Origin of the sequence: Gilliamella bombi (assembly GCF_900103255.1) — a bacterium.
Lineage (GTDB): Bacteria > Pseudomonadota > Gammaproteobacteria > Enterobacterales > Orbaceae > Gilliamella > Gilliamella bombi.
In genome coordinates, this window is record NZ_FMWS01000037.1 from 57672 (window position 1) to 106611 (window position 48940).

36 protein-coding genes, 1 tRNA gene, 2 pseudogenes and 1 CRISPR repeat array are annotated in these 48940 nt (G+C 35.2%); of the genes and pseudogenes, 21 read left to right on the top strand and 18 right to left on the bottom strand.

Features of this window, described 5'->3' with window-relative positions; translation table 11 throughout:
- Positions 1 to 2: 2 nt before the first annotated feature.
- Together B9N71_RS07595 and B9N71_RS07600 are read right to left on the bottom strand one after the other, a co-directional pair.
- The gene (locus B9N71_RS07595) at positions 3 to 1175 is read right to left on the bottom strand and encodes a restriction endonuclease subunit S (RefSeq protein WP_085165256.1); all 1173 of its coding nucleotides are present in this window, start codon (positions 1173 to 1175) and stop codon (positions 3 to 5) included.
- Positions 1172 to 2713 (bottom strand): type I restriction-modification system subunit M, encoded by a 1542-nt coding sequence (locus B9N71_RS07600; protein WP_085165315.1) that lies wholly within the window; start codon positions 2711 to 2713, stop codon positions 1172 to 1174. Before B9N71_RS07600 ends, B9N71_RS07595 begins: the two co-directional genes overlap by 4 nt.
- Before the next feature lie 384 nt (positions 2714 to 3097).
- Positions 3098 to 4206: a CRISPR direct-repeat array (repeat unit 28 nt; unit sequence GTTCACTGCCGTGTAGGCAGTTTAGAAA).
- A gap of 605 nt (positions 4207 to 4811) precedes the next feature.
- On the opposite strand from B9N71_RS07600, the gene B9N71_RS07605 reads away from it, so the two are divergent.
- Entirely contained in the window at positions 4812 to 5744 is a 933-nt protein-coding gene (locus B9N71_RS07605; protein WP_208610469.1) for a hypothetical protein, read from the top strand.
- A 350-nt stretch (positions 5745 to 6094) separates the two neighbouring features.
- Here B9N71_RS07605 and B9N71_RS07610 read toward each other — a convergent pair whose 3' ends face one another.
- The 3 genes from B9N71_RS07610 to rph form a co-directional block, all read right to left on the bottom strand.
- Positions 6095 to 7879 (bottom strand): DUF262 domain-containing protein, encoded by a 1785-nt coding sequence (locus B9N71_RS07610; RefSeq protein ID WP_065589926.1) that lies wholly within the window; start codon positions 7877 to 7879, stop codon positions 6095 to 6097.
- 280 nt (positions 7880 to 8159) lie between these two features.
- Entirely contained in the window at positions 8160 to 8807 is a 648-nt protein-coding gene (pyrE, locus tag B9N71_RS07615; RefSeq protein WP_065574840.1) for an orotate phosphoribosyltransferase, read from the bottom strand.
- A gap of 13 nt (positions 8808 to 8820) precedes the next feature.
- A complete protein-coding gene (gene rph / locus B9N71_RS07620) occupies positions 8821 to 9537 on the bottom strand; it encodes a ribonuclease PH (protein ID WP_065561348.1) in 717 nt (238 codons plus the stop codon).
- Positions 9538 to 9698: 161 nt separating this feature from the next.
- On the opposite strand from rph, the gene B9N71_RS07625 reads away from it, so the two are divergent.
- From B9N71_RS07625 to B9N71_RS07635, 3 genes are all read left to right on the top strand, one after another.
- The gene (locus tag B9N71_RS07625) at positions 9699 to 10565 is read left to right on the top strand and encodes a YicC/YloC family endoribonuclease (RefSeq protein WP_065589924.1); all 867 of its coding nucleotides are present in this window, start codon (positions 9699 to 9701) and stop codon (positions 10563 to 10565) included.
- A gap of 11 nt (positions 10566 to 10576) precedes the next feature.
- Complete coding sequence (locus B9N71_RS07630) at positions 10577 to 11476, top strand: DMT family transporter (RefSeq protein ID WP_085165261.1); 900 nt, start codon at positions 10577 to 10579, stop codon at positions 11474 to 11476.
- Positions 11477 to 11621: 145 nt separating this feature from the next.
- Positions 11622 to 12089 (top strand): tetratricopeptide repeat protein, encoded by a 468-nt coding sequence (locus tag B9N71_RS07635; RefSeq protein ID WP_085165263.1) that lies wholly within the window; start codon positions 11622 to 11624, stop codon positions 12087 to 12089.
- A gap of 85 nt (positions 12090 to 12174) precedes the next feature.
- Here B9N71_RS07635 and B9N71_RS07640 read toward each other — a convergent pair whose 3' ends face one another.
- Positions 12175 to 13560: an MATE family efflux transporter gene (locus tag B9N71_RS07640; protein ID WP_085165264.1), complete on the bottom strand. Its 1386-nt coding sequence runs from the start codon at positions 13558 to 13560 to the stop codon at positions 12175 to 12177.
- A 397-nt stretch (positions 13561 to 13957) separates the two neighbouring features.
- On the opposite strand from B9N71_RS07640, the gene yejK reads away from it, so the two are divergent.
- The 10 genes and pseudogenes from yejK to B9N71_RS13440 all read left to right on the top strand — a co-directional run.
- Positions 13958 to 14962: a nucleoid-associated protein YejK gene (gene yejK / locus B9N71_RS07645; RefSeq protein WP_085165266.1), complete on the top strand. Its 1005-nt coding sequence runs from the start codon at positions 13958 to 13960 to the stop codon at positions 14960 to 14962.
- Between the two features lie 42 nt (positions 14963 to 15004).
- Complete coding sequence (gene nfo, locus B9N71_RS07650) at positions 15005 to 15847, top strand: deoxyribonuclease IV (protein WP_085165268.1); 843 nt, start codon at positions 15005 to 15007, stop codon at positions 15845 to 15847.
- 34 nt (positions 15848 to 15881) lie between these two features.
- Complete coding sequence (locus B9N71_RS13020) at positions 15882 to 16019, top strand: hypothetical protein (RefSeq protein WP_167370075.1); 138 nt, start codon at positions 15882 to 15884, stop codon at positions 16017 to 16019.
- A complete protein-coding gene (locus B9N71_RS07655; protein ID WP_167370076.1) occupies positions 16016 to 19720 on the top strand; it encodes a DUF4132 domain-containing protein in 3705 nt (1234 codons plus the stop codon). Before B9N71_RS13020 ends, B9N71_RS07655 begins: the two co-directional genes overlap by 4 nt.
- Complete coding sequence (locus B9N71_RS07660; protein ID WP_085165272.1) at positions 19714 to 23457, top strand: DUF4132 domain-containing protein; 3744 nt, start codon at positions 19714 to 19716, stop codon at positions 23455 to 23457. Before B9N71_RS07655 ends, B9N71_RS07660 begins: the two co-directional genes overlap by 7 nt.
- Entirely contained in the window at positions 23451 to 24548 is a 1098-nt protein-coding gene (locus B9N71_RS07665; protein ID WP_085165274.1) for an ATP-binding protein, read from the top strand. The genes B9N71_RS07660 and B9N71_RS07665 overlap by 7 nt, the downstream gene beginning before the upstream one ends.
- A gap of 16 nt (positions 24549 to 24564) precedes the next feature.
- On the top strand, positions 24565 to 27132 hold the full coding sequence (locus B9N71_RS07670) for a DUF5682 family protein (RefSeq protein WP_085165277.1): 2568 nt from the start codon (positions 24565 to 24567) through the stop codon (positions 27130 to 27132).
- 9 nt (positions 27133 to 27141) lie between these two features.
- The gene (locus B9N71_RS07675) at positions 27142 to 28326 is read left to right on the top strand and encodes a VWA domain-containing protein (RefSeq protein WP_085165278.1); all 1185 of its coding nucleotides are present in this window, start codon (positions 27142 to 27144) and stop codon (positions 28324 to 28326) included.
- Positions 28323 to 30497, top strand: a complete 2175-nt coding sequence (locus B9N71_RS07680) for a hypothetical protein (RefSeq protein ID WP_085165280.1) — start codon at positions 28323 to 28325, stop codon at positions 30495 to 30497. Before B9N71_RS07675 ends, B9N71_RS07680 begins: the two co-directional genes overlap by 4 nt.
- Positions 30498 to 30771: 274 nt before the next feature.
- A pseudogene (locus tag B9N71_RS13440) lies at positions 30772 to 30893 on the top strand (type II toxin-antitoxin system Phd/YefM family antitoxin); the annotation flags it as partial.
- Positions 30894 to 31042: 149 nt separating this feature from the next.
- Here B9N71_RS13440 and B9N71_RS07690 read toward each other — a convergent pair.
- From B9N71_RS07690 to B9N71_RS07715, 5 genes are all read right to left on the bottom strand, one after another.
- The gene (locus B9N71_RS07690) at positions 31043 to 32260 is read right to left on the bottom strand and encodes a phospholipase D family protein (protein ID WP_085165283.1); all 1218 of its coding nucleotides are present in this window, start codon (positions 32258 to 32260) and stop codon (positions 31043 to 31045) included.
- Positions 32261 to 32320: 60 nt separating this feature from the next.
- A complete protein-coding gene (gene yccS, locus B9N71_RS07695; RefSeq protein WP_208610470.1) occupies positions 32321 to 34489 on the bottom strand; it encodes a YccS family putative transporter in 2169 nt (722 codons plus the stop codon).
- Between the two features lie 209 nt (positions 34490 to 34698).
- Positions 34699 to 35349, bottom strand: coding sequence for an AAA family ATPase (locus B9N71_RS07705; RefSeq protein WP_167370077.1), 651 nt, complete (start codon positions 35347 to 35349; stop codon positions 34699 to 34701).
- Positions 35306 to 35605: a hypothetical protein gene (locus B9N71_RS07710; protein ID WP_085165291.1), complete on the bottom strand. Its 300-nt coding sequence runs from the start codon at positions 35603 to 35605 to the stop codon at positions 35306 to 35308. Before B9N71_RS07710 ends, B9N71_RS07705 begins: the two co-directional genes overlap by 44 nt.
- Positions 35606 to 35608: 3 nt before the next feature.
- Entirely contained in the window at positions 35609 to 37405 is a 1797-nt protein-coding gene (locus tag B9N71_RS07715) for a transposase domain-containing protein (protein ID WP_085165293.1), read from the bottom strand.
- Here B9N71_RS07715 and B9N71_RS12815 point away from each other — a divergent pair.
- Entirely contained in the window at positions 37368 to 38192 is an 825-nt protein-coding gene (locus tag B9N71_RS12815) for a hypothetical protein (RefSeq protein ID WP_143422085.1), read from the top strand. The two genes, B9N71_RS07715 and B9N71_RS12815, sit on opposite strands and share 38 nt — an antisense overlap.
- Positions 38193 to 38441: 249 nt before the next feature.
- Here the strand turns inward: B9N71_RS12815 and B9N71_RS07725 are convergent, their stop codons facing one another.
- On the bottom strand, positions 38442 to 39023 hold the full coding sequence (locus B9N71_RS07725) for an IMPACT family protein (RefSeq protein ID WP_085165298.1): 582 nt from the start codon (positions 39021 to 39023) through the stop codon (positions 38442 to 38444).
- A 59-nt stretch (positions 39024 to 39082) separates the two neighbouring features.
- Between B9N71_RS07725 and nfi the strand changes: the two genes are divergently transcribed.
- Entirely contained in the window at positions 39083 to 39748 is a 666-nt protein-coding gene (gene nfi, locus B9N71_RS07730) for a deoxyribonuclease V (RefSeq protein ID WP_370738307.1), read from the top strand.
- Positions 39738 to 40484, top strand: coding sequence for a tRNA1(Val) (adenine(37)-N6)-methyltransferase (locus B9N71_RS07735; protein WP_065590445.1), 747 nt, complete (start codon positions 39738 to 39740; stop codon positions 40482 to 40484). The genes nfi and B9N71_RS07735 overlap by 11 nt, the downstream gene beginning before the upstream one ends.
- An 11-nt stretch (positions 40485 to 40495) precedes the next feature.
- Here B9N71_RS07735 and B9N71_RS07740 read toward each other — a convergent pair whose 3' ends face one another.
- The 6 genes from B9N71_RS07740 to lolB form a co-directional block, all read right to left on the bottom strand.
- Positions 40496 to 41905: a basic amino acid/polyamine antiporter gene (locus tag B9N71_RS07740; protein WP_065590444.1), complete on the bottom strand. Its 1410-nt coding sequence runs from the start codon at positions 41903 to 41905 to the stop codon at positions 40496 to 40498.
- A 51-nt stretch (positions 41906 to 41956) separates the two neighbouring features.
- Positions 41957 to 42727, bottom strand: a complete 771-nt coding sequence (gene ddaH / locus B9N71_RS07745) for a dimethylargininase (RefSeq protein WP_065608562.1) — start codon at positions 42725 to 42727, stop codon at positions 41957 to 41959.
- A gap of 267 nt (positions 42728 to 42994) precedes the next feature.
- Positions 42995 to 43546 carry an adenine phosphoribosyltransferase gene (apt, locus tag B9N71_RS07750; RefSeq protein ID WP_065559991.1) on the bottom strand — a complete coding sequence of 184 codons (552 nt, stop codon included), beginning with the start codon at positions 43544 to 43546 and terminating at the stop codon, positions 42995 to 42997.
- A 172-nt stretch (positions 43547 to 43718) separates the two neighbouring features.
- The gene (locus tag B9N71_RS07755) at positions 43719 to 44771 is read right to left on the bottom strand and encodes a bifunctional transcriptional activator/DNA repair enzyme AdaA (protein WP_085165302.1); all 1053 of its coding nucleotides are present in this window, start codon (positions 44769 to 44771) and stop codon (positions 43719 to 43721) included.
- A 246-nt stretch (positions 44772 to 45017) separates the two neighbouring features.
- Complete coding sequence (gene ispE / locus B9N71_RS07760; protein ID WP_085165304.1) at positions 45018 to 45860, bottom strand: 4-(cytidine 5'-diphospho)-2-C-methyl-D-erythritol kinase; 843 nt, start codon at positions 45858 to 45860, stop codon at positions 45018 to 45020.
- 13 nt (positions 45861 to 45873) lie between these two features.
- Positions 45874 to 46494, bottom strand: a complete 621-nt coding sequence (gene lolB, locus B9N71_RS07765) for a lipoprotein insertase outer membrane protein LolB (protein WP_085165306.1) — start codon at positions 46492 to 46494, stop codon at positions 45874 to 45876.
- A 166-nt stretch (positions 46495 to 46660) separates the two neighbouring features.
- On the opposite strand from lolB, the gene hemA reads away from it, so the two are divergent.
- From hemA to B9N71_RS07785, 4 genes and pseudogenes are all read left to right on the top strand, one after another.
- On the top strand, positions 46661 to 47932 hold the full coding sequence (gene hemA / locus B9N71_RS07770) for a glutamyl-tRNA reductase (RefSeq protein WP_065559989.1): 1272 nt from the start codon (positions 46661 to 46663) through the stop codon (positions 47930 to 47932).
- Between the two features lie 36 nt (positions 47933 to 47968).
- Positions 47969 to 48213 (top strand): annotated as a pseudogene (locus B9N71_RS07775) (DUF1289 domain-containing protein).
- Between the two features lie 118 nt (positions 48214 to 48331).
- Entirely contained in the window at positions 48332 to 48574 is a 243-nt protein-coding gene (locus B9N71_RS07780; protein ID WP_065575322.1) for a zinc ribbon domain-containing protein, read from the top strand.
- Positions 48575 to 48672: 98 nt separating this feature from the next.
- A tRNA-Leu gene (locus B9N71_RS07785) sits at positions 48673 to 48759 on the top strand.
- Positions 48760 to 48940: the final 181 nt, after the last annotated feature.

Below are 48940 nucleotides of genomic sequence, written 5' to 3' on the forward strand. Positions count from 1 at the left end.
TATTATTCTTGCACTTTCGGAAAGTCTAATAACAAATTCCGATAATACTCATATTGTTTTTGACGTAATTCAATTTCACGTGGTAAACCCTCTGTAATGGAATTTGTTAGCGCATCGAATTTGTCTAGGATTTCGACAATACGGGCTTGTTCCTTGAGTGGGGGAATTGGGATTTTAAACTGCTTTACTTTTACATCTGAAATTGAAGGATATGCAGTACCACTTTGGTTTTCATTAACATAATTATTAAATCGTGTAGATGAAATATTGTAGTAAATCCATTTAGGTAGAATATAATTACGATTTGCTCTTAAAACACAATAGCCTGTGCTTGCAATGTTCTCCGAAAACTCTTTCTCTATTAATGTGAATCTTTGCAGTGTTGGACGAGTCGTTGCAAAAATAACATCATTTTCTTCAACAATTTTTTGTGCTCTACTTGGTGCATTTATAGCTGTTATTTCAGTTGTTCCAATAATTGATTTAGTTTCACGACTAACAGAGGTTAAATCAATATATTTGTAAGCACGATCTGTTTCTTTCCATTTTATATTGCTTGTTGGTAAAGTTATATTTTCTAAAGCCTTCCACTCAACTTCATCCTCTTTAAAACTCAATAATTTATCCCGATAATAGTTGTATTGTTTTTTCCGTGTAGTAAGCTCTGCTGTGAGCTCTGCTGTGAGCTCTGCTGTGAGAGCTGTGAATGTGTCCAAAATACAGACTATTGCAGTTTGAACGTGTAGAGTGGGGATAGGGATCTGAAATTGTTCAAGCATTGGTTTTCTGATTGAAATAGAGGTAGCGCCAACACATTTAGTCAAAATATATTGTTTAAATTTATCACACATTAAATAATATAAATATTTTGTATTTAGTTTATTTGAAAATACATGAATTCTGTATGCTCTTTGATGTAATGCATACTTCCCCTCAATATAATGGAAAATATCGCCAATGCCACCTTCTCCTGGAATGACTATTGCGGTTTCATCAAACTGAAATTTTTTTGATTTTAATATGTTTTTGGAACGAACATAAAATGGATATTGTCCATGTTCATCTTCATCCTGTCTATTTGCATTACCTGTTCCAACTTCTGCCACTTCCCCCAGCGTCTTCCACTCAACCTCAACACCTTTTAATAACTCAGTTATATTATTACGCATAATCATCCCTCAATCTCCGCCACAATTGCGTCAATTTGGGATCGTAAGCTATCAATTTTAGCTACGGTATCTTTTATTTCAGCATTAATCTGGGTGATATCAATCACTTCACGGGTATCTTCGGCTTCAACATACGAACTGACTGATAAATTATAGTCATTTTGCGCAATGGTTTGATTATCAACTGATTTAGCAAAATATTCGATATCTTGCTTGCTAGCAAATACTTGCATAATTTCTTGAATATGTTCATCAGTGAGCACATTATTATTGGTCTCTTTTTTAAACAGTTTACTAGCATCAATAAATTGTGTTGTTTTGACGGTTTTATTTTTGGCAAGCACCAAAATATTAACCGCAATCGATGTGCCATAAAATAAGTTTGGTGCGAGCGAGATTACGGTTTCAACAAAATCATTATCCACCAAATATTTGCGAATTTTTTGTTCCGCACCACCTCGATAAAATATCCCCGGAAAGGTAACAATTGCAGCTCGCCCACACTCGGACAGGTAACTTAGTGCATGCATAATAAAGGCAAAATCGGCTTTGGATTTTGGTGCTAGCACGCCAGCAGGTGCATAGCGGTCATCATTGATTAAGGTTGGATCATCACTACCAATCCATTTAATTGAATAAGGTGGATTAGAAACGATTGCATCAAATGGCTTTTCGTCGCCAAATTTTGGATTAAGTAGCGTGTCCCCTAAAGCAATTTCAAATTTATCATAGTTGATATTGTGTAAAAACATATTCATTCGAGCAAGGTTATAGGTAGTATGATTGATTTCTTGACCGAAGAACCCATCCTCAATAATATGTTCGTCAAACTGTTTTTTCGCTTGTAACAATAAAGAGCCTGATCCTGCCGCTGGATCATAGATTTTATTGACCTTTTTTTGATTATGTAAGGCTAATTGCGAGATCAGCTTGGACACATTCGGTGGCGTAAAAAACTCGCCTCCTGATTTACCAGCATTCGAGGCATAATTAGAAATCAAATACTCATAAGCATCGCCAAACAGATCGATTTGATTGTCTGCAAAATCACCAAAATCCAGTTCGGCCACACCATTAAGTACTGCCGCTAACCGTTTGTTTTTATCGGCAACTGTATTACCTAATCGGTTACTGGTAGTATCAAAATCGGCAAATAATCCTTTAATATCGCTTTCTGAAGGGTAACCATTGGCTGAGCTTTCAATCGCATTAAAAATATTTGCCAAGTCAGTATTTAAACTTGGATTGGTATTAGCTTCAGCTACAATTTTACAAAATAATTGGCTAGGATAAATAAAATAGCCTTTGGTTTTTATTGCGTCTTTTTTTATTTCATCGATAATGACATCGTCGGATAATGTGCTGTAATCGATACTCTCATCGCCACCTTCAATATAATTGGCAAAATTCTCACTAATAAAGCGATAAAACAAAGAACCAAGTACATATTGTTTAAAATCCCAACCATCGACAGCTCCACGGACTTCGTCGGCAATTTTCCAAATTTGTCGTTGTAGTTGATCGCGTTGTTGCGTTTCGGTAATTGATTTAGCGTTACTAGATGTCATATTTTTCAAAATTCCTAAATAAAAAATAGGTGCTGCCTAATTAGAAAGTAACTGATTTTTACTTTCATATTAGTCATTTTATAGCTACCTGTTATAGGTGTTATAGCATAGCTGATTTGTTGTTATTTTTCCATCTGGGGTGTTTATTAAAAACTCAGCCAATGGGTATTTTGAACTTTAAGGTTGGGAAATCTTAAAAAATAACAAAGCAACAAAATCTAAAAACAAAACCCTTTTTTTAGCTATATTTTAAAAGTCAATAAAATCAATAAATTAAATTTATCTCTAAAAAAAGGGTTTTTAAAACCTAAATACCTATTTGCCTTTTTACATACTATATTGATAGTATATTAGCTTCTAGTTCACTGCCGTGTAGGCAGTTTAGAAAACCGAGCATCAATCATGACAAAACAATTCAAAAGTTCACTGCCGTGTAGGCAGTTTAGAAAATTCAAAGTCATAATCATAGTACACCAATTCGGTTCACTGCCGTGTAGGCAGTTTAGAAATTTAACTGACACTGTTGACGTTGTTCCCGCTGGTTCACTGCCGTGTAGGCAGTTTAGAAAAGTTGTTTTACCAGTTTTGTTATAGTCATCAAGTTCACTGCCGTGTAGGCAGTTTAGAAACTATCGCTTTTGCTTGGGCATTACACGAAACTGTTCACTGCCGTGTAGGCAGTTTAGAAATGTTTCAGAAAGGTATTCCATCTCTTTTTCAGGTTCACTGCCGTGTAGGCAGTTTAGAAAAGATTGACATGGCATTTTTCCAAGCTGATGAAGTTCACTGCCGTGTAGGCAGTTTAGAAATCAGTTAAACACCAGTAGCTTTTTTCTATTTGGTTCACTGCCGTGTAGGCAGTTTAGAAAGTGGCCGATTATTTAGAATCAAAATGCTCGGAGTTCACTGCCGTGTAGGCAGTTTAGAAAATCAATACAGCGGCTAGAAAAGACTACCAAACGTTCACTGCCGTGTAGGCAGTTTAGAAATATTTGATCTCTGATAGCTGAAAAAGCTTTACGTTCACTGCCGTGTAGGCAGTTTAGAAACTATGATCGGCTGGGTATGTCCATATGTTGCCGTTCACTGCCGTGTAGGCAGTTTAGAAAACCATATGGAGATTTAACTAGTGAACATAATGGTTCACTGCCGTGTAGGCAGTTTAGAAATGCGGCTAAAAAAGCTATTAATGCGCTAGCTCGTTCACTGCCGTGTAGGCAGTTTAGAAAGATGATTTAACTTCTTTTCCTTTTCTTGAGTGGTTCACTGCCGTGTAGGCAGTTTAGAAACAACGTCTAGCGTTCTATCATCAGCCCAATAAGTTCACTGCCGTGTAGGCAGTTTAGAAATCTAATTGTTATTGATGTTACTAAACCTCCAGGTTCACTGCCGTGTAGGCAGTTTAGAAACACCCGGTAAAGAAATTGCCATTCACATTAGCGTTCACTGCCGTGTAGGCAGTTTAGAAAGTTATAATCATCTTCAGCCATTCCGCACATCAGTTCACTGCCGTGTAGGCGGTATTTTGTATAAAAAATAGAAATTTCTGTATAACTGGTTGATTTTAATGAAAATAAAAAATTAAATAAAATCAATACGCTACCTAAACGATTTTATGGGCGTAATACATCCCATAACATGGTAAGGATTATATGTTCATTGGTTGTTAGGTAATTCACTAATTCCTTGGTTTAGAAATTATCACCAATATTCATTATTTCCACAAAAGTTAAGACTTACAAAACCTAACACCGTATTCTAATTAAAAAATTGCATAAAAAACTAGCCAAGTTTTTTTAAAATGGCTATGCTTTAACCTCCTTAAAGGAATAGTTTATTAAACAATCAAATAAATATAAAAATTAAAATAAATCATTAATTTACTTGACGGGTGAACCGTAATGCATTATCATTTTAGACACCAGACACCAGACACCAGCACTGGCAAACCTATGTCTTAAATTTATCAGATAAACACACTAGTTGGATTTTTAACCCCGCCACGTTTATATCTTCAAAGTTATTTTTCAAATTATTATCAAAATTATTCCGAAAAGTTCCGTTAGTATTGGTATTGTTATTATTGTCTTCTTTATGGAATGTACAGGCGAATGGCAAAAAGGTTCGAACGGGTAATCGTAGTGATGCAATAATGCTACAACTGTCGCAGCCAGTTATCAATTATGTAAGACCGAATCTAATTTTGGGTAAAGATAAATACGCAGGCCTAGCTGACATATGGAATCCTAAGAAGGGCTTTTTAGTTCAATCAATCAATCCTGAATCATACAATTTAAATTTCCCGACTACAGGAGCGCATAATTTATATTTTGATTTACTTATAACAGGAATAGATGTGAGAGACTTGACATGGGAACCGGTCACGCATGAGGGAATTACAGCAACAGTGACAAATGATGTAGTTTGTGACAGTTGGATTCCTTATGAGGATTGTAAAGAGTGGGTAGCACGTGTTAAGTTAACAGGTCCAGTGGCAAGATATCGATGGGACAATCCTAAACCTAGTGTAGTTAAGCCAAGATTACCGCAAACGTTTGAGTTAGTGGGTAGAGATATATATGGCGTTGAGGTAGTAAAATATGGATTTGTGTTGAAGCAGTGGTTCATCCATCGGGGTGATAAGAGCTTGTATTATGATATGTTAATATGGTGTCATAATATAGGCTACCATATGCCAAGGGTCAGAGATTTAACCAACGCGGTTAATGTTAACGGAGGTCTTCTTCCTCCTGTTGTAGGTGCTAGCCCATCTTCACCATATAATAATTACATGCGTCATATTGATGCCGGCTTTTTTTCCGAGTGGGGCGTCGTGGACTTCTACAAAGGTGCCGACTTTGGCTTCAACTACCACTTGTCGAGCGAGGATGAAAATGATAAGAATACTTCCTTCATGTACGTTGTGGACTCGGCCTATGGCGATATTAGGACGGGCAGCTCAATGGGCAGCTTTTATGTTGTTTGCGTCTCGGACCTCAGACCTTAGTCCTTATTTCCTAGTCCTTAGGTCGCCGAGGCCAATATTTAGAAATTCCTATTTTGATACTTTAACTATCATAAAATTGTTTACCGCCGTGTAGGCAGTTTAGAAATATATAAAGATATGTCAGGGAGAGTTAGTGCTTCATGAAGTCTTTTTGTATTACAAACGGTTGAATGAATGGCCGTAATACGTTTATTCAAATTGATAATAATTTTCTTTATGATATTAACGCCATATCACTTGTTGTTGATACGGCGTTAATTTTATTTTATGAAAGTTTATTACAGTAGTTTAACTGACTATTTCCTATAACCAACAATTGATTCCTACACATCATATTAGTTGATTGATCATTATTTTGCCATTTTTGGGGTATCTATCTGCTTTACTAATGTAAAATCTATAGCTAATAATTTTTCTAATCGTGCAAGTATCCAATTATAACGATCTTTTAATGCATCTTCATGCCATTGTTGATTAAATGTTTTTTGATTAAAATCATCTAATACTTTTTGAGAAAGGCGAAATGCAGTCGTGTTATTAGTATGATTACCCTGATATACGATCATTTTGACATTGAAAGGATTATTACTAGCATCAATGTTTTTTTTACCGCTTAATAGTGTCAAATTAGCAATACTATGTAACCATCTGTTTTTTACTTCTTCGGTGATATGATTCCATTCTGCAATAGTCTTATATTTTTTAGGTAATATATGTTCAAGGTGCAAATCATTATTAAGTTTTAATAAAATAGGATTAGATTGATCGGTTAGATCATACTCAATTAAAATCAAAAGAGGTTTAATCCATGCTTCTTTATCAACCATATTAGAAGTTAGCTGAGATATCGCTAATTCATAAATCTTTTCGGAATTTAACTTATTTGAAAAGATTGCTTTTAAATAATTGATATGTTTTTTTTCTTTCAGTGCTTTAATGACATTAAAAGAAGTCTGCTTTACTTGGGATAATGTTTTTCCCGCAATCCAATATAAATAATAAAAGCGTCTTAGTTCAAAAACTAATTCATCAAAATCTTTATAATTTGTTGTAATGGCTGTCATTAATATCGCTTTCCAATAATTACTCCATCTCAAATATTGGAATGAATAAATATTTTTATCTTTTGAACAATATATTTTTTCGTAATAATTAATAACAAATTGTTTTAATGAGGCTATGACTTGATTAGGATCTTGATTTTCGAATAAGTTTTGTAGCTCTTCAGTGAATGATTTTTTTTGATTTGAGCCTAATAAATAATGTGCGTAAATAATAAACAAATCATTTAAACTTATATCGTCACATTGTTTAATGAGCTGCTCCATTTCACGCCAATCAGACATAAAACTATCTTCTTTTAATTTTGAAGTGGCTAAATCATCTTTATATTTTTTATAAAGCTTTTCTAATAAAAAACTTTTTATTAAGTCAGCAGAAGTTAAATCTAAACCTCTATTATTGAGCACCTGAAACAATTTAATAGCAAAATCACGACTGGTACAATCGATACGTATAATTTTAACTTGGTAAAACAAGTAATTAATTAACTCTCCAAGTTTATTTTCAGGTAAAGAATTTAATTTCTCTTTAAAAATTAGTGCGGTATTAATAAATTTAAATTTGGGTTCTTGATCATTTTTAATTTGATATTTATATGGAGGCGGCAATATTTTTGTTGCTCCCTCGTTTAAAATATACGCTTCAAAATCAGATTGATGAGAGCTATGAGTGTGTAATCTTAAACGTGAAGCTCGGCTATTAAAGATTATTGCAGAACGGATAATATCAATGTTTACAGAAAGGGGATTTAAATTATCATGTAGATTAAGATTCGGAAAATAATCACGTATAACGCAAAATAGTATCATTAACGTTGTTAATCTTTGTTGTCCATCGACAACATCAATATAAGGGGAATTAGGTTCATCATAAGAATTTGCTGTAATAACAGAGCCAAGAAAGTAATTTGGTACGTCATTTTCATATGATTCTAAAATATCGTCCCATAACTGTTCAACTTGTTCACTTTCCCATTTATAAGGTCTTTGATACTTTGGTATTTTATAAAGATTTTTTGTATCACCAAATAATTCACTAATCGATAAACTACGGGGTTTAAAAGATTCTTCCATATTTATACCTACTTATATTTCTATTTAATTTAATTTGAAAACATTTGATTATTAGTTATTATTCTAGCAATTTACTTGTTTCATATAAATTAATTATCATGATTAATAATATAAATAAAATTTAAAAGGCTTGATATGATGATTAAATCTTAAAAAATAAAAGCAATTATTTTATTGTGGAATTTATCTTACTGATAATAAAAATTTCTAGATAAAACATGAAAAACTAAAGCCTCTTTCGAGGCTTTAGTTTTTATAAATATAGAAAAGTAATTTGTTATTACTTTATCCCAAATTCAGACCGATAAGCTTCAACTTGCGTTACTTGATCTTTTCGAGCTGGATCTTTATAGAGGTACTGGATTAAATCATCAAGCGTAATAATTGAAATTACATTGCAATGATAAGTTTGTTTAATTTCTTGAATTGCTGACAGTTCACCACGACCTTTTTCTTGACGATCTAGACAAATAAGTACGCCAGCAAGTTTAGATTGGTTATCTGCTAATATTTTCATCGATTCACGAATAGCAGTTCCGGCAGTAATAACATCATCGACCAACATAACGCGTTGTTGATAGATCGAACTACCTACTAAATTACCGCCTTCGCCATGATCTTTTGCTTCTTTACGGTTAAAGCAGTAAGGAATGTCAACATTATGATGTTCAGATAGTGCAACAACGGTTGATGAAACAATAGGGATACCTTTATAGGCTGGACCAAAAATGACATCGTACTCTAAATTAGCATCCATCAGTGCGGCTGCATAAAAACGACCTAATAAAGCCAGATCTTTACCTGTATTAAATAATCCTGCATTAAAGAAATAGGGACTTTTGCGTCCCGATTTCAAGGTGAATTCACCAAACTTTAATGCTTGCCTATTTAATGCAAATTCAATAAATTCACTTTTATATGATTTCATCGATCCTCTCCAATTAATCTTTTAAGGCCTGTTTTTGTGCATCAATAATAGTTTTGATGCCATTTTTTGCTAGCTCTAACAGTTTTAATAATTCGTCATGACTAAAAGGTTCGCCTTCAGCAGTGCCTTGCACTTCAATCATACGACCATCGTCAGTCATAACAACATTCATATCGGTTTCAGCGTTTGAATCTTCTATGTATTCTAAGTCACACACTGCTTGGCCATCGACAATACCGACAGAAACAGCAGCAACTAATGATTTAATTGGATTTTGCTTAATTTTACCATCTGCAACCATTTTGTTGATTGCATCATTTAGTGCTACACAAGCACCAGTAATTGACGCAGTTCGGGTACCACCATCTGCTTGAATAACATCGCAATCTAACGTGATAGTATATTCACCTAATAAATTAAGGTCGATCATTGCACGTAGTGAACGAGCAATAAGGCGTTGAATCTCCATAGTGCGACCGGTTTGTTTACCTTTAGCCGCTTCGCGTTGAGTTCGTGAATGGGTTGCACGAGGTAGCATTCCATACTCAGCAGTTACCCAACCTTGGTTTTGACCCTTTAAAAAACGTGGCACACCTTCATCAATAGTGGCATTACAAAGTACTTTAGTTTCACCAAACTCAACTAATACAGAACCTTCTGCATGCTTAGTATAATGACGGGTTATTTTGATAGGGCGGACTTGTTCCGCAGATCGACCTGACGGGCGCATGCAATTCTCCAGATGTTACAATTAAAAAATATCTTTTTTGAGCTAATTATTTAGGGGGACATCAACAAGATAAGGTTGATGTTTAGCCTAAGCTAAGAGCATATTATACAGAATATGTGGTACAATGCCCAGCAAGTTTTTTACAAATTTAGGAAGCAATTATGATTTCCAGTATGACCGCCTATGCCAGAAAGGAGTTAAATCAATCTTGGGGAACCGCCTCATGGGAACTCCGATCAGTTAATCAACGTTATTTAGAAACCTATATCCGCCTACCAGAACAGTTTCGTTCACTTGAACCGATGATACGTGAACGACTCCGTAATCGTCTAACTCGTGGTAAAATCGAATGTAATTTACGTTTTGAATTAGATCCTGCAGCGCAAAATCAAGAACTTTCGTTAAATAAAGATCTTGCTAAGCAAATTTTAAATGCCGCAAACTGGGTTCAAACAGAGCATCAATCAGGACAAGTTAACCCGATTGATGTACTTCGTTGGCCAGGCGTATTGTCGGCAAAAGAACAAAATCTTGACAGCATATCACAAGAAATCCTAGCGTTACTTGATACAGCTATCGACGAGTTTAAAGCTGTTCGAGAACGTGAAGGTAAAGCGCTTAGTGATTTAATTGTTAAACGTTTAGAAGCCATTACCGTAGAAGTGGATAAGATTCGTAATTGGATGCCGCAAATACTTGAATGGCAAAAAGAACGTTTAAAAAGTAAATTGGCTGAAGCTAATATTGAACTGGATCATTCTCGCCTAGAGCAAGAAATAGTGATGGTTGCCCAGCGAATTGATGTTGCCGAAGAGCTTGATCGTCTAATGACACATGTTAAAGAAACTTATTCGATTTTAAAGAAAAACGAAGCCATAGGTCGTCGATTGGATTTTATGATGCAAGAGTTTAATCGAGAAACTAACACTATTGCCTCTAAATCAATTAATGCTGAAGTGACAGCCAGTGCAATTGAATTGAAGGTACTTATAGAACAAATTCGTGAGCAAGTACAAAATATTGAGTAATCACCTATCTAATGAATAAAGTACTTGGTATTTTAGCTGTCATATTAGCATCTGTTTTATGGGGGACAACGGGCACAGCAGCTACATTTGCTCCCTCGCTTTCACCTTTACTTATTGGCTCGTTAGCAATGGGCATTGGTGGCATTTTACAATGTACATTGGCGATATCCAAAATAATCAAAGATCGTCATTTGTTAACCAAACATTTTGGTTTTCTTATTGTTGGTGCCATTGCGGTAATGATTTACCCTTTAGCTTTTTATAGCTCGATGCGGTTGTCTGGCGTGACAATAGGAACGGTGGTCTCTATTGGCTCTGCGCCGATTCTTTCAGCCATTATTGAATATATTAGCAGTGATTTTCGGCTAACTAAACAATGGTTAATGGGAGCTAGCTGTGGTATTTTGGGAATAATTTTACTTGCCTTTTCAGAAAATAACTCCACTACAAATCAATATGATCATATCACTATTGGCATTTTGCTAGGCTTAATCGCTGGATTCACTTATGCCTTGTATTCATGGTCTGCACGGCAATTAATGTTAAAAGGTATCGCAACAAAATCGGCCATGGGCGCGACTTTTGGTTGTGGTGGCATCTTACTCATACCTGTTATGCTACTTACAGGATCTGCATTGTTTGACTCATTAACCAATATGGCCGTTTGCGTTTATATGGCATTGATTCCCATGTTTCTTGGGTATTTATTTTATGGCTATGGTTTATCTAAAATATCAGCCAGCTCAGCTATTACTATTAGCTTGTTAGAACCAGTTATTGCGGCCATATTAGCGATGTTAATTATTGGTGAACAAATGTCATTAGTTGGGTGGTTTGGGGTTATATTGATTTTTATGTGTCTTATTTTTGTGACCTTATCGAGTATTACAAACTTATCGGCTTCGACATAATAAGGCTACAATACGAAATACTGAACGGAATTAATAGACTTTTGTTTTATTGTGATATTACTAAAAATAGTTCAGTAATTTTAGTTTATAATAAATTAAAATATATATTTTAACTTCATTAAGTTTTACTAATAAGCAATATAACGTGAAAAAATTAGTTGCATTATTTTTATTGTTCATATGTTTCTCAAACCCATCTTATGCTCAAAATTTTCGAGATTTGAGTTTTGACGAATTATACAAAAAAGCGGCAGAAGAAAATAATCCAGAAGCACAATTTTATCTTGGCGTTAGGTACCTTTATGGTATTTCTGTCACAAAAGATGCGCAAAAAGCAATAGAGTGGTACGAAAAAGCTGCGGCACAAGGTATTGTATATGCTATGTCTAATATCGCTAGCTTATATTATAAAGGTGAAGTAGTTGATCAAGATTATAGTTTAGCTAAATATTGGCTTGAAAATGCTGCTGAACAGAATGACCATACCGAAGCACAATGGAATATAGGCTGGATGTATTCTAAGGGATATTGTGTTAAAAAAGACATTCAAAAAGCGGAGGAATGGTACAAAAAAGCTTGTAAAAATGGAGTTCAACATCAAATTTGTAACTAAAAATTTTTGGCCACACTACTAATAAAATTTAATTAAATGCAAAGGGGAAAATATCCCCCTTTTCTAATTTTATATTGAAATAATTTTAATTAGTTGTTATGTGGGATCTTGCTTTGAGTGATTTAAAATACCAATAAAGCACAAGGCAAGCTGTACCTGTTGATAACAGATCGGCCGTTGGGGCAGCAGCCCAAACACCATCAAAACCCAAAAATAATGGTAAAATATAAAGTGCTGGTAACAAAATCAAAATTTGCCTTGAAAGACTTAATAAAATCGAAATTTTTGCCATACCAATACATTGGAAAAAGCTAGTGGTAACCATTTGAAAGCCAACAAAAATAAAAGAGAGTGTAGTAAATCGTAATGCAATAGCCGAAAGTTGCACTAAATCTTCCTCGGAACTAAAAGCTCGCACCAACATATCTGGAATAAAAAATCCTAATACAAAACCGAGCGAAGTTACAACCGTTGCTACTTTCACAGCATAAAAGAAAGTCTTTTTAACGCGATCATAATTTTTAGCACCATAATTATAACCAATAATAGGTTGCATACCTTGGTTGATACCAATGACAATCATAATCACTAAAGTAATAAGCCGGTTAGCATTAGAAAAAGCAGCAATTGAATCATCGCCCGACACATTAGCAAGTGGAGCATAACGATTAAGTTGCCAGTTAATAAACACTACAACGATTGATGCCGCCATTTGCATTGAAAAAGGCGATAAACCGATTGATATAACCGATTTTGCAATTGAAAAGTCCAACTTAAAATTACGACGATAAAGCTTAATATTACTATTCTTATTTAAAAAATGTTGCATAACAAACACAAAGCTAATCATCATCGACAACGTTGTTGCCATTGCAGCTCCACGCATCCCCCAGCCTAAACCAATAATAAAAATTGGCGCTAAAATAATATTAGCAATCACACTGACAAACATAGTTACCATGGCTTTAAAAGGGTAACCACTTGCACGCATCATATTGTTGTAGTTAAAAGTGAGGGTTAAAAAGATACTACCAGGTAGAAAAATCTCTAAAAACTCTCTAGCATAAACATGGTTAACAGGGCTAGAACCGACAAAACGTAACACGGGATCAATAAAAATAAGCAGCATTGACAGCGTAAAACCACTCAGTACTGCAGTTAGCATAAACGACGTACCAGCGACTTTTTCGGCCTTGTCGTTTTCACCACGACCTAAAAAAATTGAAATCCGACTGGCCGAACCGATTCCAACTAACATACCAATTGCCGCTGCTAAATTCATCACAGGTAAAATAAGACCAGCAGCACTTAACGCCTCGCGCCCGATCCAATGGCCAATAAAAATGCCATCAATAATATTATAAAGTGTATTAACAATCGTTCCAATCACTGCTGGCAGCGCATATTGCCAAAATAGTGCACTGATTTTTTTATTTTTAAAATCATTATAAACATCAATAGAGTGAGCCATTGCTTTTAATTTTCCGTTGATAAATATTGTAAAGAAGTTTCAGGTAACTATACGTTTCAGTATAAAAAGCATAATCATTATTTTACATTGATAATGATACCCCCAAATTGCTTGTTAGGTATATTAGCAAAATAATAAATTCAGTTTTCGATTTTTACTTATTTCTTAATTTTAATGATTATAACTGATAGCGATTATCTAAACCTTGCTATCGCAACTGCGCTTACGTGTAGTTAAATCTTGTCAAAAAGTTTCAGGTAACTATACGTTTCAGTATAGATTTATGCAATTTAACTGTGCTAGTTTAACAGACTGGCAAATTGTTAATAGCACTTTTTCAGCGCTTTGATAAAATAATGTCCTTAATGATTATAGCGATCCAATAGGAACCTCACCAATGAGCGTACAAATAGAAAAGATCATACTGCATAAATTAATCAGAAAAAGCGACACCGAAATTGAACTACAACTTCGTGACTCAATGCTCGACAACGAGCAAGCGGTTGTTAATCTAATTGAAGATATCAACCGCATCTATAATAACAAAAGCAAAGCCTATGGATTATTTAATAGCGAAAGCTTATTTGAACAATCACTAAAAGAACTACGGCTAGGCAATCAAGATTTTTTACATTTCAGCCAAGAATCAACCAAACAACTACGCAACGAACTTGCCAAATATCCTTTTGCAGAAGGAGGAACGGTGGTGTTTTGCCAATATCGTTATTTGGCGGTTGAATACTTAATTATTGCGGTGTTAAATAGTTGTTTAAGTATGTTAGTTAATGAAGACTTAGATATTAGCGAAACGCAATATCTAGACATTGACCATGCCGATATTATTGCCCGTATAGACATGACCGAATGGGAAACCCAAACCGACTCAAAACGATATTTAACCTTTTTAAAAGGACGAGTAGGGCGAAAAGTATCTGACTTTTTTATGGACTACCTAGGTGCTAATGAAGGATTAGATGCGAAAGCACAAAACAAAACACTGGTTAAAGCGGTAGATGATTACTGCCAAGAAATGCAATTTGACAAACAAGACAAAACCAACGCACGTGAAAGCGTCTACAATTACTGTCAAGCTCAATTACAAGCTGGTGAAGAAATTGAACTAAAAAATCTAGCCAACGAACTACCAACAAGTGACGATAACAACTTTATTGAATTTGTCAAAAATAGTGAATACGATTTAGAAGACACATTCCCCGTTGATCGTAGTGCATTGCGCCAACTTAAAAAATTCTCGGGCAGCGGTGGCGGATTAACCTTAAGCTTCGATTCAAATTTGTTAGGTGAACGTATAAAATGGGATCCACAGACTGACTCACTGGTTATTAAAGGTGTACCGCCTAATTTGCGTGATCAGCTACAACGCAATAGCGGCTCGAACTAATTATCCGCTAATCATAAACTAACAACGTTATTAGGACAAAAAATGAAATACATTGGTGCACATGTAAGCGCAGCAGGTGGGGTAGATAACGCCCCGATAAATGCCTATCAAATTGGCGCAACCGCATTTGCGTTATTTACCAAAAATCAACGACAATGGCACGCCAAACCGCTTGAAACAGCCACCATCGACAGCTTTAAAAAACGCTGCGAAAAATATGGTTTTACCAGCAAACAAATTTTGCCACACGATAGTTACCTTATTAATTTAGGACACCCCGATAGTGAACAGCTTGAAAAATCACGCACTGCTTTTTTAGACGAAATGCAACGTTGTGAACAATTAGGATTAACATTACTCAATTTTCACCCCGGAAGCGATCTAAAACAAATATCGGTTGATGAATGCCTAGCACGCATTGCCGAATCGATAAACATTACGCTCGACAAAACACAAAATGTGGTTGCTGTTATTGAAAATACGGCTGGACAAGGCTCTAACTTAGGCTATAAATTTGAACATCTTGCGCAAATCATTGACCAAGTCGAAGACAAAAGTCGAGTTGGAGTTTGCATTGACACTTGCCACGCTTTTGCCGCTGGTTACGATTTACGTACCGAACAAGCTTGCCAAGAAACTTTTGCTGAGTTCGAAAAAATCGTTGGTTTTCAATACTTAAGAGGTATGCACTTAAACGATGCTAAAAGCGAATTTGCTAGCCATGTCGATCGCCATCACAGTTTAGGCAAAGGCAATATTGGTGAAGTAGCATTTAAATATATTATGCAAGATCCAAGAATTGACGAAATTCCTCTTATCTTAGAAACCATTGATCCTGATATTTGGACGCAAGAAATAAACTGGCTAAAGGAGCAATGTCAATAGTTATTAAAGCGTTACACCTTTTGTTATCGGTGATGTGGATACAATTAAAAATAACACAATTGAAATTAGCAAAGATCCTCGTGTGTTACTAGCAGAAAGTTATGCTGATTATATGGCTGTTGCTAAGGCATGTAGCGGATTTGATCCAGAATGGGAGAAGAAAGGAATATGAAAAAAATAAATGAATTATCATCACAACAATTAATTACCACTATATTTGACCCAGTAAAAGAACTGGATAAAACCATGCCAACGCGCATTACTCAATATATCTTACAGGGTGATGAACTAAATGTATTAGTTGATTTAAATCAATTGTGTCAGTCTTCAAACACGGCTACTAAACTTTATGAGTTACTTCGAAGACCTTGTGACCTTCATTATACAAATATTTGTGACGAACCCAATTCATCCGAAAAGGCAAGAATGGCTTTTTATCAGCGGTGGACTGATGATTATACTTTTGAACAGATAATCCGTTTTGCACGAGTTTTAACGGCGTTATGTGGTAATTTACGTTTTATTAAACTTATTACTCCAGAGTTACCCTCTTGGTTTCTATACCTGTTATATGATGGATTGATTACTACGTTACCGATTTGTTGTAACAATGAAGAGCGGATTGATGAGCGAAAAAATTGGTCAATTAAACAATTGCATCAGTTGTTAGAGATTGAGGAATCAGGATTAGGTAAAAAGTTATTATTTGCTATTTTTGACCGCCAAAATATTACATATAGCGGCTGTTTTCAATATTTCTTTATGATTAATGGTCTATTACCTTATGTTATTGAGCATATCGAATTATTCAAACAATTACCGAATCAAGATATTGCGATATTAGGGCAAGTCGAACAATTAAAATATATTCGAAAGCATCCTGAACTACAAATGCCACTGATTGATTTTATTGCTGTGCAGTCATTAAATAGCTCCAAACAAGTCAATCAGCTAGCAACTGAAATGTTACTTAGTTCCCCTGTCGAAATAGTAAAGCCCCATTTACAACGTTTGTTAACTGCTGGCACAGTTAAGCAGCGTAGTCATGCTGCCGCATTACAGGCTAGAATATCCTCTGATCCGACAATCTTACAACAAGCCTTAGCTAACGAAACTAACAAAACGGTCATTGCTGCGATAGAAAGTGCTTTATCACGACTTGAAAGTGCAAATACAGCCGAACAACAAGCAACTTTGATAATTCCTGATTTTGAGCCAATCGATGATGTTGATTTACCCATTATTGCTCGTGATATTTTGCAGCAAAATTATGAAGAACATTTAATAGAAAGTGAAAAAGCGGCACAAAAAGAAGTTGAAGATAACAAAAAATATAACCTTCCATATAATTGGGCAAGAAAATACTATAAAACGTTAAAAACGATTACCTCACAGGATTTAGATGATGTCTATCACTATTTAAATGGTAAGATTGAATATTCGGCGTTACTCAAAAAAATCAATAAAAATATCGATATTAAATTTTTATTAGCCAAAAAAAGGTTACAGAATCTACCTGAATTTACGCTTTTTCATCTATTACGAGTGACTCAATTAGCTGATAAAGATACAGGCGTTTATTATTTCGAAAGATTATTTGAAAAAAATGAATTTATAAAAAAATTAGATCTTAGACAAATTGCAGATGTATTAGTAAAACTCAATTATTCTCAGCATGTGCCCTATGTCGTTGCTGTGCCATTTTTAACCAAAGATACCTATCACGATGTCTATGAAAATGAACCACACAAATTATGGCCATTTTTTGCTGAAAACGAATTTTTGCTTGATGAGGCCTTAGGTTTTGCTCCCAAACAAGAAGCCTTGTCTTATCTTAATGTTGATGTAGAAAGTACCATTAAAATATTACAAACTTTCCCAAATATTCCAACTAAATATGTTGCTTATCTATTTGAATTAGCTTTGGGCGAAAGTAAACAAGTACGCTATGCCGCACAAAACGCTTTAAGTGTGATTACTAATATTCATTGCCAAGTTGAACAAGCTTTAACATCAGCAAAGCAAGAGGTGCGAATTGCCGCCGCTAATTGGTTAGCAGAGTTAGGACAAAAATCTTCAATTAAAGCATTAAATAATGCCTTAAAAAAAGAAAAACGCGAAACTGTACAAGCTGTTTTATTAGTCGCTTTAGAAAAATTAGGCGAAGATATTAGTCAACATCTAACCGTTAAAAAACTATTAACCGATGCACAAAAAGGCTTAAAAGGTAAAAAACCTGCTGATTTTGACTGGTTTGATAAAAATCTAATTCCGCCATTAACATGGAAAAATGGTGATGTAGTTGATCCTCAAATTATTGAATGGTGGGCGTGGTTAGCGGTCAAGTTAAAAGATCCAGCTAATCCATTGTTAATTATTTATAGTCGCTTATTAAGTCAGCAAAGCCAACAGCAATTAGGCGAATTTATTTTACAAAGCTTTATTAAGCAAGATACGCGAATGCCAACGGTGGAAGATGCCGAAGCAAAAGCCAATTCATTAGCCGATAAGCGATTGCAGCGATATATTGGCTACTACCAGCAACACCCTCAATACTACCCTAGTTATGCCAATATTACTTTTGAACAAGTATTTGAAGAGATAAAAAAAGAGGCTTTGGCAGTCTATCTTGGTTCAGCCATTAAAGCGAAAGGATTATTAGCATTAACCAGTGGTATTAAAGGTCACATTGCAGTTTCGTTATTACGTAGTTTTATGAAAGATCATCAACAACGACGAGCGCAAATTGAAGCGATGCTTGAACCGCTTGCTCAAAGTGATGATCCGTTGATCACGCAACTCTTGCTATCGCTTGCCCGCCGTTATCGTGCTGCATCTGTACAAGAAAAAGCCCGCTTATTGGTAGAAAGTATTGCAGAACGCAATGGCTGGACTACTGATGAACTAGCTGATCGCACCATATCTACCGCAGGGCTAGATGATAATGGTGTGTTAACCCTTGATTATGGTGAACGCACATTTACGGCTACTTTTGATGATAAGTTTAAATGGCATTTAAAAAATGCAGATGGTAACGAAATTAAATCCTTACCAGAAGCCCGAAAAAGCGAAGATCAAGCCTTAGTGAAAGAGGCAAAAAAACAGTTTTCCAACAGTAAAAAAGAACTAACGCAATTGCTTAATATGCAAATTACCCGCTTTTATGAAGCTATGTGTACACAGCGTCAATGGCGAGTAGAGGATTGGCAAAAATACTTACAGCCACATCCTATCGTAGGACGGCTTATTCAACGTTTAATCTGGCTTGAATTAGATGAAAATGGACAGATATTAAACAGCTTTAGACCAACTGAGGATGGTAGCTTAATTACAACTGAAGATGAAGAAATAGAACTAAATGAAGGTAATCGCATTGCCCTTGCCCACTCTGCAGTGTTGCCAAGTGCTATCACAGTAAAATGGCAAGATCATCTTAAAGATTACAAAGTCCCCGAGCTATTTGATCAATTGACTCACTCATTACCAGATATAAGTAAAGTTAAAGATGACATTATTGATGAACGTTTAGGTTGGTTAACTGACAGTTTCACGATACGTGGAATCTTAACCAAATTGGATTATAAGCGTGACAATGTTGAAGATGCAGGTTGTTTTTATGGTTATTATAAGTATTTTGCTAGTCTTAACCTGTATATTAATATTGAATTTAGTGGCAGCATGGTACCAGAAGAAAATATCCCTGTTGCTCTTTTTGACCTCTATTTTAGTAAAAAGCCAGGTTTAAAAGATAGACCAATAGCTCTCGATAAATTGCCTCCAGTGTTACTCGCTGAAGGTTATGCTAACTATATGGCGGTTGCAAATGCGTGTAGTGGCTTTGATCCTGATTGGGAAGATAAATTAATATGGTAAAGGATACTGTTGACAATAATGAGCGCAATTTATTAGCGTGTTTTGAGATTTTGCGGGGGTTAGATAAATTGATTCCTGAGCGCATTTGTAAATATATTTTACAAGGTCAAGATCCTCTAGTTTTAGAGGATTTAAATCAATTATCACAAACGTATAATAGTGCAAAGCGAGTTTATGGGCGCCTAGGCTTTCCAGGTGCGACTAATATCATTTATTATTCCACTGAGAAAAAACAACCAATAAAAGCAAGAGCGCTATTTTATCAACAATGGACGGATAACTATACGCCAGAACAGATTATCCGTTTTGGTAAGGTATTGGCAGCAACCTATATTGAAAATATGCAGCAAAGTCGCATTTATTCAGAACAAAAAAATATTGATGTGATCACGCCAAATTTACCATTATGGTTTTTATATCTATTTTTAGATGGATTGGTTTCAACTTTGTTTAGCTATAATCAAAGTGCTGAAAAAATTATTCTTGAACGTCAAAATTGGTCTGTTCAACAATTACATCAATTGCTCGAAATAGAACAAAAAGGGCTAGGGAAACAACTATTATTTGCTATTTTTGACCGTCAACAAACACCAGAATCTTATTTAAAGTGTTTTTATTATGTGTTTATGATTAATGGTTTATTGCCCTATATTTATGAACATCTTGAATGGTTTAAAACCTTGCCTGAACAGGGGCTATCTAGAGCTGGTCAATTACAGCAATTACAATATATTGCTAATCAAGACAAACTTAAACAAGATGTGATTGATTTGCTTGTAAAACAATCAACAAGTAATATAAAAGCAATCAGTGAGTTAGCAACAACCTTGTTACTAAGTTTACCTATTGACATAATACAAGCTGAATTACAAGCTTTATTAGATCAAGGAACGCCTAAGCAACGTTGCCGTGCGATAAACTTATTAGTTAGATTATCTGTTAATCGCAAGATTTTAGAAGAAGCATTAACCCGTCAGACGAATAAAACCGTAATAAAAACCATCGAAGGGGCTTTATCACGATTAAGTGTCAATGAGGATGCTAAACAGCAAGAAATCGGATTAATTATTCCTCCTTTTGAATCGATCGTTGAAGTTAATTTACCTTCTAAAGCGCGAGATATTTTGCAACAAAACTACCAAGAAATATTAGTCCAACAGCAAAAGAAAGCAGAACAGGAAATTCAATATAACCAAGAATATGGTTACAAAATTACATCTGAACAACAGCGTTATGCGCAATTAAAAACAATTACTGTTACTGATTTAGATGCGATTTTTGATTGTTTAAATGGTAAAGGTGATATCAAACAGGCGGATATAAAAAATAAATTAATTTATGATGTTATTTTGAATAAAGGGCGCTTGCCATCGTTACCTGAATTTAATCTTTACCACTTATTACGTGCGGAAAAAATTTGTCATCATCAGCCTAATTCCTTTTATTTAGGTTTAAGTTTTTCTCATCATGAAATCTTGTTACGTACTGATTTACGCCAGTTAGTTGAAGTCATGAATAAAATAGATTATGTGCCAGATGCGAAACGTACCATCGCTGCCGCATTTTTAATGAATTATTATTATGAAACCACTGCTGAGGTCGATCCTAATTTAGTTTGGCCATTTTTTGCCGAAAATTCCGTTTATCTTGATGAAGCATTAGGACTATTGCCAAATCAAGAACCGCAAAACAGTGATTATTTTTTTGAGAAAGAACGAGGGATAAAAATATTAACTTTTTTCCCGAAGTTACTAGCTAAATATGTGACTTATTTACTTGAACTGGCATTAGGTGAAACTCAATCATTACGTTTATTAGCACAAAAAGCATTGAGTATGTTGCCTGATATTCATTACCGAGTGGAAGAGGCATTAATATCAACCAAACAAGCTCAGCGTATTTTAGCTGCCAAGTGGTTGGTAAAATTAGGACAGAAATCATCAATTAAGGCACTGAATAATGCGCTAAACAAAGAGAAATCTGAATCTGTACAAGCAACATTATTAGCTGCGCTTGAAAGTTTAGGTAAAAATATAAACCAATATTTAACGCCAACAAAATTATTAGATGATGCACAAAAAGGCTTAACAGGCAAAAAGCCAGCAGATGCCAAATGGCTTGATGAAAGCTTAATTCCAGCATTAACTTGGCAAAATGGTAAGGTGGTTGACCCTCAAATTATCACTTGGTGGATTTGGCTTGCGATAAAATTAAAAGAGCCTGCTAATCCATTATTAATCATTTATACCCGACTTTTAAGCATCAAAAGTCAACACGAATTAGGTGTATTTATTTTACAGGCTTTTATTAAGCAAGACACACTAACGCCAACACTTGAAGAAGCCGAAATAGAGGCAAACTTAAATGCAAAACAGCGTTTGAAAGATTATTTAAATTATGCAAAGCGTTATCCCGAGTATTATGGTCAATATGAAAATATGACTTTAAGCGAAGCTTTCGAAATGATAAAGCAAGAAGTGCTTTCCCGTGTGATTGGTTCAGCTATTAAATCAAAGGGGATATTATCACTAATTGGAGGCATACAAGGTAATACTGCCGTATCGATAATAAAAAACTATATTAAAAACTATCAAATCAGGCGTGGACAAATTGAAGCCATGCTTGAATCAATAGCCGTTAGTGATGATCCGCTTATTATTCAATTTTTATTATCAATTGCACGTCGTTATCGAACGCCGTCCGTGCAAAAAAAAGCAAAATTATTGATTAACCAAATTGCTGAGCAAAAACAGTGGACGGCTGATGAACTGGCTGATCGCACCATTCCAACAGCAGGTTTAGATGAATTGGGCGTACTGAGCCTTGATTATGGTGAGCGAATTTTTACAGCCACATTAGATGATAAATTTAAATTTGTATTAAAAAACGCCGAAGGTAAAGAAATTAAAACACTCCCCGAAGCAAGAAAATCTGAAGATGAAACACTAGTTAAAGAAGCAAAAAAACAATTTAATAATAGTAAAAAAGAGCTGAAACAATTAATTGAATTACAAATAATGCGGCTATACGAAGCTATGTGTTTGCAACGACGTTGGTCTGTTTTAGAGTGGCAAGAATATCTCTATAACCATCCCATTATGAATCGATTAATTCAACATTTAGTATGGCTCGAAGTGAATGAATCAGGGGTAATTATAAAGAGTTTTCGTCCAACCGAAGATGGCAGTTTAATTGATTTAAACGATGACGAGATTGCGCTTAACAAACTAAACTATATTACTGTTGCACATAGTGCATTGTTAACTGAAGAAGTTGTGAAAACATGGCAAAAACATCTTACAGATTACAAAGTTTCGCTACTACTTACACAATTTAACCATTCGTTGCCTGATGTTAGCCATGTTGAAGAAAATATTATTGATGATCGTAAAGGGTGGCTAACAGATAGTTTTACAATACGAAATATATTAATTAAACAAGGATATAAGCGAGAAGACATTGAAGACGGTGCTTGCTTTTATGGCTATTATAAATATTTTAGTGAACTTGAGCTTTATATCAATATTGAATTTAGTGGTAGCTATGTGCCAGAAGAGAATATTCCCGTTGTACTTTACAATCTATATTTTAGTAAAAAGCAAGGGAAAAACGGTAATGCAATTGATATTAACGATGTGCCGCCAGTATTACTAGCAGAAGCTTATGCTGATTATATGGCTGTTGCTAATGCCTCAAGCGGTTTTGATCCAGAGTGGGAGAAGAAAGGGTTATGGTAAAACAAACACAAGCCATTCGCTTAAGTGCAGAACAACGTTATGCTAAAGAGTTAAATAAGTTGCTGAAATTGGATAATAATAACAATAAACCTCAAGGTTGGCAATTATCACCAAAATCGGTACGAACGTTTATTTTAGGCAATGAAGAGGTTGGCATCAGCCGCAAATTTTTTGGTGACGATCCTCTTGTTGATCGAGCGATTGTCTCTTTGCTTGGTAAACAAGGTTTAATGTTAGTTGGCGAACCAGGTACAGCTAAATCGATGTTATCTGAACTGCTAGCTGCAGCAATCAGTGGTGATTCAAACCTAACTATTCAAGGTACGGCAGGGACAAATGAGGATCATATCAGATATTCTTGGAATTATGCTTTATTATTAGCAGAAGGACCAACTGAACGAGCATTAGTTGGTTCGCCAATTTACCACGGTATGCAGCAAGGTAAAATTGTGCGCTTTGAAGAAATAACACGTTGTCCTCCTGAAATTCAAGACGTACTTGTGTCATTGATGTCAGAAAAGCAAATGATGATTCCAGAAATGGGACAGCATGCTAAAATTAGCGCTCGACCAGGTTTTAATCTTATTGGTACGGCAAATTTAAAAGATCGCGGTGTACATGAGATGTCGGCTGCATTAAAACGTCGCTTTAATTTTGAAACCGTTAACCCAATTACTGATAAAAACTTTGAAATAGAATTAATTCAAATGCAACTTAACCAGGAATTAGGTGAACTAAAATCGCAGATCATTATTCCAGTCGATGTCATTGAACTATTAGTAACAACGTTTCAAGAGTTAAGACAGGGGCAAACACAAGCAGGCACTAATCTGAAAACACCTGATGCGGTGATGTCAACAGCAGAAGCTGTCAATATTGTTTATGCCTCAGCATTAGATGCCTATTATTTTGATGAGGGCACCCTTGAGGGTGGACATATTGCTAAACAGCTTATTGGTGTAGTTTTAAAAGACAATGCTGATGATATTAAACGAATTCAATTTTATATGGATAATGTGGTGCGAGAAAGAGCCAAAAACTCATCAGTATGGCATTCATTCTACCAGGTGTCTAAAAAATTCTGGAAATAATAAATAGATAATCATTATGGGAAGCTCACCATTACCACAACGTCTACAAAATGCTTTGATATGTCGAGATGCATTACAACAAGCACAGATCTATTTTGCTCCAGTACGCCATCATAGTCCTGCTTGTAGTTATGCTTTGCGACAGTTGATTACTCAAATTAAACCGACTCATATTTTGATTGAAGCACCTGCTAGCTTTTCAGAAAAACTTGAGGAACTACTAAATAATAAGACAGAGCCACCCATTGCTATACTTTGTCAAACAGATCTTCAAGTAGACGAAGTTGTCTTTCAGAAGAATGAAGAATATAGTGAAGAATATAAAGAGGATGATAAGACTAACTCGCCATCGCATCAAATTACTCGCTCCGTATTTTATCCATTTTGTAGTTACTCACCAGAGTGGCAAGCAATGCAATTGGCAAAACAATACAATGCAAAAATTCAATTTATTGATCTGCCTTGGGCAGAACAAGTTACTCAAGAATTCACATCATTGCAGAGCAAATCATTACTTTCTGAAACCTATCTAAAGCATAGCCAATACATTACTCAATTGGCTAAGAAATTACATTGCCGTGATCATGACGAAGTTTGGGAGCATTTATTTGAATTAAGAAATTTTACCGATCTTGCTGATTGGCAAACATTTTTTGAAGATACGTTTATTTGGTGTGCAATGGCGAGGCTTGATTACGATTCATCATCACTTGAAGCTGAAGGATCGAGCCAACGAGAACAGCACATGTTAACCGCAATTGGGCGATTAAAAAAATCGATCCCCGATGCAAAAATTGTGGTGGTCACAGGCGGATTCCATACTTTAGCATTATTTGAAGGATTATGGCAAAACAAGCTTCTATTACCCAAACGAACCGATATTACCCGATTTAATCGACAGCAGAAAAGTGGCGACAGGGATCGAACTTGGCTTATTCGTTATAGTTTTGATCGCCTTGATGCATTAAATGGTTATACAGCAGGGATGAATTCTCCTGCTTATTACCAAAAATCTTGGCAATCAATGCTAGCTTATGAACAAAATTCTAACCAACCGCAAACAACCCAATGTTATCGAAAAACACAATTGATTGATTTTTTATCGATTATTACTGATAAATTAAGAGAAAAGCAAAATTGTAGTGATGCAATTGGTTTTATCCCTTTAAAGTCGGCGATTGAACAAGCCTGTTTATTAGCTGAACTTCGAGGTCATTATGGTCCAGGTCGTTATGATCTGCTTGATGGTATTCAATCTGCTTTTATCAAAGGAAGTATTCACGATGTACGCAGTGATTTTTGGCAAATAGTTTATCGTAGCTTATCAGGAAATCAATTAGGACAAATTCCTAATGATATAGCCTCACCACCACTTGTTAATGAAGTTTATTCAACACTTAAAAAATACCGTTTTAAGCTCGACGACACATTGCCTAAAACTACCCATATTGATATTTACCGTAACCCAGAACATCGGCAACGAAGTCGATTTTTACACCTACTTGCCTTTTTGGACGTTGGATTTGCTAATCGTCTTGACGGACCAAATTATCAATATGGAACAAGGTTAACCATTATGTTTGAAGATTGGCAATATTTATGGACTCCAATGGTTGAAGCTAAGTTAATTGAGCTGTCAGAGCAAGGCACGCAACTTGAACAGATTGCTATACAAAAACTACAACAGTCAATAGAGCAATTAACAGAAGATGGAATGGCACAATCTTGTTTGTGTGCAGTAAAAGGGGTGATACAAGCGGCGTTAATGGGATTACAAACCTATTTCTCTCAATTATTAGTGAAATTATCATCATTCTTAGAAGTTGACAGTAATTTATTGTCATTAGTGGATTGTGGGCATCGTTTACTCTATTTATGGCAAGGTCGGGACTTTTTAGCACTTAATGTCAGTTCAACTTTGTTAGCATTGCTAGCTAAAGTACCACAACAAGCCTTTTTCTTACTTGATACATTAAAACAATCCGATACAGAGCAACAGCAAGAAAATTTAAAAACATTATTATTATTTAGAAATTTAATAAATAATCTACCAGATAAGCTAGATGTGAAAAAGTTGAAACAGGATTTTTACCTGAATTTACATCGTTTACAACCGTTATTAAGCGAGGCGCCATTGATTCGGGGCGCTATTGATAGTATTGCTTATTTGGACTCTCAAATTAGCCAATCAGAGTTTGACCACAAAATAAAAATGGCTTTTGAGTTAGGATCCCAATATGAACAGGCAAGTAGCTATTTTATGGGGATAATGCAATGTGCACCCGAATTAATTATCCACTCTTCACAATTATTAACAAGCCTTGATGAATTATTAGCAAATTGGAAACAAGATCAATTTATCGAAATACTTCCTGATTTACGACTTGCATTTACGCAACTCACACCGAAACAAAATGCGATAATTGCCGAAAAAATTTCTAAAAAATATAGTGCTAAAAAAGAAGATATGAGTATTGAGCAATATAGATTTAGTGAAGAAGAATTGCAAAAAACACTTTCTTTGGAATTATCTATCTCCCAATATATTCATCAACAACAACTACAAGATTGGTTTAAACAGTAAGGATTTAGCATGATCGGCAATAAAAAAATCATTGATAAAAAAAATGTTGCTCATGTTAAGCGATGGCGATTGATATTAGGAAAATATGCAGATGGACACCTTAATCAGGCGACATTTAACCAACATGATCATAACTTAGAACAAACATTAAATTATCTTTATCAGCATGAATACCGCAAGCGAGGTTTAAAAATAGGTGATGAAGATAGTAGGGATAGTGTTAGAAAAAAGATTTCACCTGGTGGCAATGAAAATTCTGTATTTAACACAGTAAATTGGCTCAATAAAACGCGAAAACTGTTCCCTAAAAGTACATTTGAACGCATGCAACAGCAGGCGATTGCCCGTTATCAACTGCAAGGAATTTTAAACGATCCTAATGTTATTAAAGCGTTAGAGCCGAATTTGAACTCTGTGCGTTTATTAATGAATTTAAGAGGGCAATTAAAAAGTGAAGTCTATTTGGCAGTTAAAGAGCTGATTCAAAACGTTGTTGATGAAATTTTACAAAAAATCAAATCCGATTTTGTTAATGCCTTGATAGGTAAAAGGAATCGATTTCGTCGTTCCAAAATACGTTGTAACCAAAATTTTGACTGGCGTGCAACAATTAAGGCTAATTTGAAACATTTTGATCAACAAAAACAACAAATGATTATTGAAAATGCGATTTTTAACTCCCGTGCAAACAAACAATTACCTTGGGATATTATTTTATGTGTTGATCAAAGCGCCTCAATGGATAGTTCAATTATCTATTCTGCTGTTTGTGCTAGCATTATGGCTAAATTACCTTCTGTTAACTTACATTTATTTGTTTTTGACACTCAAATTGTTGATCTGTCTCACTTAGCCCATGATCCTGTGGAAGTTTTAATGACAGTTCAGTTAGGGGGGGGAACTGATATTGCCAAAGCGCTCAATTATGCTGAACAAAAAATTAAAAATCCACAACGAACAATTGTGGTATTAATAAGTGATTTTTGTGAGGGAGGAGCATTAATTCACCTTTATGCAACTGTTTCAAGAATGAACAGCAACAGAGTCAAAATGTTAGGTTTAGCGGCGCTAGATGATAATGCTGATCCTGTTTATGATTTGCAAATATCGCAGCAATTAGCTAACCGTGGTATGCAAATTGCGGCATTAACACCAGAACACTTTGCTGCTTGGCTAGCGGAGGTTATGCAATGAGTTGGCAACATATCTATTTAAACTATGATCAAGAATCATTGGCACTTTATGCCAATATTGGCTTAGTTCGCCGTGCTCGTAAAGATATCGAGGCTAACAAAGTAAAATTAATTGAAAAAAACAATGAAGATTATTTAGAATTCAATGCAGACGGTCAGCAAGTTAGATTACCTGCTCAAGGTATTCAAGCTGCAAGTTGTAATTGCCCTGCTCACGGGCATTGTAAGCACATTATATCGGCTGTTTTATGGCTACAATCAAATGCTTCATTGTTAGAACATTCTATTACCGATAGCAATAACATCGATGATGAAAATCAAATTAAACCGTTAGATCAATCCAATGATTCGCATAAATCTGATAATAAAATAAGTACAAAACAGCTTGAAACAATAAGACCTTTAGCTAACGTGTTAACTGAATTATTGTCATTAGATGCCTCCAAACTTTTAAAAAAGGCAGGAAAAGCCAGTATTTTTAAAGCTTATCAATTTGCGTGTAGTTGGCAAAAAAATCATTTAGTTACGATAGAATACCAAGATTCACAAATACGAATTATTGTACCAGAAAGCGATACACCTATTATTTATATGGCGGGTACTGGCTTTGATGGAATGATTTCAACTTTCTGTACAAACCAAAAAATGGCAATACATTTAGCAGCTATTGCTTATCTATTTGAAAAAAACAACAAAACATGGCCGTGGCCAATCCAATATCGACAAAGCATAACACATGAAAGTGATCAGCTTTCTGCTGATGAAATTACTTTGATTAAACAGATTCAACAGCATATTTGTAATCTTATCAATCAAGGTTTATCTCATGTGAGTCATAATCAAGCTGATCAATTACAATTACTTAATATGTCAGCAAGATCTCAAGGATTACCTCGTCTGGCTGCAATGCTTCGGCATCTTAGTCAATTGGTTGAGTTACTTGCCAAACGGCATTTTGCGGTTGAAGAACAAGATATACTTCTTTTTTTAGGGCAGATACAAGCCTATACCGAAATGCTATTACATCATCAAGGTGAACAACTTTTCAAATTAAGAGGTAGGATAAAACGCCAATATAAAACAGAATCACAGCCCCTTGAGCTATTACCATTAGGCGGTCGTTGGTGGCAAAGTAAAACAGGTGCCATTGGTGCAACTTTCTACTTTTGGGATATTGAAAAACAACAATACCAAGAAACAACATTAGCCAGATCCTATAAAAACGATATCAATTTTAATCGCACAATGATTTGGAACAGTATGTCAATATGGCAAACATTTCCTTATATGTTGATGCAAAAATCAATAAAGCTTCATCACCCTCGTTTATCAGATACTGGCGAATTGGCGATTCATGGTTCAACTGTTACTTTACAAGAAACAGGGTGGAATGATAACAATTATCAGGATTTTAGATCAAAAGCGGGATTTGAAAATTGGTCAATACTGAGCGACTATTTACAAGATAATCATTTAGATGATTCACCTCTTAATGAGATGTTAATTCTTCATATAGCAAGCTCAAATAAACCTTATTTAGATGAAATTCGACAAAATTTAGTTTGGCAAGTAAATGATAATGATGGAAATAGCCTTTTTTTATGTCTCTTTTGGGATGAATATGAAAAATTACATATCGATGTTTTAAAGAATTTTTTAGAAACCAACAATCTCCCCTTAACCGTATTTGTCAACTGTGTAAAAAATGACAACTTTTTGGATTTAGAGCCTTTTGCATTGCTTTACAAAGAGCAACTAACAGGAGATATCAAAACATTAAATCTTGATTTTGAAGACTTCTGTCATAAAAGTAAAAAAAATAATTCTAAACAAAATGTTATTATAAATAATTATTTAGCGCATAAAAAGCATTTAGTCGAAAATCATTATATGACAGATTCACTTTCAACCTTAATTATTCAACCACTTTTAACGATACTTGAAAGTATGGTGTGTTCAGGAAGACTCGAATTATTCGCTGATCAAAAACAGCAATTAATTGCGATACAATATGATTGTGATACTTTAGGATTAAACACATTAAGTACCGTTTTAAATAAAATTCTCAGTCAACAACAAATAGCGGTAACACATATCTTACAAGCAGTTTACTTGTGTTATCTTTTAAAAAAGACAAACTACCAATTACCAATACAACTGAAAGATTTATGATATAAATACCTTATCGCTATTACATAACTCTAGTAGAAAATAATATTGCGTATTTTTGCATTTATTATTCAGTAGAGCGTTATATTCTTTTATGCTAAATAAAGTTTTTAAATGTTATAAGACTAATATTCCAGTGTGATCGTAAGGTTCGTTTGGTACTATAAATAATACATAATTAGAATTATTTTAAAGGATAACAAGTACTAATAAGATTTGTTAACAGGTTTTTAAGGTGTTATATTTAATATGCATAACAAAACAAGGGCATATGATCATGCCTAATATTATTTTGAGTGATACTACTGCAAGTATCAGTGAATTAAAAAAAATCCAATGGCAACAGTGAATGCAGGACAAGGTTTACCAGTTGCAATTTTAAATAGAAATCAACCATCCCCATTAACTTACAAATACACAAAATTTAGAATGGGGTCTTATTTCTTTATGATATAGACGCCATATCCCTTGTCAGTGATAAAGCGTTAATTTTGTTGTTTATGTATATTTATTACACTCTTTCCTTTTTAATTTCAGTAAAAAATAAGTTACTCCTTGTGTTGATAGAAGATAGCATCAATCATGGCAACGCGACCATTCCAAGCTTGTTTTTCTTCTTTTTTTCTTGAATCATCAGGGCAGCTAGATGACCACCACACCGAATCAATAATTCGTGCTATAATTTGTTCCCAATATGTTTCAAGGTCGATCTTTTGAGGTATACCAAAATTTTTGCATAATGCTGGACGATTTTGTCCATCTAAACACACAAAGTAATCAGGGCGCTTCATTGCTAATAATCTACTTGCAATGCCAATCCCACATTTACCAGCAGGAAATGCCTGCTTAAATATTTTAATAAATTGATTGTAGTTAGCTTCATTTACAGGACCTGTCAATGGTATACAATTAAGGGCATTTGATATGTTAGGATCATTATTATTTATTTTGCTATGAAATACTCCTGCACCAACCATGCTACCAAACCATTTCCACTTAATTTCTGAACCATCATCTATTAAGCCTGCCACTTGCTTTCGTTGTAATTTAGTAAAACTAGAGAAGATTTGTTTTTCTTTGAAGTAATTATTAATCTCTTGCAGAACTTTGATGCGTTTAGAAAATGAACTGGATTCATCTTTCTCATCTGTTTTTTCTCGTATTTTTTCATAATATTCATTCCATTGTAGTGAAAGAATATTTGACTTTATCATACTTTTTTTGCTTTTATTTCCACCATAAACATTTTTTAGACTATCTAGTTTAGTTTTATTTTTCTTCCATATGTTCGTGTATTTATTTATTTCTTTTTCGGTCATTTCTTCTGCATATTCCCAATAACTATCAATGGTTTCCAATATGTCAGTAAATATCTTTTCAGAGCCTTGATCATTACTTGTGATATGAATCATTATTTCATCATTTTTTGTTAATGCTGCCTGTGTAAAATTAGCACTACCAATTAGACATTCCCAATTGCCATTTTCATCTGAAAATAAATACACTTTAGGGTGGAAAATTTTATCAGTTTTCAATATGAATTTTACATTCCTATGGCTCGCAAAGGTTTTAATGAAATCTGGGTGAGTTTGATAAAAATGGGTTCCAACTACCATTTTAGTTATGTGTTTTTCATTGTCTAATAATTTAGATGCAGCGCTTGAATTCATTGATGCCCAAGCTGTGGCTATATAATAGTTGGTATATTTCTCCATTAATTCAACTAATTTATTATCAATATAAGCTGGTTTAGTAATAATTTTCATTCACTTTTCTCCAATTTATTGCTTTATAGTTCGATTTCAGGTAGTTTGTTAAAATACTTATTATTCTAGCCGAGCGGCAATCTCAATAATTTCTGGCAAAATATCCAAAATCAAAGCCAATTGTTGCATAACTAACAGATCATTATTCGTTTTATCATCATCAATTGAAACAGCCGAAATAGTTTCGATATAATCGGTGACGGATTTTTTAATAGCTTGGTATTCACCGTCGATCTTTTTAATGCTTAATAGATTAATAATATAGACTGACAAATCATCAAATAGATCGAAAGTCTGTTTTGAAAGAGGTTTATCGCGATGCGCACCTAAAGTCGAAAGATAGCTAATCAACGTATGATTAAGTGTTAACAAACGAAATCCCTGATCGATAACAACTGGATTCATATGCGGCTCTTTAGTCATCAAACTAATTAATGACGACAAATCTGCATTACTATCATGCGCCGCACGCCTAGCTAAACGATACATAACATCATTAGTTTTACCAGTCAAATACTGACGACCAATTAACGCTAAGTAATGGCTATCGTCATGGCAAACACGATCCACTAATTTAGGTAGATTTCTAAACTTCCAGTCAGGCCAAATAAAGCTCACAGCAAACCATGCAATAAAACAACCAATTAACGTTGCAATAATACGTGCGACCGCAACTTGAATACTACTTTCGCCAATTAAACTGAAACTAAAAAACACCAGTAACGTAATAAACGCAGTAGCATAAGCATATTGTGAATTCTTAAATAGAAAAAACAGCCAACCAGTGATAATAATCAACACCAACTGCTCAGGAACACTTGGAAATAAAAACGTCAACGGAATACCTACAATAATCCCTAGAATGGTACCGATTACGCGTAATTTTAACCGATATTTTGTAGTTGAATAGTTAGGTTGACACACAAACAAACTGGTTAAAATAATCCAATATCCATGCTGTAAATCGGAAAAATGAATCACCATATAACCAACAAAAAACACCACACACATACGAATTGCATGACGAAATAGTGCCGATTTTATGGTTAAATTGTTTCTAATCTTGGCAAAAATAGCATAAAAACTGGTTAGTTCTTCATCGATTAATTGATTATCTTCTTCTGCTTTTGGCAAATGTTGCTCGGTATCAATATTAGCAAGTAACAGATCGATAGAAAGTAAATTTTGATGTAAACTCTTAAGCGCTTTAATCATCAGCATATCGCTTTTATGACTAGCATGATATTGATTAATAGCTTCTTCAAGATACGAAAAATAACGTGAAAACAGCGGATCATGTTGATAAGTTTGATTTAACTTAATTGTCATTGCCAATTGCGCACAAGCTTTCGCTTGCAAATTTAAAATACGAGCAAATCTAAATAAAATATCACTATGTTTAAAATGCACACTAAGCGCTTGATAATGTCCATGCGCTGAACTTGCTCGCTCATGAATATCTTGCGCGACAAAATAATAGCTTAGTAACTTTCTAATATAAGCTTGTCCACGATAGCTTTTTAAACGATTAAATAGCGAACGTTTTGTATTATTAAAAGCACTAATGAGTTGATTATTACTATTGTTTAATTGCAAAGTCTGTTTTTTAAAACCGTCAGACTCATCGGGATCAAACATCGCTGCCTTAGCGTCAAGATATTGTGCTAAATCAATAAAACACTGTGAAAGCGATTGTTGGGTTGTGCGAATAGGTTGAATGATCGATTCAATTAACGAAACAACATTATACCAAAGCGCACCTAACAGCAAAAAACAGGGCAAAGTGTAATTATCAGTAAACAAATTATGCCCAAGCATGGTATAGGCAGCAATTAAAAGTGATCCAAACGCAATCACACCGTAACGTTGCCCAAGCGAACCAAGCATGGTAAAAATAAACGTTGAAGAGACCAAACCAATAATAAAAAATGCAGGATAATCAAATAACAACTCGACTGAAAAAGTGGCAATAGCAAAACAGAACAACGTAAGAATTAAATTAATACAACGACTTAATAAACGAGTATCGATCTCGGTCAAACCAGCTGCCACAACACCAAGCGTAAGAGGAATAACTAGCGAGGTATACCCCAAATACCACGGAACTAAAGTCGAACCAGTTAAACTAATTAACATCCGAAGACTAAAAAGAAGATTACTGCTGTAAAAGACTTTACGTAAAGACAAAATAAATGTGTGCACGGTGTATTGGGTTTGGTGTATGTTCAAATAATAGCTACTAGAATACTATATTGCATCAAATAGGGAAAGAGTGCAAAAAAGTTGTTTATTTCCAATAAAAACAAAAAACCTCAATAAAATCAATGGTCTACCTGAGCGATTTTTAGAGCAAAAAACACACTTATAGCACCACAATGTTAATAAGTCCTCAAGACCAGTTAATTTAAAAATTAATTTTTGTAATTCTGGACTCATAATTAAATCCCTTCTAAATCTCTAATTGCCGCATTGATATGCGTTTCATTGATTGATGTGTTATTACTGTTTGCAAGAATTGCAGCCAGTGATAACGTCATTTTTATAATACGAAGTGCGCCAGATTTCTTGCCAAGTTCGTGCACTAGCTTTCTTTCACGAGCGCCGTCAATGCCCCAAGCATCTGCGATAGCATCAATATCGCCTGCGGTTGTATTTAAAATCGCCACTTTTTTAGCAATACGGGAGAAGAGGCGGGCAAAGTCAGTTTTACGAGAGCCATTGCCTGATAATTTAGAATAGATTTGATGGTTACCGCACAGTACAACACCGACCCCCGTCATCTCTTGAATCAAACGAATTTCTTCGAGCGCATCGTAGGGTAAGTGGTCAGCCTCATCAATTATCAGCAACCCCTTGGTCTCTCGCATTTTTTTGCATATAGCGCTACTTAATGTACCAAGTCTTTTGGGTGCATAATCAATATCGAGTGCACAAGCAATGTCATATAAGCACTCAATTAATTTTGATGATGAGGGGCGAACAGTGATAAGCCACACGTTGGGTTGCTTGGCATATTCAGTGATTGCGTTAGTTTTACCAACACCACTATTGCCATATACAACAACAAAACAGCCAGCGATTTTTGGCATAATCAAGCGCATTAAATATCTTTTTACTTGTTGGTGTTTCAACAAAGCTTGGTGCGGTTTTCAAGTTGTTTGCTTTATTTTTGTTATCAAGCCACACCGTTAACTTATCAGCAATTTTCTGGTTGTCGCCGCCATACAAATCATTCATAAACTGACTAAGCGCTGCAGGTGAAACGTCGCTTTGTTTCGCAATGGCACTATATTTTTCACCATTTTCAACTGCAGCTTTTATTTCATTTCTAATACCAGTAAACATGATTTACTCCTCGTTTTTTTTAGCTGCTAATTTTTTTAAACCAATTTCAAATGCTGAATCAAAATCAAGCACATCAGCCTTTGGCTTGTCAGTACCGACATCTGCCGCAGTTCCGTTTTTTGCTTGCTCAGCTTTTAAAATCTCAATGACTTTCGAATCTGGTTTTTCTGATACTTCAATATCGGGCATGAGCGATTGAACTTCTAAAATCGACATGCGTTTTTGATTTTCGGCTGCGCCCTTATGGCGTTTAACGAACTGCGTACGTTGACGTTTATGTTCACGAGCGGCTTGCGTATCACCGAACGCAACACGATCTAAACACTGAGCATCACAGATAAATCGACCATCCAACGTATAAACAAGCACGCTATCGTGTAAATTTCTTGGGTCGAAGCGGATAACAACCTTGTTTGGTCGAATGCCGATTAATTTTTCATTGTAGTAACGGTTTTTAGCGCCACGAATCGAGCCGCCAGCATCAATCGTAAACGTACCATCAAAGCGAACAGTGACAGCCTCAGACGGTAGTAACAATAATCGGCGTTGCTCTGCTGTAGCTTTTTTAATTACACTTGATTGATAACTAGAGTTAAATGCATCATCAAACGACATCACACCACCACAGACCTCGGTATTGCGGTTCGGTTTACTGTTAAACATAGCAATACCTTGCTCAAGCGCTTTTAAGAACACATCAACATCAACAGCATTCTTGCTGTTATAGTTATCGGGTTTTTCAAGCACATTTGCCCCTGTATACGCCCTAGCTAACAAAGGGTGCTTATCAACAAGCTCCCCAAGCTCGCCGTGAGAAAATGCACGCTCAATCGGCTTTGCTTGACCATGCCCCTTACCGAACATTACACTTGACCAATGAAGTTGAATGCCTAGCATTGGAATAATCCCCATTGGCTCATCTGGTTTAACTTTAAAGCGGTAACGATTTGGTACGCCACCAGTCAACCATTTGTTTGCTGCTGCTCTCGTGTTATCGATAGTGACATGCTTCGGTATACCGTAATTCTCAATCACATCAGCTAGCGATAGACGAATTGAATCGCTATTCTCTGAAACATCACAGTAGTAAGCTAAGATTTTGCGAGTACGAACATCTTGCCAGATCCATGTTTTAGGCCGTAAAACTTCGCCGTTATACCACTTAACAAACACGTTATGTAGGTAACCGTCATCGTTAATCCATTCGAGCGCATCAAGCTCAATAACGCTACGTTGCTGTGCAGGATACAACTGCATTAGTGCATGCTCGCCCTTACGCCACAATACTTGCTGTTGTGGTGTGATTTCACGTTCAATCTTTCGGCGCAAGCTTGATTTGTGCGGAATATCCCAGCTCCATTCTTTAGCGACATCACACAACATCTGGTAGCATGCATTAAACGCCGGTTGCTCGGGTCGAAAATAGTTGGCAACAAAAAAGTCCCACGCTTCAGGTGTCATTTTGTATTGACGAGATGAATAATTACGAAAAGCACTACCGTCAAGCAGAGCAGGAAGATATTCGGATTGCTCAACTTTAATTGCAGTGTAATACCATCGTCGAGCCGCTGAAGGGTTACACCCATGACTCTGCGCAACAACATCAAATGCCGTAACTGGGCTAGTGCCAGCATCAACAATAGCTTTAACAGCAAGGACAACCGCGACTTTAACTTTAGCCTTATCTTTTTGCTTATCAGTTGCCTTTTCCCACTTAGCCCAGAGAGCATCAGCGCAATAGCTTTTTTCCTTGGGTTCGGGCTTGTCTAAAATTTGTGAGCTTAAATTTGTAAAGCCCAATCTTGAGCTGGGTGGACTCCATTTTGCTGGCCCTGCTGATATATGGCACCCAGATTATGGGTTCTTAGTTCAATCAACCGATCAGGGATCATATAACCTAAATTTTCCGACAACGGGCACAAATGGGTTATATTTTGATTTAATCATAAGGGGAGATGCCGATGAATTAACATGGGGAACGCCAATTACGCATGATGGAATTACCGCTACAGTAACAAGAAAAACAAAATGTAATGCCCAATGCGATGTTGAATTTCGCGTTACACTAACAGGTCCAGAGGCAAGAAATCGATGGTTCAATCCTTATTCTAGTCGAATTGCTAGGCCAAGGTTACCGCTGACCTTTGAGTTAGTGGGGAGAGATAGAGAGGGGAACGAGGTAATTAAATATGGATTTGTCCTGCAGAAATGGTTCGTGGTTAGGGGGGCTGAATTATATCACTACCCTGATATGGTAACTTGGTGTAGTGGTTTGGGTTATCGTGTGCCACAGGTTAAGGATCTGACTAACGCTGTTTGTTCGGGTCTTGGTGAAGGTCCACATTGCCAAGGCTCTACCAGTGCGATACCGTCATCAACAGGTAATCATTATCAGCGTAGAATAGGTGTTGGATTATTTTCGGAGTGGGGCTTTATGTATCATAACACTGGTGCGGATTTTATTGACCAAAATTACTGGACAAGTGACACGACGAAGAGGGACTGCCAGTTTGATGTAGGCGCAGATAATGGTGATATTTATTTGTTCTGCGCACCCAACAATTACGGGCTTTGCACCACCCCTTAGTTTTTATGACTTAGTTATTAATTTTTATGGCGCTGATGATATTCTGATATTAATAAAGAATAATCAATAAAAGAATAAAATTCCAGTGCGAGGAGGACAGCCAAAATAGCAAAGCCTGAGAGCTTTGCATTTTAATGACTTAAAGTCCAAAAGCACTTTTATTAAAAATTAAACTTGATACAACAAAAGATAATCAATAAAAAAATTAATCTTTTATAAAATAAAATCAATATTCTATCTGAGTGATTCTTATAGTTCAATAATAACTCGTCCACGAGTGATGTCGCTAATATTTTTTTGTAGGAGTTGCGATTTGTCTTTTGTGATAGCAACGTTTACTTTTACACCTTCAGCATCAAACTCTTGATTTTCAATAATGGAATCAAGTTCCTTTAGACGATTTTCGATAATTGGCCATTCGTTATAATAGCAGTGAAATTGTAGCGTCATGCGGGCAATGAGTTCAATTAGCTCAGCTTGTTGTAAGCAGTGGCTAGCCGAACCGCCATAGGCTCGAATTAATCCTCCAGTACCCAATTTTATGCCACCAAAGTAACGAGTTACTACTACAACCACTTGGTCACAATCTTGTCCTTCAATGGCTGAAAGAATAGGGCGACCTGCTGTACTAGTGGGCTCACCATCGTCATTAAATCGGTATTGTTGTCCAATCTTCCATGCCCAGCAGTTGTGGGTGGCGTTGGGATCGCTTATTTGATTAATAAAGTCGGTGGCTTGTTCAGCTGATGTGACTGGCGCTGCATTGACAATAAAACGACTTTTTTTGATTTCTTCTGTTAACTCGGTAGGATTTGCTAATGTATATGGCATGCTAATTCTGATAAAATCAATCTATTGGAATAATGATACTGAACAGAATAAAAATGTCTATCAATTTAGAACAATTAATGCAAACACAGCAGGCGTTAGCCAAGCAGGTTAAATGCGATGATGACTTTAATGCGTCAATAAATTACGTTGGTGGTACTGATGTTGGTTTTGAAGATAATGGCAAGATTACTCGAGCAGCAATCGTCATTTTGCGCTATCCAACTTTCGAGGTTGTTGAGTATCATATTGCTCGGGTTGAGACAGGGTTTCCTTATATTCCTGGTTATTTGTCTTTTCGGGAATACCCTGCGCTACTTGCCGCTTGGCAACAGGTAACACAGAAGCCAGATTTGTTGTTCGTTGATGGGCAAGGTGTTGCTCATCCTCGGCGTTTAGGTATTGCAAGCCATTTAGGTTTGTTGTTAGATATGCCAACAATTGGTGTTGCTAAAAAAAGGCTTTGCGGTCAATACGAAATATTACCTAAGCAAGCAGGTAATGTAACACCTTTACAAGACAAGCAAGAACAGATTGGTTGGGTTTTATGTAGTAAAAATAATTGCAATCCTTTATTTATTTCAACAGGTCACCGAGTAAGTCAAGATAGTGCTTTAAAATGGGTTAATTTATGCTTGCGGGGCTATCGTTTGCCAGAACCGACTCGCTGGGCTGATGCGATAGCATCTAACAAGCCTTTGTTTAAGAAGTTTATTTATGCAGAATAATTCATTACCGTTAAAAAAAGGTGGCTTTACTTTTAAGCGTTTTTTTGTGGCGCACGATAAAAGTCCAATGAAGGTAACAACCGATAGTTGTTTGTTAGGGGCTTGGGTTCCGATTGATTCGTCTCCGCAAAAGGTACTCGATATTGGCTGTGGTTGTGGTGTAATTGCGTTAATGTTAGCTCAGCGGTTAGAACATGATAGCAGCCAAATTGATGCCATCGATATTGATATGCAGGCGGTAGCACAATGTCAGCAAAATAGCCAACAAGCTGGTTTTACTTCGATTAATGCGATTAATGCTGATATTAATCAATTTCAGCTAAGTTATGCGGTGGGCTATGATTTGATTGTGACTAATCCCCCTTATTTTGAATCTGCCGTTGATTGTCGCAATTCCCAAAGACAGTTGGCACGTTATACCGAATGCTTGAACTTTCAACAGCTTATTGACACAGTTAAGCGCTTACTAAAACCGAAAGGGCAATTTTGTTTAGTTTTACCTTATCATTTATCCAATCAGTTTAGGTTATTATGTGAATCTAATCAGTTATATTTATTCCAACTGATGAATGTTAGATATAGTGCAGATAAAGACTTTTCGTTATCATTATTGGCTTTTTCATTTATCCAGGCTAATAAAATTGATGAGCAGCAATTGTGTATGCGAGATGGTGATGGGCGTTATTCTCAAGACTTCAGAAAGCTATTAGCTGACTTTTATTTATTTCGAAAATAACGCCTAACTAATTAATTTGGTGTTATGTAGAAGTGTAAAATAGCGATGATAGCTAATAGGATGATTGCAATAGCGTACACTTTGTCATGCAAGTAACTAAATGCTGGCAAAGATCGTTCCTTTCTGGCATAAAGGTAAAAACAGAGTCCCATACTATAGAGTATCATCGACAGTAATAAATAAACTGTGCCACCAGCATAAATCAACCATATGCCATAAAGCGATCCTAAAGCGCCAATCATAATTAAGTAGGCTTTACCTTGTTGAACGGCTAATTTAAAAACAAAGAGAGCCGCCAGTAAATAGGGAATAAGCACCATTGAGGTTGATAATTGGATTAAGGTGTTGTAGCCAGATTGATAGTAGTGGGCAAGGATAATTAATACGGTTATTAAACATGTTGTTAACCATAATGCGTTGGATGGCGTGCCTGCTTTGTTGAGTTTTCCAAAACAACTTGGTACTGTGTGTTGTGTGCCTTGGCCAGCTAAAAATAGCATTTCGGCCGCTAGCATTAACCATGATAGTAATCCACCACTGACTGACACAATTAAACCAATATTAATTAATGTTGCTCCCCAGCTGCCTACTACATGTTCAATAACAAGTGCCATTGAAGGGTTTTTCATTTGAGCAAGTTCTTGTTGTGGCACAATACCAAGCGATAACACTGATACGCAAACAAGTAATAAGCTGGTAATAGCAAAGCCAAAAAAGGTGGCTCGGCTAATGCTGATGATGTTTTTGGCTCTAGCAGCATACACAGTTGCGCTTTCAATCCCTAAGTAGACCCAAACGGTATAGAGCATGGTGTTTTTTACTTGCTCGATAATTGAGCCTAATTGCGGTGTTCCCCAAAAATCTATCTTAAATGTCGATATTTTAAAGGCAAGGCTAACACAAACAATAAATAAACCAATAGGCACGATTTTCGCTAATGTTACTAGGCAATTTAATAAAAAAGCACGATATATTCCTTTTAATACAAAATAGTGCACTATCCATAAAAATATGATAGCCGTAATAACGGCAGGTAATGTGGTACCATGACCAAAGAAGCTCAAGCAATCAAAAGATCCTAATGCACTAAATAAAATCACTAGGTAGCTGGTGCACGACATCCATGCTGATATCCAGTAGCCCCACGCGGCATTAAAGCCGATATAATCGCCAAAACCTTCACGCACATAACCATATAATCCATCATTGATTTTGTAAAATCGAATCGATAAATACTGAAATATCCGTGTTAGCATTAACATGCCAAATAGAGTTATTATCCATGCAATTAAAATAGCGCCAGAGCCCGAACTTTCGGCCATGTTTTGTGGTAGGCTGAAAATACCGCTGCCTACAATACTGCCAACCACTAACAGTGTGAGTGGCAGGATGCCTAGCTTTTTTCTTACCGATGTATTCATATTGTTGTCTTATTATGTGGTTTAGTACGGTTAATATTTAATATAGATCGATTAAAATCTTAGTGACATGCAACTTACGCCACCATCAATCTTTTGATATTCCGATGTATCAACTTCAATAACTTGATAACCAAGTTTTTCTATTTTTGCTTTTGTTGTTGGATAGCCCATTGGCATTATTACGTGATCATTAACCCAAATACAGTTGGCAGCATAACTTTCTTGTTCGGGAATTTCGATAATATTAAAGCGTTGAAACTCTGGTTTAGTTATAAATTCGCCTGCTGCTAATAGGTTATTGTTTTCTAAATAAGCTAAACCTGTTTTTAGATGTAATACTTTTTCAAGCTTAACTACCGAACCAGTTAATCCGTACTTCTCTAAAATAGCTATCATTTGGTTAGCACCAGCTTGGTTGGTTCGAGCAGATAAGCCAATATAGTAGTGGTTTTCAACCATCATTATATCGCCAGCTTCAACGGTGCCTGGTGCGGTGATTCGCTCAACTTTATTGGGATAAAATCGTTCAATGGTGTCTGATATAATTTCGGTTTCTGCTCGGCGACTTTCAGCTCCAGGCCTTGTAATAATTGCACAATATGGGGTACAAAGCACAGCGTCTTCAACAAAGACTGAATCAGGAAAACGTTCGTCGGGTGGTAAAATAGTGATATCAACATCGCACTGCTGTAGTGCTCGAATGTAATAGTTATGCTGATCTAAGGCCTTTTGATAATCAGGTTTACCCAAGTTAGCTGACGTTAATCCGTTAATTAAAGATTTGGCGGGTGTTCTTGCAATAATATGGTTAAATTTTTTCATTCTATCTATTTCCTTTTGTTTTAAATAATTATGCTTTATTTGTGAATAATAATTCACATTTATAGCTTTATCAAGATGTAAAGTGTATTTTTATTCGTTTTTGGAGGTTTTGTTGGTTTTTTATCTTGATTTATTTAGCTGAATTTAGATAGAGTGGTGGTATAAATCTATTTTTTATGCAATGAAAATGACTAACTTATTTTATTTTAGAAAGGAAATAAAAGTATTCAAAATAAAAAAAGGCACTAATTGTGCCCTTAATAGTAATTATTCGCCGTCAAAATTAACTAAAGTAAAGCAATCAATTCCCATATCCGTTAACTTTGTTTTGCCACCTAAATCTGGTAAGTTGATTACAAATGCGGCGTTTTCGGCAATGCCACCAGCTTTACGAATTAAATTCGCTGTTGCAGCAATTGTTCCACCTGTAGCAAGTAAATCATCAATAATTAATACTCGTTCACCTGGTTTAATGGCATCAGTGTGAATTTCTAACGTATCTGTACCGTACTCAAGCTGATATTCTTCTTTAAATACGTGGCGAGGCAATTTATTAGGTTTTCGAACAGGAATAAAACCGACACCTAACGCTAACGCAATTGGTGCAGCAAAAATAAAGCCTCGAGCTTCTGTGCCTACTACTTTATCAATTTTTTTATCACGATAATGATCAATTAATAATTCAACAGTGGTTTTAAATGCAGCAGGATCAGCAAGTAAACTTGTGATGTCACGAAACAAAACCCCTTCTTTTGGATAGTTGGGAATAGTAAGAATGCTGTCTTTAATTAATGCAAGTTTTTCTTGTAACTGATTCATCTAAATGCTCTCTAAGTTCTTCTATAAGAGTTGCTAATCTTACATTATATACCTGCAAACTTTTTAGTTGCAACAAAGAAACCGTAATATCATGCTGAAACCTAGCAATACTTATAATTTAAGTAATAAAACTGCCATTACTGTATTTAGCACAGCAATTATAATGGAACAATTAAGAATGTCTTTTTTCATGTTCAATTAACCATCGTTTCCTTTCTAACCCTCCGCCATATCCCATTAATTCACCATTTGAGCCAATGACTCGGTGGCAAGGTATGATAATTGCAATTCGATTAAATCCATTTGCGCTTGCAACTGAGCGGATAGCATGTGGATTATTGATGTTTTCTGCTTGCTCTTTATAGGTAGTTAGTTTTCCATAAGGGATTTGTTTTAAACTGTCCCAAACAGTTCGCTGAAAATCTGTTCCAGGAGTATGTAATTTAACTGCAAAATATTTTCTTATTCCTTGAAAATATTGATCAATTTCATTTTTAGCTTGAACAATATGGCTATTTTCTCCAAAAATAATTTTTGTATTAAGTTGTGTTTGTAATTGTTTAAATTCTGTTTCTAACATTCGACGATCCACGAATTCTAATAGGCAAATACCTTGATTAGTGGCGCAAATAAACATTGGTCCCAATGGTGTAGTTAGGCGATTAACCAAAATAATTTCGTTATTAGTATTTTGAGATGGGGCATTTTTCATTATTTTTTTGTAAGTGTATCCAAAACCACTTAATGACTCATATCCTGTATCATAAGCGGTATTAATGACATTTTTACCAATTTTAAGCTCTTGAAAGGCATTATTTATTCGATACATCCTTTGATAGGCTTGGAAGGTAATACCATAATTTTTTTTGAACCAGCGTCTGATCGTTTCGGGGCTTATTTGATGCTCTTTTAATATCATATCGGATATTTTTGTTTTAGGATTTTGGGTAATTAATGCGATAGCTTTAATGACTTCTGATGGTGCTGCGTTAGAATTTTCAGTTGGTTTGCAAATTTTACAAGGACGATATCCAGCATCAAGAGCTTCTTTGAAAGTGCTAAAAAATTCTACATTTTCATATTTTGGTTTCTTTGCCCGACAAGTTGCAATACAAAATACCGAAGTTGTTTTAACTCCAGCATAGAATATCCCAATATAGCCTTGGTCTTTTGCAAGTAAAGCCTGATAATATTGTTTTCTTTTGTCTAAATTGGTAATAAGCATAATTTTTAAAATCTTAATTTTAGTTAATTGATAACTGAGTTTTGTAATCTGGTTAGCATATTAAATAAACAGTAAGCATCGCAACCGAAAAACCGACAACTATTTTTATTTTACTGTTTTTATGGTTTATAAATATAATTGGTGATTACCACATTCTATCTTTGTCAAAATGTGGTTGTATTTAATATATAAAGATTGACGTAATAAAACCTTAACCATTTAATGATTGTTGATTAAGGTTTTTGTTTAATTTGTGAATAAAGGAGATGTGTTTAACGATTTTGCGACAAAACTATTAACTGATAGTGCTGCATTAAGTTTGCCTTGAATGGCTAATGCTTGTTGCTTTGATTCACATTGGGTAAAAACACATGCACCAGTTCCTGTTAATCGAGTTGTACCATATTGGGAAAGGTAAGTAATTATATTATCTATTGTTGGATAACGTTTCCTAACTACTTCCTCACAATCATTTTTTAATTCGTTAAACTTCAATGAAAGTAAATCCGTAATGCTTTGAGCTGGCGTATTGCGAGTTAGCTCAGGATCATTAAATATTTCGACTGTTGATATTTCAATATTAGGGCAAGTGACTAAATACCAATATTCAGGAATATCTACAGGGTGAAATTGATCGCCAATTCCTTCGGCAAAAGCCGCATGACCATAAATAAAAATAGGGACATCGGCACCAATTTTTCGTCCTATATCCATTAGTATTTCGGTTGATAAATTAAGTTGCCATAGCTGATTAAGTGCTACTAATACTGTTGCAGCATTAGATGAGGCTCCTCCTAATCCACCACCCATAGGAATTTTTTTATCAATTGTAATATCTACACCTAAATCATTACGGTTGGTATAGGATTTCAATTGTTCAGCAGCAACAACAATTAAGTTTTTATTAACGGGTACATTTGTAAAATCGGTTAATAAGTTAATTTTATTATCTTGACGAACATTAAAGATTAGGATGTCGCAATAATCAATAAATTGAAATAACGTTTGCAAATTATGATAATTGTCAGAACGGCGTCCAGTGATATAAAGGAATAAATTTAATTTAGCAGGTGATAACCACTGTTTCATAACTAATTATCCTTTATCGTAAAATCCAGTCACTAATTTTTAAGCGAACAACTTCGTCATCATGCGTAAGCTCTATAGTTGCAGGTAAATCTATCTTTTTGTTTTGATAAGTATAAGTAGAGTAACTTGGAATTTTTAATGTCCATTTATTGTTATTTTGTATAAAGACAGTTGAAAGTAATCTTCCTGAACTATCTAACTTATCAATATTGATGTTGTCTGAAAATCCTTTTAACCAATTATGCAAAGAATTAAGTGGAATATTTACATTGGATATCTTTTTCATAAGATTTTCAATATTGGTATCTTGGTAATTTCTACCGTCTTTATCAACCAGTTGAGCATAATTAGGTTCGGCGTTTAATGTTAAAATATTGCTACCAATGGGGGAGGTTAATTTAACTTGGTAGTAATCAGTTGATTGTTGAGCTATTAAAAATCGTCCATAATTACGAGATTTATCACTTATGTAAGCTATACTACCTTTAACTTGGAATGTGTTTATTTGTTTTAGATTTTGTTGGCGGATTTGCCACTGCTGTTCAATCGAAGTGTTGTTTTGAGATTTTGTTATTTGGCAAGCGGTGATAAGTAAAGGTAATATGAAAACAAATATATATTTGATTTTAGACATAAAATAACTCTTAGTTGTTAGTGTTTGTGTCAATAAGTGCAGTATTATAACTGATAATTTACTGAATAAGAAAAAGAACCTTTACTGTTTTTTATGTATAATATGGACGTTTAAGAACTGTTAATAAAATAATATATTTAATAACCTTCAAAAAAGAAGCGATGCAATGTCTATTACAATTTTTGGTGTTAATCATAAAACAGCGCCAGTTGCTTTAAGGGAAAGGCTTGCTTTTCCTAATGAGATTGTCGATAAAGCACTATACAGCTTATACCAACATCCTTTAGTTGATGGGTGTGTTATTTTGTCTACCTGCAATAGAACAGAAATTTATCTTAGTTATGAGCATCAAACCGACTATCTAAGATTAAAACAATCTGTAGAAAGTTGGTTAGGACAATTTCATCATCTTGATGTTGATCTATACCAAGATTCATTTTATTGGTATGACGGTCAACAAGCTGTTGAACATTTGATGTCGGTAGCAAGTGGTTTAGATTCTATGATCATTGGTGAGCCACAAATTCTAGGGCAAGTTAAGCAAGCATATAGTTTTGCTCAAGAACAAAATTGCTTATCTGTTCAATTAAAAAAACTTTTTCAAAAAGTATTTCATGTAGCGAAAATTGTCCGTAGTGAAACCAATATTGGCACTAATACAGCATCTGTCGCTTATGCTGCTTGTTTAGTTGCTCGCCATCTTTTTAGTGATACCTCTAATTTAAATATTATGCTTGTTGGCGCGGGTGAAACAATAGAGCTTATTTCACGTTACTTAAAACCGCATGGATTTAATCAAGTTATTATTGCCAATCGAACCCGTGAAAAGGCATTAAAACTTGCGGTTGATATTGATGCAGAAATCATTTCATTACCTGATATCGCTAATCGACTTAAAGATGTTGATATTGTGATCAGCTCAACAGCGAGTCCTTTACCTATTATAGGTAAAGGCATGGTTGAGCGCACTTTACGAGCTAGAAATCATCGTAAAATGCTGTTTATTGATTTAGCTGTTCCTCGCGATGTCGAGGAAGAGGTTAGTCAACTCAATAATGTGCATCTTTATACTATTGATGACTTACAAAAAACGGTTGAAAGTAATTTAGAACAAAGAGCTATTGCCGCTAAAGAAGCGCAATATCTTATTCAAGAACAAGCTGAACTTTTCATTGATTGGCTTAAGACTAGACATGCAGTTGCTTATGTTAAGCAGTATCGTAGTAATGCAGAAAGTATCAAACGTGAGTTACAAATAAAAGCCTTAAATGCCATCAGGCAGGGCGCTAACATTGACGATGTTTTTGCTGAGTTTTCGCATCGCTTAACCAATAAATTAATCCACGCACCGACTCAAACATTACTTCATGCAGCTACACATGATTGTGATGACTGTTTTAAAGTATTAAGTAAAGGGTTAGGATTGAAAGAACATTAGTCAATATGTCGTTTTGCTTAGGAAACGAGGAATAAATTGGATCAGATTGAATTTTTTGATATTCCAAGCCCGTGTAAACGGGTTTGTGTAACTGATAAACAAGGCTATTGTATTGCTTGTTATCGCTCAAGAGAAGAAAGATTTAGTTGGTTAACCTTGAGTGATAGCCAAAAGCAAAATGTAAACAACGGGCATTAAAACGCCGTTATCTATTATCAAAACAGCAACGACAACAACAAGACTTAAATCCAATAACACCTCAATTCGATCTCAATTTCTAAATCTATTTATCTATTTTTAATATATATTGTAATCTTGTTTAACTCAGAGTAGGATTTTTATACATATAAAGATGGCAATTATTTAGTCACCTTTTTTAATATTATTGGAATTTAAAATATGAAAATGTGTATTGCATGTGGAATGCCAATGACTGCTATTGCTGATTATCCATTGCTCGATATGTCTAAAAACTATTGTAAACATTGTGCTCATAAAGATGGCACAATGAAAACATTTGATGAAAAATGGCATGAAGTTACATTACAATATGCTCAAAATCACAATGTTGATAATGCAGTAGCTAAACAAACTGCTTATATAATCCTTAAAAAATTACCTGCTTGGAAACGCAGGTGGTAGTTGATTTTTTAGGCAACCAAAACGCTTTACGATAATACCTGTTGCAGATATTGTAAAGCTTAGTATAATGCTAACGTTTACTTATTTACACGTTTAATGCCAGTGTGGCGAAATTGGTAGACGCAGCGGATTCAAAATCCGCCGCCCTTAAAAGCGTGTCGGTTCGAGTCCGACCACTGGCACCAATAAAATCAATAGTTTAAATATCTTTTCTTCGACTATTTACACTAAACTTTGTGTCATCAAAATGGCTTTATGCCGTAAATGTGACATTGTTTGCGAACTCCAACATATGATCAGCGTTCAAGTGAACATATTTCTTTTGCTCCGTTCCACGTTTTCCCAGTGTAAATACCCCAAACTTAG

Excerpts from the sequence above, each read along its gene's own strand:
- B9N71_RS07625 (WP_065589924.1), top strand. The coding sequence starts at position 9,699 with ATGATTTCCAGTATGACCGCCTATGCCAGAAAGGAGTTAAATCAATCT.
- B9N71_RS07725 (WP_085165298.1), bottom strand. The coding sequence starts at position 39,023 with ATGCCATATACATTAGCAAATCCTACCGAGTTAACAGAAGAAATCAAA.
- B9N71_RS07690 (WP_085165283.1), bottom strand. The coding sequence starts at position 32,260 with ATGAAAATTATTACTAAACCAGCTTATATTGATAATAAATTAGTTGAA.
- B9N71_RS07655 (WP_167370076.1), top strand. The coding sequence starts at position 16,016 with ATGAAAAAAATAAATGAATTATCATCACAACAATTAATTACCACTATA.
- apt (WP_065559991.1), bottom strand. The coding sequence starts at position 43,546 with ATGAATCAGTTACAAGAAAAACTTGCATTAATTAAAGACAGCATTCTT.
- B9N71_RS07755 (WP_085165302.1), bottom strand. The coding sequence starts at position 44,771 with ATGCTTATTACCAATTTAGACAAAAGAAAACAATATTATCAGGCTTTA.
- B9N71_RS07705 (WP_167370077.1), bottom strand. The coding sequence starts at position 35,349 with ATGCCAAAAATCGCTGGCTGTTTTGTTGTTGTATATGGCAATAGTGGT.
- hemA (WP_065559989.1), top strand. The coding sequence starts at position 46,661 with ATGTCTATTACAATTTTTGGTGTTAATCATAAAACAGCGCCAGTTGCT.
- B9N71_RS07640 (WP_085165264.1), bottom strand. The coding sequence starts at position 13,560 with ATGGCTCACTCTATTGATGTTTATAATGATTTTAAAAATAAAAAAATC.
- B9N71_RS07670 (WP_085165277.1), top strand. The coding sequence starts at position 24,565 with ATGGGAAGCTCACCATTACCACAACGTCTACAAAATGCTTTGATATGT.
- pyrE (WP_065574840.1), bottom strand. The coding sequence starts at position 8,807 with ATGAAATCATATAAAAGTGAATTTATTGAATTTGCATTAAATAGGCAA.
- B9N71_RS07675 (WP_085165278.1), top strand. The coding sequence starts at position 27,142 with ATGATCGGCAATAAAAAAATCATTGATAAAAAAAATGTTGCTCATGTT.
- nfo (WP_085165268.1), top strand. The coding sequence starts at position 15,005 with ATGAAATACATTGGTGCACATGTAAGCGCAGCAGGTGGGGTAGATAAC.
- ddaH (WP_065608562.1), bottom strand. The coding sequence starts at position 42,727 with ATGAAAAAATTTAACCATATTATTGCAAGAACACCCGCCAAATCTTTA.
- B9N71_RS07780 (WP_065575322.1), top strand. The coding sequence starts at position 48,332 with ATGAAAATGTGTATTGCATGTGGAATGCCAATGACTGCTATTGCTGAT.
- B9N71_RS07660 (WP_085165272.1), top strand. The coding sequence starts at position 19,714 with ATGGTAAAGGATACTGTTGACAATAATGAGCGCAATTTATTAGCGTGT.
- yejK (WP_085165266.1), top strand. The coding sequence starts at position 13,958 with ATGAGCGTACAAATAGAAAAGATCATACTGCATAAATTAATCAGAAAA.
- B9N71_RS07665 (WP_085165274.1), top strand. The coding sequence starts at position 23,451 with ATGGTAAAACAAACACAAGCCATTCGCTTAAGTGCAGAACAACGTTAT.
- B9N71_RS07710 (WP_085165291.1), bottom strand. The coding sequence starts at position 35,605 with ATGTTTACTGGTATTAGAAATGAAATAAAAGCTGCAGTTGAAAATGGT.
- B9N71_RS07595 (WP_085165256.1), bottom strand. The coding sequence starts at position 1,175 with ATGATTATGCGTAATAATATAACTGAGTTATTAAAAGGTGTTGAGGTT.
- B9N71_RS07610 (WP_065589926.1), bottom strand. The coding sequence starts at position 7,879 with ATGGAAGAATCTTTTAAACCCCGTAGTTTATCGATTAGTGAATTATTT.
- ispE (WP_085165304.1), bottom strand. The coding sequence starts at position 45,860 with ATGAAACAGTGGTTATCACCTGCTAAATTAAATTTATTCCTTTATATC.
- B9N71_RS07740 (WP_065590444.1), bottom strand. The coding sequence starts at position 41,905 with ATGAATACATCGGTAAGAAAAAAGCTAGGCATCCTGCCACTCACACTG.
- B9N71_RS07680 (WP_085165280.1), top strand. The coding sequence starts at position 28,323 with ATGAGTTGGCAACATATCTATTTAAACTATGATCAAGAATCATTGGCA.
- rph (WP_065561348.1), bottom strand. The coding sequence starts at position 9,537 with ATGCGCCCGTCAGGTCGATCTGCGGAACAAGTCCGCCCTATCAAAATA.
- B9N71_RS07630 (WP_085165261.1), top strand. The coding sequence starts at position 10,577 with ATGAATAAAGTACTTGGTATTTTAGCTGTCATATTAGCATCTGTTTTA.
- B9N71_RS07735 (WP_065590445.1), top strand. The coding sequence starts at position 39,738 with ATGCAGAATAATTCATTACCGTTAAAAAAAGGTGGCTTTACTTTTAAG.
- lolB (WP_085165306.1), bottom strand. The coding sequence starts at position 46,494 with ATGTCTAAAATCAAATATATATTTGTTTTCATATTACCTTTACTTATC.